This is a genomic window from Halobacillus sp. A1 (assembly GCF_024189295.1).
Lineage (GTDB): Bacteria > Bacillota > Bacilli > Bacillales > Halobacillaceae > Halobacillus_A.
In genome coordinates this window covers 1-57,671 of sequence record NZ_JAIZEN010000002.1, presented here as the reverse complement: position 1 = coordinate 57,671, position 57,671 = coordinate 1, and the positions used below count along the sequence as shown (strand labels likewise).

The window sequence follows — 57,671 nt, the reverse complement described above, 5'->3', positions numbered from 1 at the left end:
GGGTCAAGGTACAGAAGGATTGGAGAAATAAGCAAATCCAGCTAAGTGATTTTGGTTATAAGGAAGATGAATACTAAGATTGGTAAATTTTAAGCCTTATCGTTTGGCGTAGATGAAGCAACCTAAGGATGTCATTCCATTTGATATTAAGAAAGGCGGTGTTTCTTGTGCTAGACCTATCCTGGAATTTGTTTAGACGGACAGGAAACATAGAAACCTATTTATTAATGAAGGAATTAGAAGACAGCCCGCAGCCTGTTGAAGAAACGTCATCTGCGTCGGAACAACAGCGAGATTCCTAAGAAGTAAAAACCATGAGCAGGTGAATGCTTTGTTAGAAAAAATCGAAGGTATCGTCATACGAACGAGAGATTATGGAGAAACACACAAAATTGTTACTATACTCACAAGGGAAAAAGGAAAGATCGGGGTCATGGCAAGAGGTGCCAAGAAACCAAAAAGCCGAATGGCCTCGATTACTCAACCATTTATCCATGCCCAGTTCCTAATCCAAATAGGCTCGGGCTTAGGTTCGATGAGTCAAGGAGAAATGCTGACTTCCCTGCGTTCGATCAGAGAAGATATTGTCAAGACAGCCTATGCCTCCTATCTAGCAGAATTGACGGACAAACTGATCGATGAAAAACAGCCTGATCCTTTTATTTATGAGCAGCTGCTGCAAACTTATACGTGGATGGCTGAAGGGAAAGACTGTGAAATCTTAGCTATGATGTATGAGTTGAAATTATATCGGAAAGCGGGATTCGCCCCTAAAGTTGACAGCTGTGTCAATTGTGGAAATGAAGAGGGGCCCTTCTCATTTTCAGTAGTTGAAGGAGGATATTTATGCTTCCGTTGTAAACACAAGGATCCTTACGCTTATGGTTTGTCTGATACATTAGCAAGGCTGCTGCGCTTATTTTTACATATGGATGTTAAAAGGCTAGGGCAAATCTCAATGAAAAATGAAAACAAACAGAAGCTCCGTTTAATAATGGACGAATATTACGATCGTTTTGGCGGATACTTCCTTAAATCAAAAAAATTTCTTAAGCAACTTGATCTATTTAACGATAATGATTGACAAAAGAATGATGATTCAGTATGATTCTATTTACTAATAAAAGATTGTGTAGATGGAAAGTAGTAATCGATCTTTTTTGTTTATAGAGAACTCGTGATGGTGGAAATCGAGTAACAAAAATTCGATGAAGGCATTCCGGAGCAAAGAACGTTCAAAGTGGCTTCTTTTAGAGGAAGCAAATAGGGTGGAACCGCGGTAAACCCCGTCCCTATGTCAATGATGGCATAGAGACGGGGTTTCTTTATGCTTACTAATTAGGAGGTAGAACATGAACATTCAAGAAATGATTTTAACCTTGCAGAAGCATTGGTCCGATGAAGGCTGTTTGCTAATGCAGGCCTATGACGTAGAAAAAGGGGCCGGCACTATGTCGCCGATGACCTTATTAAGAAGCCTGGGTCCTGAACCGTGGAACGTCGCTTACGTAGAACCTTCCAGAAGACCTGCTGATGGACGTTATGGTCAGAATCCTAATCGTCTTTACCAGCACCACCAATTCCAGGTGATTATGAAACCATCTCCAGACAATATTCAAGATCTGTATTTGAAATCACTCGAAAAACTGGGAATTGACGCTGAAAAACACGATATTCGTTTTGTTGAAGATAATTGGGAAAATCCTACGCTTGGTGCGGCGGGATTAGGCTGGGAAGTATGGTTGGATGGTATGGAAATCACTCAATTTACTTATTTCCAGCAAATCGGAGGACTTGAAGCTCGTCCGGTAGCAGCAGAAATCACTTATGGTTTGGAGCGTTTGGCTTCCTATATCCAAGATAAGGAAAATGTGTTTGAGCTTGAATGGACGGACGGCGTAACAGTAGGAGATATCTTTACTCAGCCTGAATATGAACATTCCGTTTATACATTTGAAGAATCAGATGATCAAATGTTATTTGATTTATTTTCTACCTATGAACAAGAAGCGAAGCGCATCATGGAAAAAGGATTAGTATTTCCTGCATACGATTATGTACTTAAGTGTTCCCACACATTTAATTTATTGGACGCTAAAGGAGTCATCTCGGTTACTGAAAGAACCGGTTATATCGGGAGAGTCAGGAACCTGGCCCGTTCTATTTCCAAAGCGTATGTGGATGAAAGGGAAAGATTAGGGTTCCCAATGTTGAAGGAAGGAGAGTCGTCCTATGAGTAATACGGTTTTATTTGAACTAGGATTAGAAGAATTGCCTGCAAGGTTCATTGATGATGCTATCGAACAGTTAACGAAAAGTACAGAGGCCTGGCTGAACGATCGAAGGATTCCTTACGAATCGGTTAAAAGCTACTCTACTCCTCGGCGTCTGGCCGTTCAAATCTTCGGCGTTGCAGATAAACAGCCTGACCTTGAGGAAGAAGCTAAAGGACCTGCTAAGAAAATCGCTTTAGACGAGAATGGAGAATGGTCGAAAGCTGCGATAGGTTTTTCTAAAGGTCAAGGGCAATCTGTAGATGAAATTTATTTTAAAGAGATCAAAGGAGTAGAATATGTCCACGTGAAAAAATTCACTCCCGGTCAGTCCACTGTTGATCTGCTAGCTGATTTCAAAGCAGTTCTGCTAAGTTTAAACTTTCCAAAAAACATGAGGTGGGGAAGCTTTAATTTAAAGTATGCTCGTCCTATCCGCTGGATTGCTGCGCTATTCAATGATCAGGTCATTCCCTTTGCAATTGAGAATGTATCTACGGACGCGTACACCTACGGACATCGTTTCCTTGGCTCTAAAGCTGATATTAAACATGCGGATCAATACGAACAAGTGTTGAAGAATGAACAAGTTATAGCTGATAAAAACAAACGAAAAACAATGATAGAACAACAGCTGAGTCACTTAGAGCAAACAAGAAATTGGGAGATTGTAAAAGATGACCAATTGTTGAATGAAATTACTCATCTAGTAGAGTATCCGACTGTTTTCAGCGGCGAATTCAGCAGTGAATTTCTTGAAGTTCCTGAAGAAGCACTAATTACTTCAATGAAAGAACATCAGAGGTACTTTCCCGTACGATCTACTGAAGGCGTACTGCAACCTTTCTTTGTTGCCGTCAGAAATGGAAATGACAAACACCTCGAAACTGTCGCCCGAGGAAATGAGAAGGTTTTAAAGGCCCGTTTGGCAGATGCTCAATTTTTCTACTTTGAAGATCAAAAAGGATCTATAGATGAAAAGCTTAAAAAGCTGGAGCGCATGGTCTATCAAGTGGAACTCGGAACTTTGGCAGATAAAGTGTCAAGGGTGAAGCAGTTTACTGAGTCAATCAGCCGGAAATTGGGTCTCGGGGAACGAGTAGAAAAGCAAGCAGTACGTGCTGCGGAAATAAGTAAGTTTGACCTGGTTACTCATATGGTGGATGAATTCTCTGAACTCCAGGGCATCATGGGTGAGAAATACGCTCGTATTTATGGAGAGGATGAGGAAGTGGCGGCAGCAATAAATGAGCATTATATGCCGCGTCAAGCAAACGGTCAACTTCCTGAATCAACAGTTGGTGCCGTGGTCAGCATTGCCGATAAGCTTGATACTATCGTCGGCTCTATCGCTATCGGACATACTCCGACTGGTTCACAGGATCCTTATGGATTAAGACGTCAGGCATTAGGCATTATACAAATTCTTAAAGATAGAAACTGGTCGCTGTGCGTAGAAGATTTACTGGATGAAGTGATCGATTTCTACTTCACAAAGAACTTGCCTACTAGAAAAAAAGAGGATGTTGTTCAGGAGGTCCATGACTTCTTCCGTACTAGAGCTAGTTACTTATTGAAAGACGAGGGGATGGCTCCCGATGTCATTCAATCAGTACTCGCTCAAGGGATCCAAGTATATTCCCAAACATCTGCCAAAGCACTCATTTTGATGGAAAAGCGTAATGATAATCAATTCAAATCTGTACATGAAGCGCTTGGCCGAGTGCTCAACCTGGCTAAAAAAACAGAAGCTGCAGCCATAGACCCGGCTTTGTTTGAAAATAAAAGTGAAGCTGCACTTTACGAACTTCATCGGGATATTCACGAGAATTACCAGCAGGCTTTAAAGGAACAAAGCCCGGAAAGTGCCTTGAATCTTCTCGCGCAGCTATCTGATCCTATCCACTCGTTCTTCGATCAGACAATGGTAATGGCAGAGGATGAGCAGCTGCGTTCCAACAGGTTAGCTCTATTGAAACAAATTGCGTCTGACATTTTAGACTTTGCTGATTTAAACGCTGTGCAGTGGAAACAACAATATTAAGTGAACTCTTTTACCCATCAGAATAAATGAGCTATAATAATTAAATAGTATGTCACAGTTGGTGATTAGGGCGGTGAAAGAATGGAACTTTCCAGCAGACAAGAGCAAATCATACAAATCGTCAAAGACAATGGACCGATTACAGGAGAAAATATTGCTGAAAACTTAAGTTTGACCAGAGCGACTTTGCGGCCGGATTTAGCGATTTTAACTATGGCTGGTTATTTAGATGCAAGACCTCGTGTTGGGTATTTTTTTACAGGGAAAACAGGTTCTGAACTTTTGACGGAGAAACTAAAAAAGTTCAAAGTCCATGAATACCAGGCTCTTCCCGTCGTTGTAGAAGAGGATGTTTCCGCATATGATGCAATTTGCACGATGTTTTTAGAAGATGTCGGAACTCTTTTCGTCATAAATGATCAAGCACTGCTTGTTGGAGTTCTTTCTAGAAAAGATTTATTGCGTGCAAGTATTGGAAATCATGACTTAACTTCAGTTCCGGTTCATATTATCATGACAAGGATGCCCAATATTTCTATTTGTGAAAAAGACGATCTCTTATTAGATGCGGCACAAAAGCTGATCGAGAAACAAATAGACGGCCTTCCGGTAGTGAAGCCTGTAGATCGCGGACTGGAAGTCATAGGCAGACTGACGAAGACGAGCGTAACGAAAGCATTAGTTGAGCTTGCAAGAGATCAGCATTTATAAATCGTACGTCTTTGCAGAAGGAGAGGGAAAAGCTGTGAGTAAACCATTAATTTTCATTCTTTCAGATTCAGTAGGAGAAACAGCAGAACTAGTAGTAAAAGCAGCATTAAGCCAATTTGATGATGGACCATTCGATGTGCAAAGAATCCCTTACGTAGAGGATAAAGGCACAATTAATGAGACAGTCGCTCAGGCGAAAGAATATAATGCTATGATCGGCTTTACGCTGGTAGTTCCTGAGTTCAGAACCCACCTATTGAACAAAGCGAAGGAATATGATTTGGAATGTATAGATATCATGGGCCCAATGATGGATGCGATGCAAAGATTTTTTAAGACTGAACCTCGCTTAGAGCCAGGTTTGGTTCATAAACTGGATGAGGATTATTTCAAAAGAGTCGAAGCAATCGAATTTGCTGTGAAATATGATGATGGACGAGACGCCCGTGGGATCGGAAAAGCGGATATCGTGCTCATTGGTGTTTCGAGGACTTCCAAAACTCCACTTTCACAATATTTAGCTCATAAGAGATTAAAAGTAGCGAACGTACCTATCGTTCCGGAAGTTGAGCCTCCTGAAGAATTATTCAAAGTAGATCCGAAGAAGTGTATCGGATTAAAAATCAGTCCACAAAAGCTGAACGATATACGTAAAGAACGTTTGAAATCTTTAGGACTCGGTGCTGAAGCGAGTTACGCTAACATGGATCGCATTCAGCAGGAAATCGAACATTTTGATCGTATCGTTGATCAAATCGGCTGTCATGTGATAGATGTTTCCCATAAAGCAGTCGAAGAAACTGCTAACGTCATCATGAGTAAATTACGGGAGTACTCATCGTGAATTAAGAAAAAATCGTGCTTTTTTACATAAAAGCGCGATTTTTCATGAAAAAAAACAAAAAAACTATAGATTTTATAAATCATAGGTATTATAATAAATATTTGTGTAAAAATAATCTTATTGCTAATTATGTGAGGACACTTTTCAGAAAAGTAAAACATTATAAAATGGGAAGGATTCTAACGATTATTGTAGAATTATTGAGTTATGCAGAATTTAAAACGTGATGTGTGGGTAGATGCCGATAGTTGTCCTGTTCAAAGTGAACTTACTGCCGTATGTTCAGATTTTAAAATTCAGCCCAAGTTTATTGCAACAGTGAACCATTTTAAGAATGAATTAAATGGCGAAAACTGGACTTTTCTTGACCATGGCTCCCAATCAGTTGATCTTTACATTTTAAATCATGTGAAGACGGCTGATATAGTAGTGACACAAGATTATTCTTTGGCGGTTTTACTTACTTTACAAGGGGTTTACGTACTTACTCCACGAGGTAAACTGATTAAAGAGGAAGAGGCTTCGGATATCATGAATCAAAAGCATCTTCGTCAGCAAACTATGAAACGCAAGAAAAAATGGAAAGGTCCAAAAGCTTTCACTAATAATGATCGCGACACATTTTCGAAAACATTACAGGACCTACTCCAAAAGAATGAAGAACCTGAAGGAATGTAGTAAATTTTACAACTGGTATGGTGATGTATATGGCTGGACACATTCCTGAAGAAACAGTCGATGAGATTAGAAAATCAGTAGATATAGCAGAGGTTATTGGGGAATACGTTCAATTGAAACGGCAGGGGAGAAACTACTTCGGTTTGTGTCCGTTTCATGGAGAGAATACGCCTTCCTTTTCTGTATCCAGCGACAAACAAATATTTCACTGCTTCGGATGTGGAAAAGGCGGCAACGTATATTCTTTTTTAATGGAGATAGAAGGGTATAACTTCATTCAGGCTGTCCAAAAAACAGCTGAGAGAACGGGCCACAGCTTACCTGAACAAATGAAAGAAGAACCTGCTGGAAAACAAGACCCTGAAGCTCAAAGTATGTTGGAGGCTCATGAATGGCTGACCAAACTATACTCACATATGCTCCGCAACTCTAAAGAAGGTAAACAAGCCCTTCAGTATTTGCTGGATCGAGGGTTTACGGAGGAAATCATCCGGGAGTATCAAATCGGATTTTCACCCACATCCCCGTCTTTTGTTGTAACCTTTCTTGAGAAAAAAGGGTACCATCCGCAAACTATGGTAAAAGCCGGTTTATTGAACGTAAATGATAAAGGAGATTATTCGGATCGGTTTCGAGGCAGAATCATGTTTCCACTTCGTAATCATTTAGGGAAGACCGTCGCTTTTGCTGGGAGATCTTTAGGAGACCAGCAGCCTAAATATTTGAACAGTCCGGAAACAGACCTTTTCCAAAAGGGCAGACTGCTGTTCAATTTTGATTTAGCACGTTCGGCCATCAGGAAAACGAAAACAATTATTTTGTTCGAAGGATATGCTGATGTTATTGCTGCCCGTCAAGCGGGTGTAGAGAATGGTGTAGCGACAATGGGAACCTCTATTTCTGAAGTACAGGCTCAGTTGATTGACCGTTATGCTGAGACGGCAATCATCTGCTACGACGGAGACGAAGCAGGAATGAATGCCGCGGCTAAAGCGGCGAAACTTCTCAAGCTTACAGGTTGTCAGACAAATGTAGCCCGTTTACCCGAAGGCATGGATCCAGACGATTACATTAAAAAACATGGCGGAGATCGTTTCAAAAAAGAAGTTATAGATGCGAGCGATCCCTATACGTCATTTATAATAAATTACCTTCGTAGAAATTATAATCTACAACTAGAAGGAGATCGCATTGCTTATATCGAAAAGGTACTACAGGAGGTAGCTCAATTAGATCGTGCCATAGAAAGAGAGCATTATCTAAAAGAAGTAGCCGCGGATTTTGATATATCAATGGAAACCTTAAAAGATGAAGTAGATCAATTAAAGAAACGAGTTCCGTCAGCCCCTTCACAAGGGAAGCAGAAGAAAAATTGGCAGAACCGTTCGATAGATTCTCAATCCATGCATCATAAACTGCTCCCGGCCTTTCACAATGCGGAAAGAAAGCTTATTGCAAATATGTTGAAAAACCCGGTTATTGCTGATAAAGTGCAAGAGGAATTAGGTGGGTCGTTTAATATTTCCGAGCACCAGGTAATCGTTACGCACTTATACGCATATTATGAAGATGGCCATGCACCTGACATTAGTCAATTTATCGAGCGTCTGGAAGATGAATCTTTAAAGAATTTAGTTATACAATTGACGATGTCACCTAACGCTGAGGAAGAAATAACCGATCAGGAACTGGGAGACTATATCCATCGTATCCGAATGGAAAATACGGATCGTACGGATATCAAAAGTTTAGAAGCAGAACAAAAGAGAGCGGAGCAGCACGGTGATCCTATAAAAGCTGCGCAAATCGCAATGGAAATTTTGAGACGGAAACAAGAGTTGAAAAATACTCATTAACTTGGTATGGATAGTCGGAAGGAGGGGGACAAATGGCGGACAAGCAACAACAGCCATCACGTTCTAAAGAAAATGACAGCGAACTAACTCTAGAGCAAGCAAAAGAACAGCTCCTTGAAATGGGGAAAAAGAGGGGAGTTCTAGCTTACGAAGAGGTTGCTGAGAAATTATCCAGTTTTGAATTGGATTCTGATCAAATGGACGAATATTACGAACACCTGAATGAACAGGGTGTTGAAGTTATAGGAGATTCTGACCAGGACCCTAGTATGCAGCAGTTGAACAAAGAAGAAGAGTTCAACTTGAACGATCTTAGTGTACCGCCTGGTGTAAAAATCAATGATCCCGTCCGTATGTATCTTAAAGAAATCGGTCGTGTCAATTTACTTGCTGCCAAGGATGAAATAAGCCTGGCTCAGAGGATAGAGGAAGGCGACGAAGAAGCTAAACGTGATCTAGCAGAAGCCAACCTGCGTTTAGTGGTAAGTATTGCAAAGAGATATGTAGGACGGGGAATGCTTTTCTTAGACTTGATTCAGGAAGGAAACATGGGTCTAATTAAAGCAGTTGAAAAATTCGATTACCGTAAAGGGTATAAATTCAGTACGTATGCCACTTGGTGGATAAGGCAGGCGATAACGCGCGCGATCGCTGACCAGGCACGTACTATACGTATTCCGGTCCATATGGTGGAAACGATTAATAAGCTGATCAGGGTTCAAAGACAGCTTCTTCAAGATCTAGGACGAGAACCTACTCCTGAAGAAATTGCACAGGACATGGAACTTACACCTGATAAAGTCCGGGAAATTTTGAAAATCGCACAAGAACCTGTTTCTCTTGAGACACCAATCGGTGAAGAAGATGACTCTCATCTTGGAGATTTCATTGAAGATCAGGAAGCGACATCACCTTCCGATCACGCAGCTTACGAGTTATTAAAAGAACAATTGGAAGATGTGCTGGACACGCTGACCGATCGTGAGGAAAACGTGTTGCGTCTTCGCTTTGGCCTGGATGACGGCCGCACCCGCACATTAGAAGAAGTAGGGAAAGTATTCGGTGTGACAAGAGAACGTATCCGTCAAATCGAAGCGAAAGCATTAAGAAAACTGAGACACCCTAGCCGAAGCAAACGATTGAAAGATTTTATGGAATAAGTTTCTTAATCCGTAATGGAACCCATCCGATATATAGGATATATCTTGTTCATTCTTTAGGGGCCGGAGGGTCCCTAAAGTTTTATCAGGAGAGGTGGGGTGAAAGTCTATTGGACAAACGGAATGAAACGATTGTTAAAGAGATATTATATTGGAAGCAGAATCGATTACTGCCAGAGCAATATTGTGATTTTCTTTTGGCATTGTATTCTGAAGGTATGGAGAAACCTGAAAGATTGCCATCAAAAACTACACTTCCTTACCTACTGTATACTTATGTAAGTGTTATCCTTTTATTGCTTCCACTTTCATTTCTTGTCATTTATTTTACTGAACTGGGAATTATATTGCAAACAGGTCTTTTGTCGACTTTTGTTGGTATCGCTTTCATTTTATATAGATCTACTTCCTATCAATTTCAACACTTTACCCAAACGTCACTTGTCATACTTTTAGTACTGGTTATGGTTTTTGCTGTTTATATAACTGGTTATTGGATGGATAATAATTTGTGGGTTTACTTGATGGCAGGTATTCACTCTATAATTTGGCTTGTGATTGGCAGGTTAAAGCAGTATACTTATCTGAAAATACTCGGTTTATTAGGAATAATTGTTATCGGATTGACCACAGTTTTTTAGTATTTGTCTGATTTTCCTTTCCTATGGAAGGAATTTAAAGTAAAATAAGTATAGTCTATTAGACATCTCTCATACTTTTAGGGAATACATAAGGAGGATGCAACTAATGAGAAGAAACCCTGTGATTCCTTTTGCGATTATTGCTGTGCTCGGAATTCTAGTGATGATTGTTGTGTCATCAGTTGGAGTCAACGAAAGGAATGCAATTGAAAACGCAGAAGATGGTGAAGGAACAGAAGAAACCGCTGCTGGACCAGAAGAAATGTATGAACAACAGTGTTCCAGCTGTCATGGTGGAGACCTCGAAGGCCAAAATGGACCGAGTCTTCAAGAAGTAGGTTCTCAATATGATGCCTCTGAGATCCAAGACATCATTGAAAATGGTAAAGGCGATGGGGCTATGCCTGCAGGTCTTTATACAGGTGACGATGCTGCGACATTAGCAGAGTGGCTTGCTGAAGAACATCAATAAATTGAGAAAAGCTTTCTGTTCATTCAGGAAGCTTTTCTTTTTATGAGAGGGAAGATTGCAACATGAACGGAAATCAATTATCAAAGCGGCTGCAAAAGATAGCTGATTATTTAGTAGAACCGGTATACTTTGCAGATATAGGGTCAGATCATGCTTATCTGCCCTGTTATGTTTGCAGCCGCAATTCAGAAGCTTTTGCCATTGCGGGTGAACTCAATCGCGGCCCTTTTTTGAGCGCTCAAAAAGAAGTAGCAGACAATCAATTGGAGGACAGGATTGAAGTCAAGCAGGGAAATGGGTTAGCGGTCATAGATGAACGTGTGAATCAAATTGTGATTGCCGGTATGGGCGGTCCTTTAATAAGAGATATTCTAGAAGAAGGGAAAAATAAGCTAAGGAAAGTCTCAAGAATAATTGCTCAGCCTAATATAGATGCTCGTTCCATCCGACGGTGGCTTATTGAGCATAATTATAATTTAGTGGAAGAATGTATTATTGTAGAGAATGGTCATATTTATGAAATTTTAGTAGCTGAACAAGGAGAAGGCCTGGAAAATTATAATGAAAATATCCTCGAAAAACAGCTTTGGTTTGGCCCTCATCTATTAGAAGAGAAAAATGAAGCGTTTCAGATGAAATGGCAACAGGAAAAGGAAAAGAAAAGACAAATCATTCATCAAATACAGAAGTCACCTTTTCCTGATGAAAGTAAATTAAATATATTTGAAAGAGAAATTCGATGGATTGAGGAGGCATTAACAAATGGCTAATGACGTAACTGCATCGGACATTATCAAATCATTAGAGGAAATAGCACCTAAAGAGTATGCTTTTGACTGGGACAATGTGGGGCTGCAAGTAGGGTCTCTCAAGCAGCCCGTAAAAAAAGTGATGATTACACTGGACGTGCTGGAGAATGTTGTAGATGAAGCGATTGAGCAAGGGGCAGATATGATTGTCGCTCATCATCCCTTGTTGTTTATCAAGCTCAATGAAATAAACCTTGATACACCCAAAGGACGAGCTATAAAAAAATTGATTCAACATAATATTACGGTGTACGCTTCTCATACGAATTTGGATGTGGCTGAAGGTGGAGTAAATGATGCTATGGCAGAACTTCTTGGAATTGAAAACCTACAGCCTTTAATTGAATCTAATAATGAAGAACTTGTTAAACTAACAGTATTTGTTCCTTCGAGCCACACAGATTATGTAAGGGATGCAATCAGTGAAGCTGGGGCTGGCCATATAGGCGATTATAGCCATTGCACATATCAGGTGAGCGGAGAGGGGACGTTTAAACCTCTAGAAGGCTCAACCCCATTTATAGGCAGTCAAGGCGATCTTGAAAAAGTGAAAGAAGATAGGTTAGAAACCATTTTACCTAAAGAAAAAGTGGAAACGGTCATACATTCTATGAGAAAAGCTCATCCATATGAAGAAGCTGCTTATGATGTATTCCCTTTACTAAATGAAGGTCAAAAAAGGGGAGTGGGCAGAGTCGGTGATTTAAGTAGTGAAATGACACTGCATACCCTTTGTGAATTGGTTAAAGAAAAATATCAAGTATCAAAGCTCCGCTTTATCGGGGAGCCTGATCAAAAAGTCCGGCGCATAGCGCTGCTTGGTGGGAGCGGTGAGAAATATCACGGAGCTGCTTTAGCTAAAGGTGCTGATGTATTTATAACTGGAGATATGACTTTCCATTTAGCGCAAGAGGCTTGGGAAAACGGGTTGATGGTTATTGATCCTGGCCATCATGTAGAAAAAGTGATCAACCCGGTTTTGAAAAAATATTTTGATGATAAATTTTCTGATGAAGTAAAGTTTTTTATCTCTACTTCGAACACTGAGCCTTTTCGTTTTTGTTAATAAGACTTAACTTCGAGACATATTCTTGGCTTTGTGGCTTCAGGAAAAGGTTCGCCTGGGGGACCGAGGAAGACTCGCCGCGTTCCCACGGATAGCGAGCCATTCCCCGTATTCTTGATTCACTTAAGAAATGTCTCGAAATTGAGCATACAACGATCTTGCCATATTGATAACTACTTTATATAAAACCATCTAACAATATTATTTATCTCTTTGTTGAAACAAAAGGTCATCCGTCTAATGAACGGATGACCTTTTGTTTAGTTTATTTCTTCTTAGCTCTGACTTTAGGCAGGATTTTCTTTTGTTCAACTAATGACTCGCGAACCCATGTTTCCTCGTTATCATGGTCGAATGATTCGATGAATTTAATAACTTCTTTAGTAATCGGTGTTGGTGTAGAGGCTCCGGCCGTTACGGCTACTTTAGAAACTCCTTCGAGCCACTCGAGTTCTATCTCTGTAACATCAGCTATTCTGTAAGCTTGTGTTCCTGCAATTTCAATGGATACTTGAGCTAGACGGTTTGAGTTGTTACTCTTTGGATCCCCTACTACCAATGTCAAATCTGCATCTTTGGCTTGCTCTGACACTGCCTCTTGACGGACCTGGGTAGCCATGCAAATCTCCTGGTGTTTTTCTACGTGAGGATATTTCTCTTTGACTTTTTCCATCACGTCATAAACATCCCACTGACTCATCGTGGTCTGGTTGGTGATCAACAGTTTATCGTGATCCAACTCCAGCTCTTCTACATCTTCTTCCGTCTGTACTAAATGGACTTTACCGGGCGCTACACCCATGGCCCCTTCAGGTTCAGGATGTCCTTTTTTTCCGACATATACGATTTCATAGCCTTCCTCCACACGGTCGCGAATGAGATTGTGCGTATTCGTAACGTCAGGACAAGTAGCATCTAACGTCGTCAAACCTTTTCTTTTCGCACGTTCTTTCACTTCAGGTGAAACGCCGTGTGCAGTGAAAATAACCGTACCATCGTTGATTCCTTCTAATAAATCCATACGGTTTTTTCCGTCGACGGTTATAATTCCTTCACTTTCAAATGCTTCTGTAACATGAGAATTGTGAACGATCATTCCTAAAATATATATAGGTCGTGGTAAATTTGGATCTTTCGCCGCATTTTGTGCGATGACCATGGCATCAACCACTCCGTAACAATAACCGCGAGGGGCGATTTTTATGACTTCCATTTCATAAATCCTCCTCTTCGTTCTTAGCAACTTTTACAACAATATTTCTCATTAACTATTATAAAGGCTAAAGCAGAAGATGACAAAGAATGTCTACAGTTCGTGCAATTCTTTCTTCAGTCGATTATAATAGGGTAGGGATATTTTACATTAAAGGAGCACGTATATGAGTAATCATTCATTTAACGAATATGCGATACGTTCAGACGTAAAGCAAATTATAGAAGGGCTGGGTTTTAAAGAACCTACTCCTATTCAAATAGAAGTCATACCGGCAGCTTTACGAGGTGAAAGTGTAATCGGGCAGTCGCACACGGGGTCCGGTAAAACGCACGCTTACCTGCTGCCGTTATTCAATCAAATAGAAGAAGGTGCCAAAGGTGTTCAATTTGTAATAACTGCTCCTACTAGGGAATTGGCTTATCAAATTTATGATGAAGTTAAAAAAGCGATCGAGTATGCAGGTAAAACGGACGTTTGGCGGTCTAGTCTTGTGATCGGCGGGACAGATAAGCAAAAAATGATGGAGAAACTATCTTCTAACCCTCCGCATATCGTCGTAGGAACCCCGGGACGAGTGTTGGATATGGTTAAAGAGGAAGCTCTTGTATTACATGAGACGAAAGCCTTTGTCTTAGATGAGGCGGATTTAATGCTTGATCTAGGTTTTATAGAAGATGTCGATCAAATTTTGCTTCGCATGCATGAAGATCTTCAAATGCTTGTCTTTTCGGCCACTATTCCGGAACGGCTGCAGCCGTTCTTGAAAAAATATTTATCGAATCCTACCCACATTCAAATTAAGGATAATAAGCCTTCTCCAGAAACAATGGAGCATAGACTTGTCGCTTTGCGTCATAAAAACCCTGCAGATATCATCATAGATATATCCAAGACAATCCAACCCTATTTAGCCATTATTTTTACGAATGGAAAAAAGCAGGCTGATGAACTGGCTAACGATTTACTGGAACGGGGATTGGAAACTGGAATCATCCATGGCGGACTAAGCCCCCGCGAACGGAAAAGAATGCTTAAAGATTTGCAAAATCTTCGTTACCAATACATTGTGGCCACTGATCTGGCTTCAAGAGGCATTGATATCCAAGGGGTAAGTCATGTAATTAATGCAAGAATGCCTAAAGAGGAAGAGTTCTACGTCCACCGTGTAGGCCGTACGGCGAGAGCAGGGATGCAAGGAACTGCCATTAATCTTTATGCAGAAGAAGACTTGCCGTTAATCGAGAAGTTAGAGCGAAGAGGTTTATCTTTTACATTCTATGAAGTGAAAAATGGAGAATGGGTAGAGGCTAAATCCTACAAAGAGCGGCAAAAGCGTAACCGAAATGAAAACGATATGGAAAAGCAAGCGAAACAAATGGTCAGAAAACCTAAAAAGGTTAAACCAGGCTATAAGAAAAAAATGAAGCAGGAAGCTGATAAAAATTATAGACAGCTCAAACGTGAAAGTTTCCGGAAAAAGAAATAGAAAGGAGCTGGACATTTATGGTGAAAATCGGATCGCACGTATCTATGAAAGGAAAGAAGATGCTGCTTGGTGCGAGCGAAGAAGCTGCTTCTTACGGTGCTTCTACATTTATGATCTACACAGGTGCACCTCAAAATACAAGAAGACGCCCAATTGAAGAACTGAATATTGAAGCAGGAGCTTCCCATATGAAAGAGAAAGGAATCGATGATATTGTTGTGCACGCCCCATACATCATTAACATCGGTAACACGACAAAACCTGAAACTTTTGAACTTGGCGTGGATTTTCTCAGAAGTGAAATTGAAAGGACGGAAGCCCTGGGCTCTAAACAGATCGTCCTTCACCCGGGTTCTCATGTGGGACAAGGGGTAGATAAAGGAATTCCTAAAATCATTGAAGGTTTGAATGAAGTTCTTCACAAAGACCAAAACGTACAAATCGCCTTAGAAACGATGGCCGGCAAAGGATCTGAGTGTGGAAGAAGCTTTGAGGAACTGGCTGAAATTATTGAAGGGGTTCAATTGAACGATAAACTTTCTGTATGCCTGGATACTTGCCATATCCACGATGCAGGCTATGATATTGTGGAAGATTTTGATGGTGTCCTTGACCAATTTGACCGTATTGTCGGACTGGATCGTATAAAAGTCGTACATGTCAATGACAGCAAGAATGTCAAGGGAGCTGCTAAAGACCGACATGAAAATATTGGATTCGGTCACATCGGTTTTGAAGCCCTTCACTATATTGTTCATCATGAAGTATTCAAGGATATCCCTAAAATTCTTGAAACTCCATACGTAGGTGAGGATAAAAAGAATAAACAGCCTCCTTACCAATTCGAAATCAATATGTTAAAAGAAGGCCAATATGATTCACAGTTAAAAGAAAAAATAATGCAGCAATAAACAGAAGAGTGCTTGGATGCACTCTTCTTGTTGTTTTGTATCAGGTTTTAGTAAATTTTTGTGATGGTTAAGTGGGGAAGACTCAATTTCGAGACGTTCGTGCTCTGGGCGCTTTCTTTCCGTAGGAGGGTTTAATGAAGCCATTCTTCTAAACCGTATTGTTTAGCGATTTTATGAAGTAAAACATCTACGGAATGAGCTGTTTCAGCAGAAGTGATTTCAGAGAGCTTCTTCAGCATTTTTTTTCTGCCTTGTTTTTCAAAAGGATCTTCCTTGTTTCTCCGTAACTCTTTAACGATCTTTTCTGCTTCCCTGCGGCTTATAGAAATATTATACATTTTACTATAATAAAGCAGTTCTTCAACGGTCAGGTTCTTTAATTTATGGGTAATGTACTGTTTTAACATTTATCCATACCCCTTCTTATTTCATTCTTTACACCTTATGATGAGTGTAGGAATTTCGTTCTTGATAAGATAAGTTGAGGGATTTTTTGCAGGGTAGTTTTGTTTGGCGTTGGGCAAATCAAATGAAAAAAATTAAATGAGTAATGGTAAAGAAATGTACAAGTTCTTTTTATGCTAATACAGGTACGTAAGTGATTTTTTGACTAAAAGCGCTAAGATTATCAGGATAATGGTGATGAAAGAAAAAGTACAATCCAAAAAGTAAAGGTAACTTTTTACTACAATGAATATGCTGCTTGCAGATCATTAATTGAACCTGTACTCAGAAGAGTACAGGTTTTTCATGCATCCCATTAAATACCTTACTTAAAAACAGGATACTCCACATACTAACCTTGATTCTCCTACCAGAAAGTGAGGGTTACACATGGATGATTCAAATAAGTCTGTAAGGAATCAAGAGGAAGAACAATCATTTCCTGATCGTGTCGAAAACGAACCATCTTTACCAGAGCATGGTGAGGAATTACAGCATGAAACTGAAGTAGAACGAGTAGCTAATCAGCCTGTTTATGGTGAAAGTTATGACGAAGAATATGCTCAAGAAGCCGTCATGCCAATGAATGAGCCGATTCGTTCGGAAGAATCTGAAACCACTATGGAAAATGACGTGAAAGCTGGAATGGGATGGGTCGCATTATCGGCGGCAATTCTATCCTTCTTCTTTGCTCCATTCCTTTTAGGAATTGTGGGTATTGCGTTAGGTGTCGTATCAAAAAGACGAGGAGCGGATACGTTAGGAAACATGGCGATCATAATAAGTATCGTTTCCATCTTATTCTCTCTATTCTTGACTCCGATTACCCAAGTGTTTTAATTTAAAAAAGGTGGACCCGATTAGGGTCCACCTTTAGTTTGATTTATGCATTCTGCTCTTCTTTTTCTTTACGTTCTTTCTCATAATGCTCTTCTGCCAGTTTGTCGACTTCTTTTTTGAGTTCTTCCACCATGATCTCTTCAGGAACTTTTCGAATGATTTCACCGTGACGGAAAAGTAAACCTTCTCCTCGTGCACCCGCAATCCCGATATCAGCCTCGCGAGCTTCTCCTGGACCATTAACGGCACAGCCGAGTACGGCTACCTTAATCGGTGCTTTGATCGTGGAAATATATTCTTCAACTTCATTGGCGATGGATATTAAATCAATTTCAATTCGTCCGCAAGTCGGACATGAAATTAATGTGGCTGCGTTTGAAGCAAGACCATAAGATTTAAGCAGTTCTTTTGCTACTTTCACTTCTTCTACAGGATCTGCACTTAAACTTACTCTTAATGTGCTCCCGATTCCTTTACTTAAAATAGCTCCAAGCCCGGCGGCACTTTTTACAGTTCCTGCAAATAATGTGCCGGATTCAGTAATCCCTAAATGGAGCGGGTATGAGATGGCTTCAGCAGCTTTTTCATACGCTTCGATAGCCAGCTTAACATCTGAGGCTTTTAACGAAACGATAATATCGTGAAAGTCGAGGTCCTCTAAAATTTTAATATGGTGAAGAGCACTTTCAACCATACCTTCTGCAGTAGGGTAGCCGTATTTTTCTAAAATATGGCGTTCTAGAGAACCGGCATTTACGCCGATACGAATAGGGATTCCTTTTGCTTTTGCGGCTTCCACGACAGCTTCGACTTTCTCTTTTTTACCGATATTCCCAGGATTGATCCTGATCTTATCAGCACCGCCTTCAATAGCTTTCAATGCCTTTTTATAATCAAAGTGGATATCAACGACCAATGGAATGTTAATTCGTTTTTTAATTTCCGGTATAGCATCTGCTGCACGGTCATCCGGGCATGCGACGCGTACAACCTGGCATCCAGCTTCTTCTAAACGAAGAATTTCAGCTACTGTTGCTTCTACGTCATGTGTTTTAGTAGTGGTCATGGACTGAATGACAACCTGGTCCTCTCCACCTATCGTCAGATCTCCGACTTTTACTGGCCGAGTATCTTTTCTGTGAGTTAATGCCATTAATAATCGCTCCTTTATTTCTGAAAAAAGCTTTAAATGAATACCACTTTATATTATAAGGGGTATGTTAAGAAATGAGAAGTATTGTCACTTAAAACAGAGATATTTAATGTTAAGTTTGTGTAAACTTAAAAAGTGTACGTATGCTAAGAAAAATTATATCATGAGGGTAACGAATATAAAAATGTAGAGCCTAAGTGAAACATTATGGATTTTCATACGTATGTAAACTAAAGGATATGAGAGGGTGAATGGATGATGAATCTGTTATCATATGATTGGATTGTACTGCTCATAACATTATTTGGAACGATGTTTTTAATAGGCGAGCTGCTCGTCAATATGCGGGGGCTTTTTGGAGTATTAGGGTTTGGCTTTATTACTGTGTACTTCTATTCTTTTCTTACTCCGGATATGTTTGCGATTATGATGCTCGTTTACATTTTAGGGCTTGCTTTAATTATTATAGATGGGAAAGTAGTGAACGATGGGACGCTGGCAACAATTGGAGCAACAGCGATGGTAATTGCTGTTGGCTTCAGCGCTCCAGATTGGGTTTCTGGTTTGTACAGTGTCATCGGGGTGCTGGTAGGCGGTGCCGCATCGTTAATGTTCCTGAAGGTATTTAAGCGAAGGGAAATGTGGACGAAAATCGCTTTGTCTGACCAGCTATCTTCAGAGATGGGCTACAATTCAATGAAGGAAACATATTCGGCTCTTATCGGTCAGACTGGAAAGGCGATGACTGATATGAGACCTGTAGGAACGATACAAATTGACGAAGAAGAATACAGTGCCATCTCTAATGGTCAGTGGATCTATAAAGGAGATGAAGTCAAAGTGGCTTCTGTCGACGGCACGAGAATATTAGTCAAGAAATTAAAAGGAACTGAATAATAAAACGGTCGATTTTCATTAAAAGAAAATCGACCGTTTTTATTTTTTTTGAGGCAAATATTTAAGGGCTGATCCTATATAAATGGTGGAAGCTATGATGAATACATATAAAAACCATGTACTTGAAAAAATAAATGACTCCACCAACACAACGACAAAAGCGGGGGCAGTGATTGCAAGAGCAGCCACATTCCATAACTGTTTATAATCCGCCCGCCGATTACTTAAACGTGTATAAAGAAGAGCTAAAGCTGCGAATCCACTTACAACTATAAATAAAACAAAGACGATCAAAAAATAAATAAAGGGCAAGAAGATCACAATAAAAATGCCGCTGGACACCCCCGAGACGATGGAAGGTGGTTCACTGCCAAATAGAAAAGTGAATAACGAACTGGCCAGCACTGGAAGCAGGAGAATCAAGCTTAAATAAAATAGATAGCTGATGGCTTTGCCCATGGGCTTTACTCGAAAGGCGGCAAGTAGTTTTATGTGATAGAAACTTTTAATAAACTGCTGAGTTTTGGTCATATGTAAATTTCCCCTTTACAATCATCGGTTTTATGATAATTGACATTGCTATTTATTAGCAAGAAAAACTTGTAATATATCGTCAAATTAACGCGAATGTAAATTTAATGTTAAGATTCATGATTATTCTTTACAAAGCATTTTCCATTCGTCAATAATGGGGAAGGCGTTACAAAAGAAATAGAGAAAAAACTTGGATGAAGAAAGGGTGGAGAAACTTTGGAAATCGATGTTCAACAAATGATTTTTGAATTCATTGGTGGATTAGGTATTTTCCTTTTTGGTTTGAAATATTTAGCGGATGGTTTACAGCGTACTGCTGGAGACCGTTTGAGAGAAATACTGGACCGGTTCACTAGTAACCCGTTCATGGGTGTGCTGGCAGGTTTATTTGTAACCGTACTGGTCCAGAGCAGTACAACGACCACAGTATTAACAGTCGGGCTTGTTAATGCCGGTTTCATGACTTTCAGGCAGGCCATTGGTGTTATCATGGGTGCCAACATTGGAACGACAGTAACGGCGTTTATTATCGGTATTGACATCAGTTCTTATGGATTACCGATTATCGCAGTCGGGTCCTTCTTATTATTCTTCTTTAAAAACAAAAAAGTCACGAATATTGGACAGACTGTATTCGGTTTAGGTGCCTTGTTTTTCGGTTTAGATGTCATGAGCGGCGGAATGAAACCGCTAAGGTCACTAGAAGCATTTCAAGAGTTGACTTTAAGCATGAGTGACAACCCTATATTAGGTGTGACAATCGGTACGCTGTTCACGGTAATCGTACAAAGTTCCAGTGCCACAATTGGGGTGCTTCAACAGTTATTCGGGGAAGGTCTAATGGACCTCCAGGCTGCACTTCCTGTATTGTTCGGGGATAATATCGGAACTACGATTACTGCTGTTTTAGCATCCATTGGCGCAAGTGTAGGCGCTAAACGTGCGGCTGCTGCCCACGTCATATTTAACGTAATAGGCGCTGCCGTATTTTTAATATTTCTCGCTCCATTTTACAATTTTGTCGATTGGCTACGTACGTCATTAGATTTGAATCCGGAAATGACGATTGCTTTTGCCCACGGGTCTTTCAACGTTGCAAACACTATCGTACAGTTTCCGTTTATAGCAGCCCTTGCATGGATTGTAATGAAAATTATTCCTGGTAACGATTCAGAAATTGAATACAAACCGCAGCACCTGGATCCGATTTTCATTGAACAATCTCCATCTCTAGCATTAGACCAGGCAAAAGAAGAAGTTATACGCATGGGTGAATATGCATATAAAGGTTTAGAAGAAACCAGTCTGTATTTAAATAATAAACAACCGAAACACTCTGAATTAGCTATGCAAATAGAAGAAGCTTTAAATAATCTAGATAGAAAAATAACAGATTATTTAGTAGACCTATCGCAAGCTCAGCTTTCAGATGAAGACAGTCATAAGCATACGGCTCTGATGGATTCTGTAAGAGACATTGAGCGCATAGGAGACCATTTTGAAAATATTATCGAATTAATCGATTATAAAAATTCAAATAAAGTTCTATTAACTGAGCAAGCTGTTGAAGATTTAAACGAAATGTTCGATTTGACTCTTATGACAGTGAAACAAGCCACGAAATCATTAGAATCGATGGATCGTGAAGAAGCACTTTCTGTTGTTCAAAAAGAGAATGAACTCGATCGCATGGAAAGGAGCTTCCGTAAGAAGCACATTATTAGGATGAACGAAGGACTTTGCACTGGCCAAGCTGGCATTGTGTTTGTCGATATGATTAGTAACCTTGAGCGTATAGGAGACCACGCAGTGAATATTGCTGAAGAAGTTCTAGGTGAAAAAGAAAGTCTATAAATTTTAAGCCGCTGTCTTTAAGGCAGCGGCTTATATTTTTATATAAATATATAAAAAACTATTGAAACCGAGCACCTCACATGCTATATTATTTCTGGCGCCAAAAACATTTGATGATTTTGTTGACAGGCCTTCGAAACCATGATATATTTATTTGCGTCGCTTCATTTGAGAACGAAGCGAAATTAACAAAATGGCGGTGTAGCTCAGCTGGCTAGAGCGTACGGTTCATACCCGTGAGGTCGGGGGTTCGATCCCCTCCGCCGCTACTTTTTTAAAAGATATGGTTACATAATAAAAATTTTATACTTTCCAATTATGGCGGTTGTGGCGAAGTGGTTAACGCACCGGATTGTGGTTCCGGCATTCGTGGGTTCGATTCCCATCAGCCGCCCCATGTTGGACCCTTAGCTCAGCTGGTTAGAGCTATCGGCTCATAACCGATCGGTCGCAGGTTCGAGTCCTGCAGGGTCCACCATTTTTTTTCGGAGGAGTACCCAAGTTCGGCTGAAGGGATCGGTCTTGAAAACCGACAGGGGCTTCACGGCCCGCGGGGGTTCGAATCCCTCCTCCTCCGCCATTACATACTTCGTCTTACTTTAAATCAAATCGTATTATGGCTCAGTAGATAATCCTCACAGCAGAATTAACGAGGAACATAAAAAATTTGCGAATCAGCCTGCTGCGAGACGAGCACGGAACACTTTCGACAAGTTATCTGATGCAAAATTGGATCGAAGCACTTTAAAAAATATACTAGGGCTCGGTAGCTCAGTCGGTAGAGCAACGGACTGAAAATCCGTGTGTCGGCGGTTCGATTCCGTCCCGAGCCACCATTTCTAACAAGCATACTGGCTTGTTTTTTTATGTTTTGAATTTGTGAAATGTTTCTGCCGATAAGAGAGTACTCAATTATATTTAGAAATTCACGCTAAAATAACTTAAAACATGCGAGGCCGGGTAGAAGTGATCTTGATAGAGTGCACTTCACACTAAAACATTAACGAAACTGTTGATGAGGTAATATGGAAGATCAACACAAGGTTTTAATGTAGAGGAATATTTAATCCGTTTAGAGCCTTTAAATGTATAAATAATTTAGAGCCTTTAAATGTATAAATAATCCGTTAGTATATTTTTACGGAGCTCTATGTTTCATTTGTTGTGCATGGGGAATGCATTCTATGTGTCCCCAGCAATCATCAAATTGACGGGCAAATAATTTGCAACTCAAAAATTCGTTTGGTAATGTACATTGTAGGGATATCAAATAATCCCGAACATGTACATATTATTAAAGGAGGAGTTAACCATGGCTAAATTTGAACTACCAGAACTACCTTACGCATACGATGCACTAGAACCAACTATTGATAAGGAAACCATGAACATCCACCATACGAAGCACCATAACACTTATGTAACGAAATTGAACAGTGCTCTTGAAGGGCATGCAGACCTTCAAGATAAATCCATTGAAGAGCTGCTTGCTAATAACTTAGCTGCAGTACCCGAAGATATCAAGACGGCTGTCCGTAATAACGGCGGAGGTCACGCAAACCACAGCTTATTCTGGACTATCCTTTCTCCAAATGGAGGCGGTGAGCCATCAGGTGAGCTTTCAACTCAAATCAACGATACTTTCGGAGGATTTGATCAATTTAAAGAAAAATTCGAAGCAACAGCAGCAGGCCGTTTCGGCTCTGGCTGGGCTTGGTTAGTTGTTAATAATGGAAAACTTGATGTTATTGACACATTAAACCAGGATTCTCCAATCATGGAAGGTAAAACGCCGATCCTTGGCTTAGATGTTTGGGAACATGCGTATTACCTGAACTACCAGAACCGTCGTCCAGACTATGCTAAAGCATTCTGGAACGTTGTAAATTGGGAAGAAGTTTCTAAGCGTTACGAAGCTGCAAAATAATAATGGTGAGTGAAGGGGACAGATGCTAATCTGTTCCCTTCTTTTTGTATATCTAAATTTGTTCTGATTACACTAAGAACAGATGGGTAAAAGGAGATATACAATTATGCTCACAATGTTGAAAGTGTGGTTAAATAAAGAAAATGTTTCCAAAGATTTAATTTTTCTGCTATTAATAGGGGGACTATACTCTCTAGGCATCTTTTTATCCAGTACTTTTGTAAATATATATTTATGGAAGCAGTCGAACAGTTACACTGATATCGCTCTCTATAATCTCAGCATATATGTATTACAGCCCTTGACATTCGTTTTGGCAGGGAAGTGTGCCAAGAGAATTGATCGGGTTATTGTTCTACGGGCTGGGGTCATCGTACTATCGCTGTTTTTCCTATCCGTTTTGATAATAGGGGAAAAGGCAGCCGATTATAACATTTTGCTTGGATCACTGTTAGGTATTGGCTATGGATTTTATTGGCTGGCTTACAATGTTCTGACGTTCGAAATTACAGAACCAGATACAAGAGATTTCTTTAATGGATTTTTAGGTGTATTGCAATCCTTTGGAGGTATGACAGGTCCATTATTCGCTGGATATGTCATATCGCGTCTTGATCAATTGACAGGCTATACTGTCATCTTCGCCATTTCGTTCAGTTTTTTTATTTTAGCTGTGTTTATCAGCTTTGGACTGTCGCGAAGAAAAGCCAGGGGGAATTTTTCTTTCAGAAGAATATTACTAGAAAGAAAGTATAATTCGAATTGGAACCAAATTTTAAAAGCTCATGTGTCTCAAGGTTTTAGGGAAGGAACATTTCTTTTCGCTGTTTCTATTTGGATTTTTTTATTGACGCGAAGTGAGTTCACATTAGGTGTATTTAATTTAGTTTACTCGGGATTTGCATTTCTGTTTTTCTTTTTGTGTACACGATGGGTGAAACCGAGGCGTCGTAAAAAGGCAATTTTTTATGCAGGATTATCGCTGTATCTTTCTGTCCTTCTGCTGCTTTTAGGAGACAGTTTATCGTTATTACTATTTTATGGAGCGGTAGCCGGTGTGTTCTTTCCGATGCTTTACGTTCCCTATCAATCATTAACGTACGACGTAATCGGGAAATCTTGGAATGCGGGGGAAATGCGAATTGAGTATATCGTGGTCAGGGAAATTTTTCTGAATGCAGGAAGGGTCCTGTCGATTCTCGTTTTTTTATTGGCGATTGTATTTATCCCGCCAGAAACGGGAATCCCATATATTCTGTTAATTGTAGGGGGAGGACACTTTTTCATATACTTTTTTATTAAAGACATTCAGTTTAAAACGAAAGAATCACCGCAGAATTGATTAAATTTGATATGCTTTTCTCCTGTCTTTCAGTCATTGAAAGATGGTATACTATATCATGGAAACTCACGTAACAAGGGAGAGGAACCCATGGGGAAGAAGAAAAGCTATAGAAAAAAATCACACCTGCCTTTAAGGTTGAACATAATCTTTTTTATCGTTTTTTTATTATTTGCCGGCCTGATTCTGCAGTTGGGTGTCGTGCAAATATTAACAGGGGAGTCTGCCCAGGAAAAGATTGACCGGACGGAAAACACAACAACGACCATCCCCGTACCTAGGGGGGAAATGTATGACAGGTACGGTCGGGTGCTCGTTAATAACATACCGTTACATTCTATTACATATACACCTCCAAAAGGCGTTCAGCCCGAAGACCGTATGGAACTTGCTGAAACGATGGCCGAATATATTGATATGGAATTCGAGGATCAATTGACAGAACGTGATTTAAAGGAATACTTTTTCCTGAAAAACGAAGAAGAAATTACAGGACGGTTATCTGAAGAAGAAATCGCGGATTTAGACAATGGGGAAGTCTATCAGGCTCAATTGGACAGCATAAACGAAGAAGAAATTGAAGGAATGGACGACGAAACGAAGGAAATCATCGCAATTAAAAAAGAATTAGATCAAGCGTATACATTATCTCCGCATGTAGTAAAAAACGCTGAAATTTCTCAAGAAGAATATTCTACTGTCGCCGAACACTTATCCGAACTGCCTGGAATTAATGTAACGTCAGATTGGAACCGAGACTTTCCTTATGATGATACCTTCAGAAGCTTTGTCGGGGCGATTACCACCAGTGATCAAGGGATACCTAGTGATGAAGAAGAATATTACATGTCATTGGATTACAGCCGTAATGATCGGGTAGGAACGAGCGGGCTAGAAGAGCAGTATGAAGATGTTCTTCGGGGCACGAAAGAAAAAGTGCAGTATACTACAGACAGTGATAACAATGTCATCGATACGGAAGTTGTAAGAGAAGGCTCTCGTGGAAAAGATCTTATGCTTTCGTTAGATATCGAGCTGCAGGAAAAAGTGGATGATATTGTCGAAGAAGAACTGATTAAAGCGATAGAATCTGAACCTCAGGAAAACAGATTTATGGAAAACGCCATTGTGGTCATGTCGGATCCGAATAACGGAGAAGTGCTGGCGGTCTCTGGGAAACAGTATAACCGAGATCGAGAAAGTGGAGAGGAAAAGGTTTCCGATGCAGGCTATCAGGCTGTCTATAATGCTTACGAACCCGGTTCAACAGTTAAAGGGGCAACCGTGCTGACCGGCCTTGAAGAAGGTGTGATCACTCCTTCCACTGTTGTGAATGACAGCCCAATAAAAATTGCTTCAACTCCGGAATTCAGTTCGTACTCTTCTAATATTGGTACAGTGAATTACCGTCAGGCGTTGCAAAAATCATCCAACATTTATATGGCTTATATAGCGATATGGATGGGTGAAGGAAACTATCAAAGAGGACAATCTTTGCAACTAAGAGATGATACACTGGACAGATTAGTATACCACTTCAATCAATTCGGACTTGGAGTAGAGACAGGGATCGATTTTCCTTATGAGGCGATTGGGTTTAGAGGAGCGGATAACCCTCCAACAGGAAATATTTTGTATTACACGATTGGTCAGTATGGAAACTATACGGCTATGCAGTTGAATCAGTATGTTTCCACAATCGCTAACGGAGGAAAAAGAGTACGTCCTAAATTTGTTAAAGAGGTTCACAATCCTAACCATGATGAACAGGGATTAGGTCCGCTGTATAATAAAAATGATACTGAAGTAATGAACCAATTAACGATGGATGAAGAAGATATCACCAGGGTGCAAGAAGCGTTCCGCGATGTGTTTCTTCCAGGCGGAACAGCCAGCGGCTATTTCAGCGGTGCTGATTATGAGGCAGCTGGAAAAACGGGGACGGCCCAAACCTCAGTTAATGAAAGAGATGAAGATGGAGAAATACTGAGAGACTCTGAAGGGGATCCAATAAAACATGATACATTGAACCTTACGCTTGTAGGCTACGCACCTTACGATGATCCCGAAGTAGCTTTCTCTGTGATGGCTCCTAACACAGGAGAAAATGCCAACACTAGCATCAATGGAGATATAGGCAGGCGTATCATGGATGCTTATTTCGAGTTAAAAAAAGAACGAGATGAAAATGGAATAAATCAAGAGTTGACTGAACAAGACGAAATTGCTGAAGAACAGTCAGAAGAAGTAGAGTGATGCATAGCGCATCGCTCTTTTTATATTTTTCAAGAGAAGGGTTTGTTCCTTTTAAGTTGGCAGTTTGAGTAAGTGCTATATAAAAACAACTACATTTTACATAGCTATTTGAATAGATAGTTAGGAGTTTCTTTCCTCTCAAAAGCCTTTGATAATGCCTGAAGAAGTTGTGAAATCATTTGATTAAGTCGATGCAGGCTCTTTATATACACAGAAATCACCAGGTTTACAAAACCTTTACGTTGCTTTCATATGTCCTTAAAACTCTCCCTTTAATATATGAATTGTGAGTTGGCCAAGCCATCATCCATAACACTAGATAAAGTAGGGGGATTTAAGAATGAAGAGTTTCAAAAGATTAGCACTACTATTCGCTTTAATGCTGGTAGTCGGAGTACTTGCAGCATGTGGTGGTTCTTCCGATGAAGAAGACACAGGTTCAGAAGATGAAGGAACAGAAGAAGAAGGAGCTTCAGGTGAGATTGTGGTCGGTGGTTCTAGTGCTATGCAGCCGCTTGTGGCAGCAGCAGCAGAGACTTTCATGGAAGAAAACCCTGATGCACAAATCGACGTTCAAGGCGGAGGAAGCGGAACCGGGTTAAGTGAAGTTGCGGCAGGTAACTTTGATATCGGTAACGCTGACTATTTTGCGGAATCTAAAGAAGATATCGATGCTGAAGAACTAGTAGACCATAAAGTAGCAGTTGTAGGAATGACTGCAGCAGCTCATCCAGAAGTTGGAGTTGAAGATTTGTCAATGGAAGACTTAAAAGCGATTTTCATGGGTGAAATCACTAACTGGTCAGAAGTTGGTGGAGCAGATCAAGAGATTACACTTGTAAACCGTCCGGATGGATCAGGTACACGTGCTACATTTAACGAATTTGCTTTAGATGGCGAAACTCCAGCTGAAGGAATAACAGAAGATTCTTCAAACCGAGTACAACAAATTATCAATGAAACTCCTGGCGCAGTAGGCTATCTATCATTCGCTTACTTTGAAGGTAATGACGACACTATCCCACTAGGTATTGATGGTGTAGAACCAACAAGTGAAAATGTAGAGACAGGTGAATTCCCGGTATGGGCTTATCAGCACAGCTATACAAACGGCGAGCCTGAAGGACTTACAAAAGAATTCCTTGATTATATGATGAGTGATGAAGTTCAAAGCTCTATTGTACCTGATCAGGGTTACATCGCTTCTACGAACATGGAAGTAGAGCGTGATGCTGAAGGTAACGAATCTGAGGTTGAGTAAATAAAAAATTAAGATTTTAATAGGGAAATCTCCAGGGTTGACCAAATAGTGAAACCATTCCGAATAGGGAAGGAAGTATCCTTCTGTATTCAGTAGGTAAACTGTTACGGTTCAGCCCATTTCCCATGCTTTAGGAGGAGTATTTATGGCAAATGCTCAGAAGTCTGAGACAAACAATCATAGGTTACTGAAGAGTAATAATTCTTCAAGTAAAAAAAACGAGGGTCGCGGAAAATTTTTAGTCTTTACAAGTGCAGTTATTGTGATTATAGCGACTATTGCTATAACGGTTTTTCTTGGTTACAAAGGAATAAGAACATTTTTTGTATATGACGTCAGTCTATGGAATTTCCTTACTACTACAGGCTGGGATGGTACTGAAAACAGTGGAGCCTTTGCGTTTATTTTTGGCTCATTTGCGGTTACCTTTCTGGCAGCTTTGTTTGCAGCGCCACTAGGAATTGGCAGTGCCATATTTATGACGGAAATAGCAAAAAAATGGGGGCAAAAATTCCTACAGCCAGTAATTGAGATTCTTGTAGGGATCCCTTCAGTAGTTTACGGTTTAATAGGTGTGACGGTTATTGTTCCTCTTATTAGAAACCATGTAGGAGGTTTAGGGTTTAGCTTATTAGCAGGTATGATCGTGGTAGGTGTAATGATACTGCCTACAATTACTAGTATTTCTGCTGATGCGATAAAAGCTATTCCTAGTGATATAAAAGATGCTTCATATGGTTTAGGTGCTACTAGATGGCAGACTATTTATAAAGTCATTATTCCAGCAGCTTTGCCTTCTTTAATGACAGCTATTGTACTTGGGATGGCGAGAGCATTTGGAGAAGCGTTAGCAGTGCAAATGGTTATCGGGAATGTCAAAGGATTACCGGAATCTCTACTAGATTCTGCTGCTACCCTTACATCTATAATTACACTCGACATGCCCCACACTACGTATGGAAGTGTTCATAACAGTTTATTATGGTCACTAGGCCTTATTTTATTGATAATGTCTTATGTATTCATAATAATTATACGTTTTGTGTCCTCAAGGAGGAAAATCTAATGAATAGAAGATTAACGAATAAGATAGCAACAACAGTATTTGTATCATGTGCCGTCATTATGACTGCCACATTGGTGTATTTGTTGGGATATATATTGACTAACGGTTTGTCTGAAGTAGATATGGATTTCTTAACGTCTGATTCTAGTTCGGCTATGGCAGGCGGAGGAATAAAAAACCAGCTTTGGAATTCGTTTTATATTCTAATAGTCACCCTCTTGCTTTCAGCACCTTTAGGGGTACTGGGAGGTATTTATTTAGCGGAGTACGCCAGACCTGGAAAATTAACAAATGTTATCCGTACAAGTGTTGAAGTATTATCATCATTACCTTCTATAGTTGTAGGGATGTTCGGCTTGCTTATATTTGTACAGTATATGGGGCTGGGATATTCAATTATTGCCGGTGCCCTCGCGTTAACCGTGTTTAATCTGCCTATCATCGTAAGGGTCACGGAGGATTCTATTCGTTCAGTTCCTGTCAAACAAAAAAATGCCAGCTTAGCTTTGGGAATCACTCATTGGCATACGGTTAAAACGGTTTTAGTACCTGCCGCGTTCCCTGGTATACTAACAGGTATTTTGCTGTCTGCAGGTCGTATTTTTGGCGAAGCGGCTGCGTTATTGTTTACTGCCGGCCTTTCTACAAACAGGTTACAATTCGATACTTGGAATCCGTTCGATAATAATTCACCTTTAAATCCCTTCCGTTCGGCAGAAACATTATCTGTGCACATTTGGAAGGTTAATTCGCAAGGGATTATGCCCGATGTAGATGAAATTGCCGCAGGTTCAGCAGCTGTACTGATTATCTTTGTCCTTATTTTTAATGTCACTGCCCGTGTTGTTGGCAATATTATCTTCAATAAAATCACAGGTTCTAAATAGGAAGGGGATAAACAATGCCTAAGCTGGATAAGAGAACCATTAATGAACAGGAATATGATAAACCAAATATGAAGAAAAGAGAGAGTAAAGAAATAAGAACAGAATCTTCAGAATTCAATACTACAGAAACTTTAATGAATCTAAAGAATTTAAGTGTGTACTACGCAGATAATCAAGCAGTGAAAAATATAGATATGCCAATCGAAAAAAATAAAGTCACTGCATTCATTGGTCCATCAGGTTGTGGAAAATCTACGCTTTTACGTACAATTAATCGTATGAACGATCAAATAAGTGTAGCCAGGTATGAAGGTGAAATTAACTATGATGGTCTCAATATTTTAAGAAAAGAAGTTGATGTTGTTACGTTGCGTAAAGAAATCGGAATGGTGTTCCAAGAGCCAAATCCATTTCCTAAGCCTATTAAACAAAATATTACCCACGCATTGAAATTTATGAAAAAGCCTAAAAATGAAATAGAAGAGATCGTAGAAAGTTCTCTAAAGCAAGCAGCACTATGGGAAGAAACGAAAGATAGACTTAACAATTCGGCCCTATCCCTATCGGGGGGACAACAGCAAAGATTATGTATAGCCAGAGCGTTAGCTTTGAAGCCGAAAGTATTATTGTTAGATGAACCTACTTCAGCTTTAGATCCTATTTCCAGTGCTAAAGTAGAAGATTTAATAATGGAATTGAAAAAACACTACACGATTGCTGTAGTTACCCATAATATGGAACAAGCAGCTAGAATCTCTGACAATACAGCCTTTATGTACAATGGGGATTTGATTGAATTTGGAGAGACTTCCAGATTGTTTACGAATCCTAGAGAAAAAAGAACGGAAGATTATATTTCAGGGAAATTTAGTTAATGATGTTATCTTCTTATTTTCAAAGTCAAACAGTGTATTTATTAATGGATATTTTTGTAAAGGGTGAATTGAATGGACAATCACACTTATAATGTTGAAAATTTAAATTTATGGTATGGAAATAATCAAGCCTTGTATGAAATAAAAATGGATATTCCAGAAAATGAAGTGACGGCGATAATCGGACCTTCAGGCTGTGGAAAATCTACTTTTCTAAAAACTTTAAATCGTATGGTTGAAATGGTCCCCGGTGTGAAATTATCCGGAGATATAAACTATTATGGAAACAATATTTTCAGGTCCGGTTATCATCCTGAAGAATTACGAACTAAAGTTGGAATGGTTTTCCAACATCCCAATCCGTTTCCTAAGTCTATCTATGAAAATGTAGCGTTTGGTGCAAAAATACAAGGTATTAGAAAGAAGTCTGTACTTGATGAAATGGTTGAAAAAAGTTTAAAGCAGGCTGCAATCTGGGACGAAGTGAAAGACCGTCTTAACAGTAACGCAATGGGATTGTCTGGCGGACAACAACAAAGGGTTTGTATTGCTCGTGCGATTGCAACACAACCAGATGTCATATTAATGGATGAACCAACTTCAGCTTTAGACCCAATTTCAACACTTAGAGTCGAAGAGCTCATTCAAGAATTGAAAGAACATTATACAATTATCATTGTAACTCATAATATGCAGCAAGCCTCAAGAGTCTCAGACAGGACAGCGTTTTTCTTAAATGGTGAGCTAGTAGAGTATGACAATACAGATCGAATTTTTTCTAACCCTCAAGATAGACGAACCGAAGATTATATAAGTGGAAAATTCGGGTGATTTGAAAGGGGAAACTGGAGATGCAGACAAGACGTTTTTTTAATGAGGAATTACAAAAATTGAAATTAGATGTTGAGGAATTAGCTGAAGATACCAAAGTAGTATTAGGAACTGCTGTAGATGCACTGTATAACAGCGACCTTACAACTGCAGAAAATATTATAGCTAATGATTATGTTTATAATGAGAAGGAGCAGCGAATTAATGATGCGGCTATGATCATGATTGCAAAACAACAGCCTGTTGCCTCCGATTTAAGAAGACTAATAATTGCTATAAAAATTTCGACTGATTTAGAACGCATGGCTGATCATGGAAAGAATATTGCCAAAGCTACTCTGTTTTTAGGAGACGACCATCCTATATCAATCCATCCTTCTATTAAAGAGATGATGAAGATCGCCATAGAAATGGTCGATATCGCAATTAAAGGGTACCATTTAGAAGATATATCCTTCGCTCGACTGCTAGCTCAAAAAGATGATCAGGTAGATAATTTATATGGACAGGTGACCAAGGATTTATTGGAATTGACAGCTACTAATCCTGATCAAATTCAATACATTATGCAGACAGCATATACTTCTAGATACATTGAGCGTTTTGCAGATCACATTACAAACATTGGAGAGAGTATTCTTTACTTGGTAAAAGGAGTTTCGTACGACTTGAACGAATAAAAAAGTAGGAATGCCGTGATGGCTTCCTACTTTTTATCATTTTTGTGCTTTCTCATATCCAGTTATAATATAATACTTTGACGGATTCTACGTTATTTTCTTCTATTTGATTTACATACTTGAAAGCAGCGCAGAGTTTTGATAAGATTATAAAGTCTGATTATGTGGATAAAGACAGTGAAATGAATCATGATTTGGAGGGATAAACCATGCGTGTAAACGTTACACTTGCTTGCACTGAAACTGGTGATCGTAATTATATTACTACAAAAAATAAGCGTACTAACCCAGAGCGTATTGAGCTTAAGAAATATAGCCCACGCTTAGCAAAGCATACGCTTCATCGTGAGACTAAATAAACAGCGGGATTTTACTCCTGCTGTTTTTTTTATACAAATATGGAGGCTGTGTTCATGGAGAAAAAGCTGTTAAGAGAAAAAGGAAAGCTGTTATTGAAAGCTATGGATCAACATGAGAAACAGTTTATTGAAAGCCGTTTATATGAAGAACTTTTTCAAAGTAAACAATGGGAGGAAGCTGAAACTGTCGCCCTCACCGTTTCGTTTTCACACGAATGGGATACCTATACAATTATTGAAGAAGCCTGGAGCTGTGGGAAACAGACGGTTGTTCCGAAGTGTGATCCCATTACGAAAAAGATGACTTTTTATAAACTTAAGGATTTTATTCAGTTGGAAACGGTATACTATGGTCTGAAGGAACCCTCGCCAGAGTTGACCGTGCCTGTCAGTAAAGACGATATCCAGTTAGTAATTGTTCCGGGCTTAATATATGATAGGAAAGGATTCAGAATCGGATACGGCGGCGGGTTCTATGATCGTTATTTGAAGGACTTTAACGGAGTGTCTTTGTCGATATTAGCAAAAAAACAGTTAGTAGATGAAGTACCGACAGAATCCTATGATGTGCCTGTCCATTATTTGATTACAGAAAATGGTCTAATCGATATACATAGTTCTTTAAATGAAGGATGATGTACTATTGAATAGATGCAGTGAAAATTGCGAAGCCTATTCATGAACATGATTCGCATTTGGAGGGTCTTTAATGAAAAAAAGTATTATAGTGTTCATGTCTCTGCTTCCTGTTGTAGGTTTAGTCTATAGTTATCGATACCGCCTCTTTAGCATGCTATCCTCTATTCCTTTAACAAGAAAGATAGCTGTGCGCTCTGTTATGCGTGTTCCTTTTATAAGAAAAAAATTTCTCGGCCAAATGTTCCATTCATGAAAACTACCATACTCTATGGTAGTTTTTTTAGAGTGGCGAGAAGGTAGAAGTTGGTTCTGCTGGGATGAAAGGAAAAGTGGTGAAGAAACAATTTTTTTAGCAGTATCGTTGAGCTTCCTCTATTGCTCTCTGACCTGGAAAATCTCACGGGACACCAGATCCTGCAGGGGAGTACTCGATTTTCACTGCCTTGAGGATAATCCTACGGTAAAGTGATGCGAATTAAGTGAGCTGCTTTCCAGTCCCCAATATTCTAAGTGCAGAACACAACTGTTCCCCCTCTTTTTCTACAGTTATTTAATTCTCTATTTTGGATAAAGGTCATTTTATCATGGTATGATCATTGTAAGAACAGGGGGACACGCTATGTATATTAAACAAGAATACTTTCTGTGGAAGCTCTCCTATCATTTGGTTGCAAACCATCAATTTCATATTTTATATATGAATAAAGAAAAAAGTGAAATCTGGCTTGAGAGAGAAGATAAAGGAAAATGGCATGTCGTCAGACTCATCCACGAAGTTTTCAATTGGAAAAATCAATTAAAGAGGGATATTGAGTACGTGCAGGCACAGATCAAGCAGAATTCCCAACTGTTTCGGGGAGGGAAAATGGATCTGCATTATGTGTATGTGTCGGAGTTTTCCCCAGTTGATGAGTGGGAAAGTCTAGACATAGCGGCAAATCGAAATATCCAGAAAATTAATATATTTTACTTAGATGATAAAGAAAAAGAAGGTGACAGCGGCAGATTGTATGAGACGCTGCAAGTGGAGCGGCCGGTGTTCCCTGAACACTTAGATGAAGCAGAATATGAAAGCCAGTCACTATATTTAAAGCAGCAGCTTCAAACCTTGAGAAAGAAAAAGCAAAAAGAAAATGAGCAGATCTTTTCGCAGGGGAAACTATTCTTCACCATAATTCTATTAGTAGTGAACTTTATTATATTCGGTTTAATGGAGTGGCAGGGAGATAGTACGTCTGTATTGACGTTAATTGAGTTTGGAGCTAAATTCAACCCCGCAATTATCGAAGGTGAATGGTGGAGGATAGTCAGTTCTATGTTCCTTCACATCGGTGCTGTCCACTTGCTGATGAACATGCTTGCCCTCTTTTATTTAGGAACGGCTGTGGAAAGGATATATGGTTCCATAAGGTTTATTTTTATCTACTTTTTAGCAGGTGTTTTTGGCGGACTGGCCAGCTTCATGATGAATCCTCAAGTGGCTGCAGGAGCATCTGGTGCCATTTTCGGTTTATTCGGCGCTTTGCTTTATTTTGGATTGAAGAATAGACGGTTATTTTTTCAAACTATGGGTTATAATTTATTAATTATCATTGGGATCAATATTGCATTTGGAATCGTTGTACCTCAAGTTGATAACAGTGCACACCTTGGTGGGTTAGTTGGTGGGTTCATCGCCTCCATGATTACAGCATTACCGAAAAATCCCGGTAAAAGCAGCCGCTTGGCAGGAGTTTTAATATATATTACGCTTATTAGTCTAATGGTTCTGATTGGGGTAAGAAATGATGAAGGCGGAGGCTATGCAGCAGCACAGCTGCAGATCTCCCAGGAGCTCATTCAACAGGAAGAGTACGATAGAGCTATTGATGTTACAACGGCAGCAGTCACCAACCCAGATGAATACGAAGCAGAACTTCTGTTTAACCGGTCTTACGCTTATTCAAAGATTGAGGAAATCGCTCTTGCTAAAGCAGATTTAGAACGAGTTGTGGAGCTCCAGCCTGGTATGGCGGAAGCTCACTATAATTTAGCTTTGATCTACCAGACCGAGGAAGAAATAGACGATGCTCGAACTCATGCAGACGAAGCTGCAAATCTTCAGCCTGACAATGATAATTTTCAGGGTTTATCAGATGAACTCAATAATATTGAATAAGCTGGTGCTTCTCTCCCGCATCATCTTCATACAGGACCATAAGGTGCTTGCCATTTTTATCAAATAATAATAAAGGGATGTAGCTTTGAATCGGGTGCTTCGAGTGTGTGTCTTTTATACCTAAAATGTAATTTTTGTACAATCCCTCCCACAGTTGGCCTGAAATTCTTTTGTAATTTTCTTTGGAAGTATAGGGAAAAGGGTTCTCTTCATCAAAAGCTGGAAGCTCGGTGAGAGGGATCTTTTCATATGCTCCTTCAGGGATTTGATAATGAGTCAAAAGCTCGTCCCATTGGGCTTCAAGCTGCTGGTTGATAGAATGGTCAAGTTTATTTTTCCACGTTTTCTCTTCAGCTGATTGAGGATCATGAAAAGCAATCCGATTGGAGTGGGGGGAGTCTATGATATATAGTCTATCTTTTGAGGTTTCTTGAATACTGTTAATCGTATCGCTGTTTTTATGAATTTCTCCGTGGTGGAAGGAAATTGCTTCATATTTCTGTGTATCTTCTCCGTGAAGCGTAGAACGTTTGTTGATTTCCTGAGCATTTTCCTTCCACTTATTAACGACTCCCTTAAGCCTACCGTTTACATACAATAGAGAAACGTCCTGTCGCAAGTAAACAGACTGAGGAGTACGAGAGGATAGTTCCCAGCCGATTTCATATTCATCATTACCCTCTCCTGATTGGAATGAAAGGGTAGTGTTCGCAGATTCAAATGACTGTTTTTCATCAGCAGGAAAGTATTTGATGACAGATTCATTCCGGGATTCTATAAAAAAATAAGTAAATAAAATAGCGGTTAGACTTGTACATATGACAATCCAGGCAAGTTTCAATGTGAGCATCCCCTTTTTGTGCTATGTAATACAAATATGTTGATTAAGGGGAAGACATGCTTTTATTTTATAGAATTCTTTAGGGATGTATGTTTTCAGCCAATTAGTAAACCCTAACTTTTATAAGCTTTAGGGGGGTTCTGGATGAAAAAAAAGCAGCCGATGTTTGAAAGTTATGAGAAGAATGTAGACTACTTGAAAGATTACTTAGGCGTCGATGAAAGTTTTGATATGATTCATTTGGATTTGTTTTATGCGAATCGAAAAATGTCCTTATTTATGGTTGATGGTTTTGTTAAAGATGAAATCCTCCACTATTTAATGAGGCTGCTTTCAAGATTAAACCCTGAAGAGTTAGAGACAGATCCCCTGGAAAAATTGCTGAAAACACATATTTCTTACGTAGAGCTCGATAAGGTTGATGATTTAAATAAAGCAGGAGATACAGTCTTAGCTGGCCCAACGGCCCTCGTTGTAGAAGGTGTCGATGAAATCATTTTAATCGATGCACGTACTTATCCGGTCAGAGGACCTGAAGAGCCGGATTTGGAACGTGTCGTAAGGGGATCAAGAGACGGTTATGTTGAGACGATTGTATTTAATACCGCATTAACGAGAAGACGTATAAGAGATCGCTCTTTACGGATGGAATATATTCAAATAGGAAGAAGATCACAAACAGATGTGTGCTTATGCTACATCAAAGATATAGCAGAGGACGATCGAATCAGTCACTTGCGGCGGGTACTCAATGAGATCGATACGGATGCCCTTCCTATGGCTGAGAAAACGGTGGAGGAATACATCAGCGGGCAGCACTGGAATCCGTATCCGGTTATCCGTTATACCGAGCGCCCAGATACAGCAGCCGCTCACTTATATGAAGGGCATATTTTAATTATCATTGATGGCTCTCCAAGCGTGATGATTACTCCGGCAACGTTCTGGCACCATATGCAGCATGCTGAAGAGTACCGGCAGAAACCATTGGTTGGCGCCTATTTACGATGGGTAAGGTTCATAGGTTTATTTGCCTCATTATTTTTATTGCCTCTATATTACTTGTTTTCGATAGAGCCGGATTTACTGCCGGTAAGTTTATCTTTTATCGGACCAGAAGAGACTGGGATGATTCCTTTACTATTACAATTTTTAATTGCTGAAATTGGAATTGATCTGCTGCGTATGGCGGCCATCCATACACCATCTTCATTAGCTACAGCCTTAGGGCTGGTAGCAGCCATCTTAATTGGACAGGTAGCTGTAGATGTCGGACTGTTTTCCATCGAAGTTGTCCTATACCTTTCGATTGCGGCTATCGGTACGTTCGCTACTCCCAGTTATGAAATCGGTCTGGCTGATCGTATCTCAAGAATAGCTTTGCTGCTGGCAACTGGGATATTCGGTTTAAAAGGTTATATTATAGGAATTACCATTTGGATTCTTTACCTTGCTCATATGCAGACGTTTAAAACACCTTATTTATGGCCGTTCATGCCTTTTTCACTCCGTGCGTTTCGAGATATTTTCATAAGGTCTCCTATTCCTTTAAAGAACCGTAGACCGGCTTTTCTTCACCCAAAGGACCCTGACCGTTAATTGGCAGGGTCTTAAACGTTTTCAATTATTATTTTGATTGGTATAATAGAGGAGGTGATGAAAATGAGAACAGTTTATGATGTGCAGCAGCTATTAAAAAAATTCGGTACTTTCATCTATATTGGAGATCGATTAGCTGAACTTGAACTTATGGAACAGGAAATACAGGAGCTTTATCAATCCCAATGTATGACACAAGAGGATTATCAAATGGCTATTCTAATTTTAAGAAGCGAAATTACTGTATTAACAGATAAACAAAAGGGGAGTTTACGTAAATGATTGAGAAGTACTGCATCGGAGCTGACGTTGGAGGGACGACGATCAAATTGGCCGTTATTTCTACTGATGGGGAAATCTTGAAGAAATGGGAAATACCTACGGATACGAGTGAACGAGGAAAGCATATTACGAGAGACATAAACATAACTATTGATAATACATTAGAAGAATTAAACTTACATAAGTCGTCCATACTTGGAATCGGAGCTGGGGCACCGGGTTTTGTTGATTCAAGCACGGGCTACATCAACGAAGCAATAAATATCGGATGGAAGCATTTCGATTTCGGAGTTGAATTAAAGCAGCTGACTGGTTTGAATGTTTGGGTTGATAATGATGCAAACTTGGCTGCGCTAGGAGAGAATTGGTTAGGAGCTGGCCGTGGTGTTGAGAACTTGATAGCCGTGACACTAGGGACTGGAGTAGGTGGAGGAATTATAGCAAATGGTGAAATCCTGAACGGAGCCAACGGAACAGCCGGGGAGATCGGGCATGTAACCGTTAAAACATCAGGGGGAGCACCTTGTAATTGTGGAAGGTCCGGCTGTCTTGAAACTGAGACTTCAGCAACAGCTATTGTACGAAAAGCTAAAGAAGCAGTTTTAGAAAAACCTCTTTCGGCGTTGGCTTCCATGAAGGACATCACTGCAAAAGATGTGTTTGTTGCAGCTAAGGAAGGAGACGCGGCAGCCCAGCAAGTACTTTCCGATGTTACAGAGACGCTGGGACTTGCTCTTGCCAACTTAACCGTCGCTGTCAATCCAAATAAAATAGTTTTAGGCGGAGGAGTCTCTCAAGCCGGAGACCAGCTGCTTCAACCATTAAAAGAAGCATATTCTAAACATTGTCTGCCTAGAGCAGCAGAGGCGTGTGTTTTTGAACTTGCAGAATTAGGAAATGACGCAGGCGTTATCGGGGGAGCATCTCTAGTAAAACAATATTCTAATGCACAATGAGTCTATAATTAAAAAGCCATTCACTTGGCTTTTTTTTATTGAATTAGTGAGGAGGGTACATGTAATGAAAGAGCCCTTTCAATGAATTTAACTTCTGTTAATGAAACTTTTGTGGTAATATATTCGTCATATTAGAGGAACTTGTTTAGTCTATTGGTTGTTTGTCAATTATTATAGAGGCAGTACCCTATTATTCATTTAAGGGTTGAGGAGGAAAACATCATGCAATTCAACAAATTGAGTTCCCCTTTATTTGTTGTTGCATCGTTTCTCTTTGGTCTAAAAACATATTTCGTTTATCGTTTTATGTTTGATATGACCATAGAAAACTTGATGCAGGAGTTTATATTGTTCGTTAATCCATTAGCCAGCGCATATTTAGTATTTGCGATCAGTGTATGGCTGAAGCCTAAGAATCAAATGAAATACCTTCGATGGACGGCAGTTATAGGGACAATAATTATATATTTGAATTTAGTCTTTTACAGGAATTTCACTGATTTCATAACTATTCCTGTTCTATTCCAGGGGAATAATGCAGTCGATTTAGGATCCAGCCTGTTAACATTGATTCATTGGGAAGATGTTTTTCTTATATTAGATGTCATTATTGTTTGGATTTTAAGTAAAAAAACTGACGAAATGGCCGTACGATTTACTAAACATGCAAAAATCGCGGCTACAGCTGTAACCTTTCTATTGCTTGCCGGCAACGTCGTACTAGCAGAAATCGAGCGCCCTATGCTGTTTGTTCGAGCTTTCGACCGAGAATATTTAGTGAAGAATATCGGAATTTACAACTATCATATCTATGACGCGACGATGCATACGAAGACTAAAGCTCAGCGTGTCTTTGCTGATGACAGCCAGATCGGTGACATTGAATCGTATATGAAAAACGAAACAGGTTCAAAGGATCCTTCCGACATGTTTGGAGCAGCAGAGGGGAAAAATGTTATTTTTGTCAGTATCGAATCCTTTCAGAACTATCTTATTGATTCTGAAATCAACGGTACGGAAACAACTCCTTTTCTCAATGATTTAAAAGAGGGAAAAGAAACCATTTGGTTCGAGAATTTTTATCATCAGACGGCACAAGGTAAAACTTCAGACTCAGAGTTTATCGTAGAGAATTCTCTCTACCCCCTTGATCGAGGAGCAGTTTATTTCACCCATGCACAAAACGATTATCATGCATTGCCGGAGATTCTTAACAGAAATGAATATGAAACGAGCGTATTCCATGCTAACAACAAAAGCTTTTGGAATAGAGATGTGATGTATGACAACATAGGGTACGATGAATTTTACGGCGACGAATCCTATGAGGAAACACCGGAGAATTCATTTGGCTGGGGTCTTGAAGATAAAGCGTTTTTTGAACAATCGATACCTTATCTAAAGGAGCAGGACCAGCCATTTTACAGTAAATTTATTACGTTAACTCACCACTTCCCGTTTGAGTTACCCGAAGATAAAGCGAATATAGATAAATACGACTCAGGTTCAACGACCTTGAACGACTCCTTCCAGACCGCACGATATACTGATGAGGCGGTAGAAGAATTTTTTGAGGAGCTGAAAGAAGCCGGTTTATACGAGGAGTCTATTATAGTACTCATGGGCGACCATTACGGGATTAGTGAATTTCACAACAAAGCTATGGGCGAATTTATCGGTAAAGAGATTGATGGATATGAGCATATTCAACAGCAGAGAGTTCCTTTTATGATCCATATTCCAGGATACGAAGATGGTGGAGTACGGGATGAGGTTGTAGGCCAGATAGATGTCAAACCGACTTTACTCAATTTATTAGGGATCGAGGATAAGAATGATTTAACCTTTGGAACAGATATGTTTGCAGACGAGAGAAAAGGATTTATCGCGATGCGTGATGGCAGTTTTGTCAGCGATGAGCACATTTCTACGGATGGTGTTTGTTATGAAAGAGAGTCCGGGGAGGAAGTTGAGCCAGAGGAAGAGGCTTGTGCTCCGGTTAGGGAAAAGGTAGATAAAGAATTACAGTATTCGAATGATATTATTTATGGTGATCTGTTCCGCTTTTATGATTTTGATTAATAATGAGCCGTGATGATTTAAACTCATTGCGGCTTTTTTTGCGTTATATCCTTTGTAGAAGGGGTATGTATAAGAATGTTCTGTTCCGTGCAGGATGCTGATAATAGTAAAGGTGGGATAATTATGTTCAGATTTGAACAAGTATCAAGATATCCTTTAAAAAAGATGGATTTTCAAATTGAAAAAAAGGAGAAAGTTATATTATTTGGCCCGTCTGGCTCAGGGAAAAGCACAATATTATTTTTATTCAATCGCCTACATAATCCAACGGAGGGGACGATTTATTTTGAGGGTCAAAATGTAAAAGAGTATCCTTTCACAGAATTGAGAAAACGGGTAGGTCTCGTTTTGCAAGAACCAAACCTCTTTCCAGGTACAGTATTGGATAATATTAAATACGGCCCTTCATTATTTGGAGAATGGAAAGAAGAGGATGGTGAGCTGTTAATGGGTTACGTCCAGCTCCCTTCCACTTACTTAAACCGTGATGTGGAACAACTCTCAGGAGGAGAAAAACAGCGGGTGTCTTTGGCGAGAACGCTGGCTAACCAACCTGAAGTACTTCTGCTGGATGAACCGACGAGCGCCCTCGACTATCGCACAGCAGAGGATATAGAAGAAGTTCTTGAACAATTAATCAACCAGCATGAATTGACGATGATTATGGTAACGCATGATATGAGGCAGGCGAGGAGATTAGGTAGCCGGGGTTTGTTCATTACTGAAGGGGAAGTGATGGAAGATGGGAAGCTGCCCGATATGTTGGATTCTCCAGCTTCCCAGGCATTAAAAGAATTTTTAGAAGAATAAGGACATGAATCGTAATGGAACCGGAAATATCCAATCAATCCCTTTTGTTTTTAGTGGTGTTTGTACTGATCCCACTTTCTTTATCCTATTTTTATCAACTTGGACTAAATAAAAATATTATATGGTCTTCTCTAAGAGGAACGGTTCAATTGTTTGCAATCGGCTATTTATTAACGTATTTATTTGAACTTCCTGCGATCATAGGCATCCCTTTCATGATCAGCATTATGTTAACTGTTGCTGCATTTCATGCAAGGAAAAAAGGGAAGGGGCTGCCTAACGTCTTATTATATATCTTTATCGGGCTGCTTGTAATTGAGGTCAGCGTTCTCGGTCTTTGGCTGATATTTGATATGGTTGCATTCACACCTTCAGAAGTGATCCCGATGAGCGGGATGGTAATTGGTAATAGTATGGTCGCTATGGGGTTGGCTTTGGAGCGTATGAAAAATGAATTCAAGGAAAATAACGGCCGCCTTTTAGCAGCGTTATCGTTGGGAGCAAAGCCTAGCGTTGCTTCCAAACTGATTGTACAAAAGACTTTGAATGCCGCTCTCATTCCAAATGTAGACCAGTTAAAAACGATAGGCCTCGTCCAGCTTCCGGGAATGATGACGGGGTTAATTCTTGGCGGTGTGGCTCCTGTTACAGCCATAAAGTATCAGCTAGTCATTTCAATAAGCATTTTTTCTTCTGTATCATTGAGCGCGATGTTCATTACTTTAGCGATGTACCGTTATTTCTTTAATGAACAGGGCCAGCTTGTGGATTCTGAAGAAGAGATACGTTCTGAAGCATAAAAAAACCTCTGCGATTAAAGCAGAGGGGTGCAGCGAGCTATATTTTAACCAAATAGATTTGCGTATATGGTCATAATCGAAAACCAGCCGAACATTAACGCAGATACTCCGGCGAAAAGCACAGCAAAAAAGTTCTTTGTTTTGATTTCTCGAAAAACTGCAAATACACATAAGATCGTTACCAATAAAAGAAGAACAGCTGTTACCATAGTAAGCCCTCCAATATCAATTTACTTTTATTATCACCTGGTCTTGCTGGATGTTATACTATATGTAGATTCATTCATTCCACATTTATTTTATAGTATAAAGGTTTATTTGTCGAGTTATTCCAGATTTTTTAATTTATGATATTGAGGTGTTTTTTATGTTGAAAATAACTAGACTTCCTCTGGGACCTATGGGGACGAATTCATATGTAATCACTGAAAATAAACAAGCGTTGGTGATTGACCCAGGTGGTGATTTTCAAAAACTTAATGATCTTATAAAGGAGAAGGGTGTAAAAGTCATTGCGATACTGCTGACTCATGCACATTTTGATCACATTGGAGCAGTAGAACAGGCAAGAAATGAATATGAAGTGCCAGTATATTTACATGAAGAAGAAAAAGACTGGCTTACTGACAGCCGATTAAATGGATCTGCACTATTTCAGCTCGGTGAAATAACTGCAAAGCCAGCTGATTATTTTCTAGAGGCAGGACAAATGGAAATTGGTCCTTTCCAATTTGAAGTGCGCCATACTCCGGGACATTCTCCTGGGAGTGTATCCTTCGTTTTCCGTAACCAGCGATTTACGGTAGCAGGGGATACGTTATTCGAAAGAGGGATCGGACGTACGGACCTTCCAGGTGGGGATGGTGACTTGCTTTTGGACAGCATCACTACTCAACTATTCAGTTTAAGGAATGATATGAGAATCTACCCAGGCCATGGCTTACCTACGACGGTAGAAGAAGAACGAAAAAATAATCCATTTTTCATTTAAATGATGTAGCAAAAAAACCTGTTATCCCAAATTTAGGATAACAGGTTTTTTTAGTGACTTCCGAAAGAAGGCACCAGAATAAAAGAAGAATAATAAGTAAATCCAATCATAAACACTGTCAAGTATGAGAAAAATATGTATACGTACATACGTTCTGACAGCTTGAGGTAGCCAATTGCAAGGAAAAAGGCTGTTTGAGCAAGAGATAAAAATGCTGCTTCCATCATATCGCCAGCGTAGAACATAACAGCGAAAATCCCCGTCCAGAACGCCAATACACGAAACATGCGATCCATGCTGCTTCCCCTCCTTTTCTCATCATCGTAACGCTATCAATAATATTATAAACGACCCATTACTGAAAGTAAATAAAGTACCTGCACTTCTTACATATACTCTTTCCTTTTTGGTTTATGATTAAACAACAGAAAAATTGTTAAATAAAGGAATGTAAATACCAATAAATAGAATTATTTGTCGAATTTTCATTATAATTTAAAAAAATAATTGAAAAATAGGTTTAATTAATTGTACAAAGGCTATACATACATTATACAATATTGTAAAATTAATAAAAAAGGGGAGCGATGAAGATGGACGCTTTAAAATTTTACAGCTATCCAAGCTGCACATCATGTCGCCGTACGAAAGCCTGGTTAACGAGTCAAGGGGTTGAATTCAGTGAGCAGCATTTATTCAGGGAAACACCGGACGTTAATGAGTTGAGACGAATTTTGTCCTTGACTACAAATGGAATCGATGAGATTCTTGCTAAAAGAAGTAAGGAATTTAAAGCTTTGAACATAGATGTAGAGGAATTGACAGTCAATGAATTTCTAAATTTAGTAATTGAAAAACCTAAATTACTTAGACGCCCGATTTTGACGAATGGCGATAAACTAGTAGTTGGGTACAACGTCGAAGGTCTACGTGGTATCACTGATAACAAGTCGGAATATCAACAACAAATTTCATAAGCTGTTAACCGATGCATCAGTGAGCATCGGTTTTTTTATGGGAAATATAAGTTTTAGATATTTCCTTTTGTTCTCCTGATTCCAGGTTAAGGTCCCATGTACAATCAAAAGAGGTTTCATCTACTGATTTACATTGTACTTCCGAATAACCGATAGGAAGGTGAAATTTGTTATTTTCAGTAAAGCTTTGTTCAGAGTCTTTCAGCAAATGGTATTCACTATAATGGAATAAGCTCTGAAGCTGATTATAACTTTTGGACGAATCGGTGGAAATCATCTGGTTTTCATATTGAAGGACTGTAGTCATTACGATGAAAAATAGAATAGCTGAAATTGATAATGCCCACGGGAAAATAAAACCTTTGTCATTGGAAGCCTGTTTGAACCGGGACTCTCTTATTATAACCCTCTCCATTCTTATCAGTAATTGAGACGTTCAATATATTGTTTTCGATTTCCACAGAAAAGTCATCGATGTCATTGATTAATAGTTCATGTCCTTGGTGGTCCACTCTTCTTCTTACATCTCTTCCATATTTAGAAATTGAAATTTCCCTGTGATTGCTGTCTACAATATGGAGATTCTCATTTATAACTCTTACAGATATCGCAGAGTTGATTTCCTCTTCAATAAATGTGAAAAATTGCAATACAGATAGTTCTTGTGAATAGGAAGGACTCTCAAGCAATTTCAATAAAGGCATAGTGAAAATTAACAATATAGTGATGAGTGTAGCACTAATAATAGTTTCAGCTAGTGTGAAGCCGCTGTCACTAACGTGGTGAGTACAGACATACCTCTTTTTTGTCATCTCTAAAGTCCCTCCAAGACGTGCAGCCTTCAATGTAATCGATGTAATATTCAAAGTTCATAGTAAAGTTACCTTCCGTTATAAATAGACCTTCGGAAGCGGGATGGGTATCCTGTTGAAATATCAGTTCGTTGTGCAACATTAAAACAGCCTTTCTTTCTAGAGATAAATTATACTGCTCCACCCTCAATTGACTAAGCTGAGGGAGGAGAGCTGCAGCTATGATCATGAGGACAGCAAAAGCAGAGATCACTTCCATTAAAGTAAATCCTTTATTGTTCAACGATTTTCACCCTGCTTTTTCCAAAGGGAAATGTTATTTTCAGTTCTTTACGAGGTGTAGTTATTTTCATTGTACCTGGGTTATACAAAGTTCCAGTAGAATTAAAGCGAATAGGCGTAGTCAGGCTTTGCAGCTGTATAGACCAATTGTCAGGAAAGTACCGTTCAAAGATAGTTTCTCTATTCCGGGAATCATAAAGGTAGTAATGATTAGAGGAAGAATTGATCATGAGCCAGTAATTTGGGTGATTTTGGATCGTGAGTTGTTGGGCAAGAAGAAGATCATTTTCAAATTGTTCTATAAAATATCTCTTTTTGACTTCTTCTGCGAGGGAGCTTTGAAGGGGGAAAAATAATAGGAGCAGACATGAAATAGCGGTTAACACCACAATCATCTCACTCAGTGTATATCCTTTTTGATTATCCATCATTTACTCTGCTGTTACCTGACCATTAGAATAAGTTAATACTTCTCCGTTCGGACATGTACTCTGTTTAAGATATTCGCCATCTACCAGGGTTGAGATACTCTCAGGATATTCATCATTTTCAATATAATAAGCTTCCACCTGGGCTTCTGCAGTCATAATAAGAGCCTCACAGCCTTTTGAGCGCACAGAGTCGGTGTTCTTTGTCAGGTTGGGAATGGTTATAATTAGTAATACGGAAATAATCAGAAGTACGATAAGCATTTCAATAAGTGTAAATCCTTTTTGGTTCATAATAATTCCTCCTTAAATTTGGTCCATCCATTGATAGAGAGGGAGCATGATGGAAGCGTAGATTAAGATGACAACGCAGGCGACTCCTATAAAGAAGATAGGCTGAATGAGCTGAACGATTTTTGTCAGTTTTTCTTTGAGCTGATCGATTAGCAGTTCAGAAAGGACGTTCAATTCTTCACCGAGTGCTCTCAAATCATTTGTATGGTGAAAAATCGAGGTAAGTTCGGATCTTAATAAAGTGCATTCATGTAAGGAAGAAGCCAGCGACTGGCCATCACTGAGGTGGGATAACATTCTTTTTCCATAATAGGAGAGAAAAGGGTAACGTGATTGTGCACTGATGAGGGTCAAAGCGTTTTTTAAGGGAAGGCCGGCAGCAAGTAATGAACTTAAATGAGTAGAGAATAAAAAAGTGAGAGAAAACATTTTATAATGTTTGAGCAGCGGGATTTTTTCATATAAAGTTAACATCTGCTGAAGCGTGATTTTATGCTTTACTGAGTAGAAAATGAGGAATGTTAAAGCTAGAATGAGGAGAAATACACCTGATATTGTAATCAAAATATCTACCCCGTTTAATATCATCAAACTGAAAGGTTTTGTATCTCCATCAGCGAACAAAGTCTGGAAGCTTGGTATGATTGTTTGTTTAATAACACTGAAAGCAACGATTACGAAGATCAGGAGAAGAAGTGGATATCTCATGGCTTCTTTAAACTTTCTAGTATATTCATATTGTAATTCTAATAAGTCTGCACATTGCTTGAACATAGTAGGAAGATCATGATGAATTCTGGCGAAGTATAAAAAGGAGACGATCTGTTTAGAAAAATGAGCCTTGTCAAAGGCTATATCAAGAGGGTTTCCAGTCTTCAATTGTTGTGTGATGATTCCAGTAACTTCTTCGAATTCCGGATCCCAGCTTATCATCTTAAGAGTATCGAGCAGAGGGAAACCTTTGCCTAATAATTTTCTGACTCGATGAAGAAAGAGGATTTGTTTTTTAATAGGGATCATGCTACGTTTTGTAGATATCCACTCTTTAATTTTCAGTGAACCCGAGAGCATAGGCTTTCCTCCTTAAAGAAGTGAAGGTGGAGAAGGAGGGATCCTGCTCGGGAGAAATATCTTTGATGGCTCGCTGCAATGATTCTTTGTATAGCAGTTCAAGAATGGCGGCTCTGCTGGAAAAGTTCCGGTGTTCAGCTAGAGGTATCAATTGCTGAGCAGCAATGGCTATTAATGTTTGTTCTAATTCTACTGTCTTTATGTCCATCTCTTTTAGTCGATGGATCGTTCCAAAAGCATCTTTTGCGTGGATAGTACTGATTACGAGATGTCCGCTCAATGCTGCTCTAAACGCAAACTGGGCCGTTTGTTTATCACGTATTTCCCCAACCATTAGCAAGTCAGGATCGTGACGAAGCGCTGCCTTGAGACCAGTATCGTAAGTGATTCCGGCTCGTTCGTTCATTTGGACTTGGATAATATTGTTTAAATTCTTTTCAATAGGGTCTTCAAGAGTGATGGCTTGATAGGAGTGTTCATTTGTCAGTGTCTGAAGCAGAGCATAAAGCGTAGTGGTTTTTCCGCTGCCAGTAGCTCCCGTGAAAAGGATCATACCTGTTTTATGGGAAAGCCATTGTTTTAAAGTGTTCAGCTGATGGGGAAATAGAAAAAGTCTATTCAGTTTTAAATGCTCGTCGGAAGATAAAATACGGATGGCAAGGCTTTCGTTTCCTAAAGTCGGGAGGGTTGATAGTCTAAGATTGTAAAGGGATTGCTGACTCCGATGCTCCAGAGATCCATTTTGGGGTTTTGAAACTTCGCCAATGTCCATACCGGAAGTGAATTTCAGATAAGCTAGTAATTTTCGGTAAAGAGGGTTAGGAAGGGAAGAATGGAAAACTCTTTGTCCATGGATTCGGAAGTGGATGTTCGTAGATTCTAAAAATGGAGAGAAGTGGATGTCTGAAGCGGATTGTTGAGTGGCTGAAATAAGTAGTTCTCTTGCATATCCTGCGATTTGAGTCACTTTCATTATCACCTCATTTTAATTTTCTAATATATCTTATTCGACATAAACTTTTATAATCCTGCTTTTAAATAAATTACTCCAAGGAGGAGATAATATGATATTTCTCATCGGTTATATGGGTAGTGGAAAATCAACGGTTGCTAAACAGCTGAGTGAATCAATAGGTTTTGGGTACATAGAAATGGATGGTGAAATTGAAAAAAGAGAGGGCCGGTCGATTCCGCAGATTTTTGAAGAAGATGGTGAGGAGAAATTCCGTCAACTAGAAACGACTTTATTACATTCTTTATCCGGTCAAATTATTGTCTCTACTGGGGGAGGGGTTGTATTGTCGGAAGAAAATCAAAAGCTTCTCACCAGGTCCACTGTTATATTTTTGGATGCTTCATTTGAAACGATTAACAAACGTTTAGCAGACGATGAAGATCGTCCTCTATGGGGGGCCGACATTGAAGAAAATAAGAGGCGATATGAAACTCGTCTGCCGATTTATAAAGAACTTGCTACACTTGTCGTTTCGGTAGATGATAAGAATCCTTCGACCATCGCAGATGAAATTGTTTCCCGTCTAAAACTTTGACCTTGCGGGCATAATAATAATAGTCTAAGCGAGGGCAGGGATGACGTATGAAAAAGAGTGAGTACGCTCAATATCTCACGGAAGAAATGATGAAACACATGCATATGACGAAGGAAGAAAAGCTGGAAAAGAAACACTCCAAACCTTCTAAGAAAAGTTCCTCTTATTGGTTCGGAGTGATCCCTTTTGCTTTAAGGATGCTAAGGAAGAAGCGGAAGAAATAAATTCTCTAAGTTAACAGGTTCTGACTCGTATGGACGGATAGATAGAAAAGTCCTCCGTTAGCAATTGTTATCGTAACTCGAGGTTTATAACGGATAGCCAGCTGATCAAGTTCCTTTTGATATTGCTCTTCACCGATATCATCGGAATGGAAAAATTTCTGAAGCAGTTGTTTTTCATAATTGAACTGCTGAATGGACTGTTCCGCCCAATCTGTATCCAGCGTAGTCAAGTATGCTTCTACGTGCTGGATGATGCGGTTATAGGCGCTTTCTAATTTGATCATAGGAGTCATTGGAAAGGTATAATCCGAAATTTTCTGAATGAGTTTAATATGTTCCAGCAGCTCCATCATGTTATGAGTAATAGCTCCATTTATTAAGTTCAGCCCTATTGATAAAATCTGGTCTTTTGATTGTTTGCCGCGGAATGTAATTTTCATATTAAGAATCAGCCAGGGGTGCAGGGCAAGGTTGTGGGTCGGATGATTGATCGACTCGTATAACCTCGTAATGTACCCCTTTTCCAATGCTGTTTGGTAAATTTGCTGGAGCTTTGGTGTACCCGCGTGAAGGTAAATTCCTTCTTCTTCCTCTCCGATGCTGATATCTTTAAAGGATAAGCTCATCGGGTCCCCTTCACGGTTCATTTTCTTCATATAATGCCAATAGAAAGGACGGTTCATCAAAGACTCATCCATTTGTCTCGTTAGTTGAACTTTCATGTGTTTAGCATTTCTTTCTTCTATTAAACATCCATTAATCGTAAAGAATTCTTTTGTGAAATCATAATATACATTTTGTTTCAACTCGACTCTCTCCTTTCTTTGACGTTATATTCAACATAGCTTACCAAGTTTTTCATTTTTATATCGATTTCACCTTGAGACTCGGATTCTTGCAGGATTTTTTGGACGTGCGTTTCAAAGTTACCCCCAGGAATTTTTTCCAGAATGGCGTCCAGGTCTCCAACTGCATTTTGGAAAAGTTGTATTTTTTCGTATAGCAGTTTCATAATCTGATCTTCCATAGTATTTTCAATGGCAAAATTGAACACATTTACGTCTTTCGTTTGACCGAATCGATGGATTCTTCCAATTCGCTGTTCGAGTCTCATAGGATTCCATGGTAAGTCATAATTGATGATGTTATTGCAGAATTGCAGATTGATGCCCTCTGCACCTGCTTCCGTAGCGATCATCACTTGAGCCTTTGTTTTAAAAAGCTGCTTCATCCAATCTCTTTTGCTCTTATTGAACTTTCCATTGAATGGAACAGAGGAAATGCCGTTTTGCTGCAAATACCATTGCAAATAAAATTGACTGGCTCGATATTCAGTAAAAACAATGAATTTTTCATCTGATTGTTGAATTAATTCTGCCATTTTCATCGCTTTCGTATGATGAGGAAGCTCGCCTAAGCGATCGATAAGGTGCTTCAGAAGATCGGATGGCTGCTTTTTATGCATGTTCTGGAGAGACATATAACATGCTTCTCTTGAAGAGCAAAGCTCTTTAGTCAAAGTGAGCCAAGTGAAAGATGGATAATCTTTCTTTATGGCATCCAGCTCGTCATAGACTTCCTGTTCCTCCTTGTTGAATTTAAGCGTAATATTTTTTACATGCCGTTTAGAGGAGTCAAGTCCTGTATCTTTTCTCAAATTTCGAATCATCAATTTACTTAATAGAGAGTGGATATGCTCCTGGGTATCTGCCGCTCCTAAATGAGTGTTTTTGTATTTTTTCTTGAATGTTGACAAGTCACCTAAATAGCCTGGTTTTAAAATGGAGACTAAATTGAATAAGTCGCTTAAATGGTTTTGGATGGGAGTGGCCGTAAGCAGCAGACAATATGTTTTTTTCAATTGCTGAACGAATTGATAATTTTTTGTCTGATGATTTTTCAACTTGTGAGCTTCATCAATAATGATGAGATCGTAATCGATGGATAAAATTTCTTCTTTGTGATTTTCTCGTTTAGCCATGTCTATAGAAGTGACAGTAATATCCCAGTTCTTCCAATCTGCGTGTTTCTTTCGCGGAGAAGCAGCCTGTATATAAAATTTCTCACTAAGTTCCTGCGTCCACTGGTTGACTAAAGAAGCTGGGGTAAGGATAAGTATTTTTTTGGCCATGCCGCGAATCATATATTCTTTAAGAATCAGACCGGCTTCAAGCGTTTTCCCTAAGCCGACCTCGTCGGCCAGTATAGCCCGGCCACTCATTTCATGAACGACTTTTTCACAAGCATCTACTTGATGTTCTAAAAAATTGATGTGAGGAAGCTGGGTGAGTGACAAAAGCCCATCAAATTCTGGGATTGTCTGTAAATTCAATCCCTTCCAGGCTAATTTGAATTCATCCCATGAACATAATGAATCAGACTCTTCTAATTGCTTAGTGAGCTGAGTGAAAAATGCAGGATCAATCCGAGTGTCGATCAATAGGATGCCCTCCTTGGAATATCGTAAGAATTTTTATAATTTTAGAAAACTAACTGGACGATAAAGAACGCTATGGTATAATGAAGCTGAAATTTAAGAGAGTTTGTCGGAAGCTATACAGGTTAGTATGTCCAGTTCGATCTAACTAAATACTAATGCGAATGACTGCAGGGGGAGAGACTACTTTTGTAGCGCCGAAGGAGCAAGCAGATTCCTGTGAATCTCTCAGGCAAAGAAGACCTCTGTAGGACGCAACTCTGGAGAGCGTTTACTCGAGTAGTAAACCACCCAAGAAGCAAGCGTTCGACGACGTGAAACTTTCTGGTGCACGGACAGAGACTCCTAACTTTACGGTGGAGTCTCTTTTTTTATGTAACTACAACGAATAAAGGAGAGAACATATGGCGGATTTAAAACGAACACCACTTTATGAAGAGTATAAAAAGCTCGGAGCTAAAACTATTGATTTCGGGGGATGGGATTTACCCGTTCAATTTTCAAGTATAAAAGAAGAGCATCATGCCACTCGGAATAGTGCAGGGCTATTCGATGTCTCTCATATGGGGGAGGCGCTGGTAGAAGGACCTCAGAGCCAGGAATATTTACAAAAAATGCTGACCAATGATGTGTCCAAACTAGAACCGGGTAGAGCACAGTACACAATCATGTGCTATGACGACGGGGGAACTGTGGATGATCTCATAGTTTATATGTTAGCCGAAAATAAGTACCTGCTCGTCATTAATGCAGCTAATCGCCAGAAAGATGTGGAATGGTTACAGCAGCATATTAAAGAAGAGGTTACCGTTTCCGACGTCTCTGACGAATATGTTCAATTAGCCTTGCAGGGCCCAAAAGCAGAAGAACAGCTCCAAAAGTTGACGGAAACCGATTTATCCAGCCTGAAATTTTTCCGATTTGCCCAGGGTGTCAAATTTGATGGAGTAAACGGAGAAGCGATTGTCTCAAGAACAGGCTACACAGGCGAGGATGGTTTCGAAATTTATCTTCCGAGTGAATCTGGTCCTTCTCTATGGCAGGCAATTCTTGAACTGCAAGAGAACGATGGTGTTCAGCCTATAGGTCTTGGAGCACGGGATACGCTGCGTTTTGAAGCGAATTTAGCCCTTTATGGCCAGGAATTAAGCAAAGACATTTCACCGCTTGAGGCCGGTTTAGGCTTTGCGGTGAAGTTGAAAAAAGATGAGGATTTTATAGGGAAAGAGGCGCTGATGCGCCAGAAAGAAGAAGGACTGACACGTAAACTTGTCGGTATTGAAATGATTGATAAAGGAATACCGCGTACAGGTTACCGTGTACTCCGAGACAAAGAAGATATCGGCTTCGTAACTACAGGCACGCAGTCCCCGACGTTAGGAAAAAATATAGGGCTGGCTTTGATTCAAACTGACTATACAGAGCAAGGCACAGAAGTAGATGTTCAAGTACGTAAAAAAACGTTAAAAGCGAAAGTTGTACCGACACCATTCTATAAACGTTAATTGATCGGAGGAACGACAATAATGGAATTTCGATACTTACCTATGACCGAGCAGGATAAGAAGGATATGCTGTCAACTATCGGTGTACAAACTACTGATGAGCTTTTTGCAGATATCCCTGAAAGCATAAGGTTTAAAGGAGACTTGAATATAAAGCCTCCCGCCAACGAGTACACGCTTACGAAAGAGCTGACAGACCTGTCGCAGCAAAACATAAACACTAAGTCTCATACTAGCTTCTTAGGCGCGGGTGTTTACGATCACTACATCCCATCGATAGTAGACCACGTCATCTCCCGGTCTGAATTTTATACAGCTTACACCCCGTACCAGCCTGAGATTTCACAAGGTGAATTACAAGCTATCTTTGAATTTCAAACGATGATTTGCGAGTTGACAGGAATGGACGTTTCCAATTCTTCCATGTACGACGGAGGAACTGCTCTTGCGGAGGCGGTTAATGTTTCAGCCGGCCATACGAAGAAGAAAAAAGTGCTCGTATCTAAAGCAATCCATCCAGAATCCATGGCGGTTATCCATTCCTATGTAAAAGGGCCAGGCTTAGAAATTGTAGAGATCGATCATGTCAATGGGGTGACTGATCTTGAACAATTGGAGAATGAGCTGGATGAAAATACTGCGAGTGTGGTCATTCAATACCCGAACTTTTTTGGCCAGGTTGAACGTCTCGATCGTGTGCGCGAAATTGTGGATCAAGAAAAGAAAGCGATGTTGATTGCATCGAGTAATCCGTTAGCGCTGGGATACATCACTCCTCCTGGCGAATTCGGAGCTGATATCGTCGTAGGAGATGCGCAAGTTTTCGGAATTCCTGCTCAATTCGGAGGACCTCACTGCGGCTATTTTGCGACAACGAAAAAACTGATGCGTAAAGTACCAGGACGTTTAGTCGGTCAAACTAATGACGAACAAGGAAGAAGAGGGTTTGTTTTGACGCTGCAAGCCAGAGAACAGCACATACGCAGGGATAAGGCAACATCCAATATTTGTTCTAACCAGGCTTTGAACGCGTTAGCTTCTTCAGTAGCTATGTCTTCACTAGGTAAGCAAGGCCTTAAAAAAATGGCATGGATGAACCTGCAAAAGACTCATTATATGAAAAAACAGTTGGAAAATGCCGGATTTGAAGTAGCTTTTCGCGGAGCTTTTTTTAATGAAATTGTTCTAAAATTGGATGAGGATATCGGTGTGGTAAATCAAGAGCTGCTTCGACAGGGCTTTATCGGAGGATATGATCTTCACAGGGATTTTGCAGACTTAAAAGGTCATATGCTTGTAGCCGTTACAGAAATTCGAACAAAAAAAGAAATCGATCAGTTCGTAAAAGAAGTGGGGGATATTTGTGGCTAACCAGGACTTTCCATTAATTTTTGAACTTAGTCAAGAGAGCCGGACGGGTTACAGCCTGCCTGAATTCGATGTGCCGGAAACGGATATCGACAAGCACTTAGGAGACGCATTCGTAAGAAAAAGTGAACCTGATCTTCCTGAAGTTAGTGAATTACAGATCATGCGTCACTATACGGCTTTATCGACGAGGAACCATGGCGTAGACTCTGGTTTTTATCCTTTAGGTTCTTGTACGATGAAGTACAATCCTAAAATGAACGAGGATGTCGCTCGTCTTACGGGATTCAGCCATATTCATCCACTTCAACCTGAGGGAACGGTGCAAGGGGCACTTAGTCTTATGTTTGATTTACAGGAAACATTAGCAGAAATTACAGGGATGGATACTGTAACACTTCAGCCCGCGGCAGGTGCCCATGGGGAGTGGACTGGATTAATGATGATTCGGGCGTTCCACGAAGGCAACGGCGATTTTAACCGTACGAAAGTGATTGTTCCGGATTCTGCTCATGGAACGAATCCAGCTTCTGCTACAGTCGCAGGGTTTGAAGCAGTTACTGTGAAATCTGACGATCGAGGACTTGTTGATTTAGAGGACTTGAAGCGTGTAGTAGATGAGCAGACAGCCGCCCTTATGCTTACGAATCCGAATACGCTCGGCTTGTTTGAAGAAAGCATTGAAGAGATGGCTTCAATCATACACGAAGCTGGCGGTAAACTGTATTATGATGGAGCTAACCTGAATGCTATTTTAGGTTACGCAAGACCGGGAGATATGGGATTTGATGTCGTTCACTTGAACCTTCATAAAACTTTCACAGGACCTCACGGAGGCGGAGGGCCTGGTTCTGGCCCAGTTGGTGTCACTGCTGAGTTTGAACCATTTTTGCCTAAACCTATCTTAGTCAAACGTAATGAAGAGCTTGTCTTCGACTATGATAGACCCAAATCTATCGGGCGTGTGAAACCTTACTATGGTAACTTCGGTATCAATGTACGTGCTTACACGTATATCCGGACAATGGGCGCCGAAGGATTGAAAAAAGTGAGTGAGTATGCCGTACTTAATGCTAACTATATGATGCGGAGGTTACAGCAAGAATACGATCTTCCTTTCGAGCAGCATTGTAAGCATGAATTTGTTTTGTCTGGAAAGCGTCAAAAAAAATTAGGCGTTCGTACTCTGGATATAGCTAAGCGCCTTCTTGACTTTGGCTATCACCCGCCGACGATTTATTTTCCGATTAATGTGGAGGAAGCAATAATGGCAGAACCTACTGAAACGGAATCCAAAGAAACGCTGGATGCATTTGTTGATGCTATGCTGCAGATTTCCCAGGAAGCGAAGGATGATCCGGAGAAAGTCCAAGAAGCGCCTCATACGACGATTGTAAGTAGGATGGATGAAACGAAAGCAGCAAGAAAACCGGTGCTAAGGTACCTTAAAGAAGAATAGTAAGTACTGATATGGACAAACCAAAAGGTAGAAGACCACTAAAGAAAAAAGTGGACTTCTACCTTTTATTTTTGATTTTAGTTGTTCCACTATCTGGTAAGATAGTGGAAGACTTGAATTCGAGACATTAGATGCGTTGATCAGGGCGGCGGGGAATGGCTCGCTTTCCGTGGGAGCGCGGTGAGCTTCCTCGGACGTGCCGTCCTGTGGGATCTCACCAAGCACTCTCTTCCCACAGGAGTCTCCCCATTCCCCGCCGCCCCTCACTATATATGCGCTTCTAAACCTCCCATGTGAAGTAAGAGAGAAAAAGAAGCACTTCACTCAGGGGAAGCGTCTTTCATCTCTGTCCTTTGAGAATATAGAGCTCTACAGAAAGGTTTTTCAACATGAGCGCTCGCTATGAGAATCAGTTTGCTTTTTCATGAGGCGGTTTCGAGATACTTATATGGCAGAGGGGCGGAGGGGAACGGTGAGACTCCTGGGGGAGGAGCGGGACAGGTGAGACCCCGGAGAGCGAAGCTCGAGGAGGCTCAGCGCCCGTCCCCCGGAAAGCGATCCGTTTCCCGGAGCCGCTAAATTCTCATGATGCCTCGAAACTGAGTCTGGATAGGCTACACTTATTTGGACAGTTTCGTTAAGGTGAGTTACACTTTACTAAATATTTCAATTAAGGAGACTACACATGACCCCAAGGAATCGCCGTAACTTTACAGATGAATTTAAGAAGCAA

At 39.9% G+C, this 57,671-nt stretch carries 59 protein-coding genes, 5 tRNA genes, 2 riboswitches and 1 other annotated feature (1 of these 67 running past the window's edge); of the genes, 49 read left to right on the top strand and 15 right to left on the bottom strand.

Annotation, left to right across the window (positions count from 1 at the left end; translation table 11 throughout):
• The 14 genes from era to LF817_RS03175 all read left to right on the top strand — a co-directional run.
• A protein-coding gene (gene era, locus LF817_RS03240; RefSeq protein ID WP_253934335.1) for a GTPase Era crosses the window boundary here: on the top strand, positions 1–77 show its final stretch. It extends 829 nt beyond the left edge of the window; only the last 77 of its 906 coding nucleotides appear in the window; its start codon lies off the left edge, out of view; the stop codon is at positions 75–77.
• A 63-nt stretch (positions 78–140) separates the two neighbouring features.
• Positions 141–302, top strand: a complete 162-nt coding sequence (locus LF817_RS03235) for a YqzL family protein (protein WP_256558173.1) — start codon at positions 141–143, stop codon at positions 300–302.
• Between the two features lie 29 nt (positions 303–331).
• On the top strand, positions 332–1,084 hold the full coding sequence (gene recO / locus LF817_RS03230; protein WP_253934334.1) for a DNA repair protein RecO: 753 nt from the start codon (positions 332–334) through the stop codon (positions 1,082–1,084).
• A 40-nt stretch (positions 1,085–1,124) separates the two neighbouring features.
• Positions 1,125–1,297, top strand: a binding site (T-box leader).
• A gap of 55 nt (positions 1,298–1,352) precedes the next feature.
• Positions 1,353–2,240: a glycine--tRNA ligase subunit alpha gene (gene glyQ / locus LF817_RS03225; protein ID WP_253934333.1), complete on the top strand. Its 888-nt coding sequence runs from the start codon at positions 1,353–1,355 to the stop codon at positions 2,238–2,240.
• The gene (gene glyS, locus LF817_RS03220; RefSeq protein ID WP_253934332.1) at positions 2,233–4,317 is read left to right on the top strand and encodes a glycine--tRNA ligase subunit beta; all 2,085 of its coding nucleotides are present in this window, start codon (positions 2,233–2,235) and stop codon (positions 4,315–4,317) included. The genes glyQ and glyS overlap by 8 nt, the downstream gene beginning before the upstream one ends.
• An 81-nt stretch (positions 4,318–4,398) precedes the next feature.
• A complete protein-coding gene (gene ccpN, locus LF817_RS03215) occupies positions 4,399–5,028 on the top strand; it encodes a transcriptional regulator CcpN (RefSeq protein WP_253934331.1) in 630 nt (209 codons plus the stop codon).
• Between the two features lie 34 nt (positions 5,029–5,062).
• On the top strand, positions 5,063–5,872 hold the full coding sequence (locus LF817_RS03210; RefSeq protein WP_253934330.1) for a pyruvate, water dikinase regulatory protein: 810 nt from the start codon (positions 5,063–5,065) through the stop codon (positions 5,870–5,872).
• A 207-nt stretch (positions 5,873–6,079) separates the two neighbouring features.
• Positions 6,080–6,550 (top strand): DUF188 domain-containing protein, encoded by a 471-nt coding sequence (locus LF817_RS03205; RefSeq protein WP_253934329.1) that lies wholly within the window; start codon positions 6,080–6,082, stop codon positions 6,548–6,550.
• 29 nt (positions 6,551–6,579) lie between these two features.
• Positions 6,580–8,406 carry a DNA primase gene (gene dnaG / locus LF817_RS03200; RefSeq protein WP_253934328.1) on the top strand — a complete coding sequence of 609 codons (1,827 nt, stop codon included), beginning with the start codon at positions 6,580–6,582 and terminating at the stop codon, positions 8,404–8,406.
• A gap of 32 nt (positions 8,407–8,438) precedes the next feature.
• On the top strand, positions 8,439–9,566 hold the full coding sequence (rpoD, locus tag LF817_RS03195) for an RNA polymerase sigma factor RpoD (RefSeq protein WP_253934327.1): 1,128 nt from the start codon (positions 8,439–8,441) through the stop codon (positions 9,564–9,566).
• Between the two features lie 110 nt (positions 9,567–9,676).
• On the top strand, positions 9,677–10,207 hold the full coding sequence (locus LF817_RS03190; RefSeq protein WP_253934326.1) for a hypothetical protein: 531 nt from the start codon (positions 9,677–9,679) through the stop codon (positions 10,205–10,207).
• A 106-nt stretch (positions 10,208–10,313) separates the two neighbouring features.
• Positions 10,314–10,679, top strand: coding sequence for a cytochrome c550 (cccA, locus tag LF817_RS03185; protein ID WP_253934325.1), 366 nt, complete (start codon positions 10,314–10,316; stop codon positions 10,677–10,679).
• 62 nt (positions 10,680–10,741) lie between these two features.
• The gene (locus LF817_RS03180) at positions 10,742–11,449 is read left to right on the top strand and encodes a tRNA (adenine(22)-N(1))-methyltransferase (RefSeq protein ID WP_253934324.1); all 708 of its coding nucleotides are present in this window, start codon (positions 10,742–10,744) and stop codon (positions 11,447–11,449) included.
• Positions 11,442–12,554 (top strand): Nif3-like dinuclear metal center hexameric protein, encoded by a 1,113-nt coding sequence (locus tag LF817_RS03175; RefSeq protein WP_253934323.1) that lies wholly within the window; start codon positions 11,442–11,444, stop codon positions 12,552–12,554. The genes LF817_RS03180 and LF817_RS03175 overlap by 8 nt, the downstream gene beginning before the upstream one ends.
• A 265-nt stretch (positions 12,555–12,819) precedes the next feature.
• On the opposite strand, the gene LF817_RS03170 is transcribed toward LF817_RS03175, so the two are convergent.
• Positions 12,820–13,767: a 4-hydroxy-3-methylbut-2-enyl diphosphate reductase gene (locus tag LF817_RS03170; protein WP_253934322.1), complete on the bottom strand. Its 948-nt coding sequence runs from the start codon at positions 13,765–13,767 to the stop codon at positions 12,820–12,822.
• 166 nt (positions 13,768–13,933) lie between these two features.
• On the opposite strand from LF817_RS03170, the gene LF817_RS03165 reads away from it, so the two are divergent.
• Both LF817_RS03165 and LF817_RS03160 read left to right on the top strand, forming a co-directional pair.
• Positions 13,934–15,256 carry a DEAD/DEAH box helicase gene (locus LF817_RS03165; RefSeq protein ID WP_253934321.1) on the top strand — a complete coding sequence of 441 codons (1,323 nt, stop codon included), beginning with the start codon at positions 13,934–13,936 and terminating at the stop codon, positions 15,254–15,256.
• A gap of 17 nt (positions 15,257–15,273) precedes the next feature.
• The gene (locus tag LF817_RS03160; protein WP_253934320.1) at positions 15,274–16,167 is read left to right on the top strand and encodes a deoxyribonuclease IV; all 894 of its coding nucleotides are present in this window, start codon (positions 15,274–15,276) and stop codon (positions 16,165–16,167) included.
• A 131-nt stretch (positions 16,168–16,298) separates the two neighbouring features.
• On the opposite strand, the gene LF817_RS03155 is transcribed toward LF817_RS03160, so the two are convergent.
• Positions 16,299–16,574, bottom strand: coding sequence for a DUF2624 domain-containing protein (locus LF817_RS03155; RefSeq protein WP_253934319.1), 276 nt, complete (start codon positions 16,572–16,574; stop codon positions 16,299–16,301).
• Positions 16,575–17,001: 427 nt separating this feature from the next.
• Between LF817_RS03155 and LF817_RS03150 the strand changes: the two genes are divergently transcribed.
• Positions 17,002–17,451 (top strand): hypothetical protein, encoded by a 450-nt coding sequence (locus LF817_RS03150; RefSeq protein ID WP_253934318.1) that lies wholly within the window; start codon positions 17,002–17,004, stop codon positions 17,449–17,451.
• A 43-nt stretch (positions 17,452–17,494) separates the two neighbouring features.
• Here LF817_RS03150 and ispG read toward each other — a convergent pair whose 3' ends face one another.
• Positions 17,495–18,604 (bottom strand): flavodoxin-dependent (E)-4-hydroxy-3-methylbut-2-enyl-diphosphate synthase, encoded by a 1,110-nt coding sequence (gene ispG, locus LF817_RS03145; RefSeq protein WP_253934317.1) that lies wholly within the window; start codon positions 18,602–18,604, stop codon positions 17,495–17,497.
• 255 nt (positions 18,605–18,859) lie between these two features.
• On the opposite strand from ispG, the gene LF817_RS03140 reads away from it, so the two are divergent.
• A complete protein-coding gene (locus tag LF817_RS03140) occupies positions 18,860–19,501 on the top strand; it encodes an NfeD family protein (protein WP_352232195.1) in 642 nt (213 codons plus the stop codon).
• 39 nt (positions 19,502–19,540) lie between these two features.
• Here LF817_RS03140 and LF817_RS03135 read toward each other — a convergent pair whose 3' ends face one another.
• Complete coding sequence (locus tag LF817_RS03135) at positions 19,541–20,032, bottom strand: DUF1189 family protein (protein ID WP_253934316.1); 492 nt, start codon at positions 20,030–20,032, stop codon at positions 19,541–19,543.
• A gap of 219 nt (positions 20,033–20,251) precedes the next feature.
• On the opposite strand from LF817_RS03135, the gene LF817_RS03130 reads away from it, so the two are divergent.
• The 18 genes from LF817_RS03130 to LF817_RS03045 all read left to right on the top strand — a co-directional run bounded on the left by LF817_RS03130 (position 20,252) and on the right by LF817_RS03045 (position 36,170).
• Complete coding sequence (locus tag LF817_RS03130) at positions 20,252–21,889, top strand: Na/Pi cotransporter family protein (RefSeq protein ID WP_253934315.1); 1,638 nt, start codon at positions 20,252–20,254, stop codon at positions 21,887–21,889.
• A gap of 195 nt (positions 21,890–22,084) precedes the next feature.
• Positions 22,085–22,158, top strand: a tRNA-Met gene (locus LF817_RS03125).
• A 52-nt stretch (positions 22,159–22,210) separates the two neighbouring features.
• Positions 22,211–22,286: transfer RNA gene (locus LF817_RS03120), tRNA-His, on the top strand.
• Positions 22,287–22,290: 4 nt separating this feature from the next.
• A tRNA-Ile gene (locus LF817_RS03115) sits at positions 22,291–22,367 on the top strand.
• Between the two features lie 9 nt (positions 22,368–22,376).
• A tRNA-Ser gene (locus LF817_RS03110) sits at positions 22,377–22,469 on the top strand.
• Positions 22,470–22,649: 180 nt separating this feature from the next.
• Positions 22,650–22,725: transfer RNA gene (locus LF817_RS03105), tRNA-Phe, on the top strand.
• A gap of 476 nt (positions 22,726–23,201) precedes the next feature.
• Positions 23,202–23,816: a superoxide dismutase gene (locus LF817_RS03100; RefSeq protein ID WP_253934314.1), complete on the top strand. Its 615-nt coding sequence runs from the start codon at positions 23,202–23,204 to the stop codon at positions 23,814–23,816.
• Positions 23,817–23,922: 106 nt separating this feature from the next.
• Positions 23,923–25,158, top strand: coding sequence for an MFS transporter (locus LF817_RS03095; RefSeq protein WP_253934313.1), 1,236 nt, complete (start codon positions 23,923–23,925; stop codon positions 25,156–25,158).
• A gap of 90 nt (positions 25,159–25,248) precedes the next feature.
• Positions 25,249–27,414, top strand: coding sequence for a peptidoglycan D,D-transpeptidase FtsI family protein (locus LF817_RS03090; protein ID WP_253934312.1), 2,166 nt, complete (start codon positions 25,249–25,251; stop codon positions 27,412–27,414).
• Positions 27,415–27,754: 340 nt separating this feature from the next.
• The gene (locus LF817_RS03085) at positions 27,755–28,675 is read left to right on the top strand and encodes a phosphate ABC transporter substrate-binding protein (protein ID WP_253934311.1); all 921 of its coding nucleotides are present in this window, start codon (positions 27,755–27,757) and stop codon (positions 28,673–28,675) included.
• 145 nt (positions 28,676–28,820) lie between these two features.
• The gene (gene pstC / locus LF817_RS03080; protein WP_253934310.1) at positions 28,821–29,741 is read left to right on the top strand and encodes a phosphate ABC transporter permease subunit PstC; all 921 of its coding nucleotides are present in this window, start codon (positions 28,821–28,823) and stop codon (positions 29,739–29,741) included.
• On the top strand, positions 29,741–30,628 hold the full coding sequence (gene pstA, locus LF817_RS03075) for a phosphate ABC transporter permease PstA (RefSeq protein WP_253934309.1): 888 nt from the start codon (positions 29,741–29,743) through the stop codon (positions 30,626–30,628). Before pstC ends, pstA begins: the two co-directional genes overlap by 1 nt.
• 68 nt (positions 30,629–30,696) lie before the next feature.
• Complete coding sequence (gene pstB, locus LF817_RS03070; protein WP_371924993.1) at positions 30,697–31,503, top strand: phosphate ABC transporter ATP-binding protein PstB; 807 nt, start codon at positions 30,697–30,699, stop codon at positions 31,501–31,503.
• A 72-nt stretch (positions 31,504–31,575) separates the two neighbouring features.
• A complete protein-coding gene (gene pstB / locus LF817_RS03065) occupies positions 31,576–32,334 on the top strand; it encodes a phosphate ABC transporter ATP-binding protein PstB (protein WP_253934308.1) in 759 nt (252 codons plus the stop codon).
• Between the two features lie 20 nt (positions 32,335–32,354).
• Positions 32,355–33,014, top strand: coding sequence for a phosphate signaling complex protein PhoU (phoU, locus tag LF817_RS03060; RefSeq protein ID WP_253934307.1), 660 nt, complete (start codon positions 32,355–32,357; stop codon positions 33,012–33,014).
• A gap of 209 nt (positions 33,015–33,223) precedes the next feature.
• Positions 33,224–33,373 carry a 50S ribosomal protein L33 gene (gene rpmG / locus LF817_RS03055; protein WP_253934306.1) on the top strand — a complete coding sequence of 50 codons (150 nt, stop codon included), beginning with the start codon at positions 33,224–33,226 and terminating at the stop codon, positions 33,371–33,373.
• Positions 33,374–33,427: 54 nt separating this feature from the next.
• Positions 33,428–34,009: a 5-formyltetrahydrofolate cyclo-ligase gene (locus LF817_RS03050; protein ID WP_253934305.1), complete on the top strand. Its 582-nt coding sequence runs from the start codon at positions 33,428–33,430 to the stop codon at positions 34,007–34,009.
• Between the two features lie 622 nt (positions 34,010–34,631).
• Positions 34,632–36,170, top strand: coding sequence for a rhomboid family intramembrane serine protease (locus LF817_RS03045; protein WP_253934304.1), 1,539 nt, complete (start codon positions 34,632–34,634; stop codon positions 36,168–36,170).
• Here the strand turns inward: LF817_RS03045 and LF817_RS03040 are convergent.
• On the bottom strand, positions 36,154–37,020 hold the full coding sequence (locus LF817_RS03040; protein WP_371924990.1) for a hypothetical protein: 867 nt from the start codon (positions 37,018–37,020) through the stop codon (positions 36,154–36,156). The two genes, LF817_RS03045 and LF817_RS03040, sit on opposite strands and share 17 nt — an antisense overlap.
• Positions 37,021–37,155: 135 nt before the next feature.
• Between LF817_RS03040 and LF817_RS03035 the strand changes: the two genes are divergently transcribed.
• The 6 genes from LF817_RS03035 to LF817_RS03010 all read left to right on the top strand — a co-directional run bounded on the left by LF817_RS03035 (position 37,156) and on the right by LF817_RS03010 (position 43,540).
• Positions 37,156–38,610, top strand: coding sequence for a spore germination protein (locus LF817_RS03035; RefSeq protein ID WP_253934302.1), 1,455 nt, complete (start codon positions 37,156–37,158; stop codon positions 38,608–38,610).
• Positions 38,611–38,673: 63 nt separating this feature from the next.
• Positions 38,674–38,892 carry a YqgQ family protein gene (locus LF817_RS03030; RefSeq protein ID WP_253934301.1) on the top strand — a complete coding sequence of 73 codons (219 nt, stop codon included), beginning with the start codon at positions 38,674–38,676 and terminating at the stop codon, positions 38,890–38,892.
• Complete coding sequence (locus LF817_RS03025) at positions 38,889–39,848, top strand: ROK family glucokinase (protein ID WP_253934300.1); 960 nt, start codon at positions 38,889–38,891, stop codon at positions 39,846–39,848. Before LF817_RS03030 ends, LF817_RS03025 begins: the two co-directional genes overlap by 4 nt.
• Before the next feature lie 222 nt (positions 39,849–40,070).
• Positions 40,071–41,930, top strand: a complete 1,860-nt coding sequence (locus LF817_RS03020; protein WP_253934299.1) for an LTA synthase family protein — start codon at positions 40,071–40,073, stop codon at positions 41,928–41,930.
• Positions 41,931–42,053: 123 nt separating this feature from the next.
• Entirely contained in the window at positions 42,054–42,740 is a 687-nt protein-coding gene (locus LF817_RS03015; protein ID WP_253934298.1) for an ABC transporter ATP-binding protein, read from the top strand.
• A gap of 14 nt (positions 42,741–42,754) precedes the next feature.
• On the top strand, positions 42,755–43,540 hold the full coding sequence (locus tag LF817_RS03010; protein ID WP_253934297.1) for an ABC transporter permease: 786 nt from the start codon (positions 42,755–42,757) through the stop codon (positions 43,538–43,540).
• Positions 43,541–43,584: 44 nt separating this feature from the next.
• Here the strand turns inward: LF817_RS03010 and LF817_RS03005 are convergent, their stop codons facing one another.
• The gene (locus LF817_RS03005; RefSeq protein WP_253934296.1) at positions 43,585–43,749 is read right to left on the bottom strand and encodes a DUF2759 family protein; all 165 of its coding nucleotides are present in this window, start codon (positions 43,747–43,749) and stop codon (positions 43,585–43,587) included.
• A gap of 158 nt (positions 43,750–43,907) precedes the next feature.
• Between LF817_RS03005 and LF817_RS03000 the strand changes: the two genes are divergently transcribed.
• A complete protein-coding gene (locus LF817_RS03000; RefSeq protein WP_253934295.1) occupies positions 43,908–44,531 on the top strand; it encodes an MBL fold metallo-hydrolase in 624 nt (207 codons plus the stop codon).
• 50 nt (positions 44,532–44,581) lie between these two features.
• On the opposite strand, the gene LF817_RS02995 is transcribed toward LF817_RS03000, so the two are convergent.
• Positions 44,582–44,827, bottom strand: a complete 246-nt coding sequence (locus LF817_RS02995) for a DUF2626 domain-containing protein (protein ID WP_253934294.1) — start codon at positions 44,825–44,827, stop codon at positions 44,582–44,584.
• A 297-nt stretch (positions 44,828–45,124) separates the two neighbouring features.
• On the opposite strand from LF817_RS02995, the gene LF817_RS02990 reads away from it, so the two are divergent.
• The gene (locus LF817_RS02990) at positions 45,125–45,508 is read left to right on the top strand and encodes a Spx/MgsR family RNA polymerase-binding regulatory protein (protein ID WP_253934293.1); all 384 of its coding nucleotides are present in this window, start codon (positions 45,125–45,127) and stop codon (positions 45,506–45,508) included.
• A 365-nt stretch (positions 45,509–45,873) separates the two neighbouring features.
• Here LF817_RS02990 and LF817_RS02985 read toward each other — a convergent pair whose 3' ends face one another.
• The 6 genes from LF817_RS02985 to comGA are packed head-to-tail and all read right to left on the bottom strand — an operon-like array spanning position 45,874 to position 49,368.
• Positions 45,874–46,320, bottom strand: a complete 447-nt coding sequence (locus LF817_RS02985; RefSeq protein ID WP_253934292.1) for a ComGF family competence protein — start codon at positions 46,318–46,320, stop codon at positions 45,874–45,876.
• A complete protein-coding gene (locus LF817_RS02980) occupies positions 46,283–46,603 on the bottom strand; it encodes a prepilin-type N-terminal cleavage/methylation domain-containing protein (protein WP_253934291.1) in 321 nt (106 codons plus the stop codon). The genes LF817_RS02985 and LF817_RS02980 overlap by 38 nt, the downstream gene beginning before the upstream one ends.
• Positions 46,593–47,030, bottom strand: coding sequence for a competence type IV pilus minor pilin ComGD (gene comGD / locus LF817_RS02975; RefSeq protein ID WP_253934290.1), 438 nt, complete (start codon positions 47,028–47,030; stop codon positions 46,593–46,595). Before comGD ends, LF817_RS02980 begins: the two co-directional genes overlap by 11 nt.
• A 3-nt stretch (positions 47,031–47,033) precedes the next feature.
• Positions 47,034–47,324, bottom strand: coding sequence for a competence type IV pilus major pilin ComGC (gene comGC, locus LF817_RS02970; protein WP_253934289.1), 291 nt, complete (start codon positions 47,322–47,324; stop codon positions 47,034–47,036).
• 12 nt (positions 47,325–47,336) lie between these two features.
• Positions 47,337–48,395, bottom strand: a complete 1,059-nt coding sequence (comGB, locus tag LF817_RS02965) for a competence type IV pilus assembly protein ComGB (RefSeq protein ID WP_253934288.1) — start codon at positions 48,393–48,395, stop codon at positions 47,337–47,339.
• Positions 48,370–49,368 carry a competence type IV pilus ATPase ComGA gene (gene comGA, locus LF817_RS02960; protein WP_253934287.1) on the bottom strand — a complete coding sequence of 333 codons (999 nt, stop codon included), beginning with the start codon at positions 49,366–49,368 and terminating at the stop codon, positions 48,370–48,372. The genes comGB and comGA overlap by 26 nt, the downstream gene beginning before the upstream one ends.
• Positions 49,369–49,459: 91 nt before the next feature.
• Here comGA and LF817_RS02955 point away from each other — a divergent pair, with 91 nt between their 5' ends.
• Positions 49,460–49,945, top strand: coding sequence for a shikimate kinase (locus LF817_RS02955; RefSeq protein ID WP_253934286.1), 486 nt, complete (start codon positions 49,460–49,462; stop codon positions 49,943–49,945).
• Between the two features lie 47 nt (positions 49,946–49,992).
• Positions 49,993–50,169: a YqzE family protein gene (locus LF817_RS02950; RefSeq protein ID WP_253934285.1), complete on the top strand. Its 177-nt coding sequence runs from the start codon at positions 49,993–49,995 to the stop codon at positions 50,167–50,169.
• Positions 50,170–50,174: 5 nt separating this feature from the next.
• Here LF817_RS02950 and LF817_RS02945 read toward each other — a convergent pair whose 3' ends face one another.
• Both LF817_RS02945 and LF817_RS02940 read right to left on the bottom strand, forming a co-directional pair.
• Positions 50,175–50,975 (bottom strand): YqhG family protein, encoded by an 801-nt coding sequence (locus LF817_RS02945; protein WP_253934284.1) that lies wholly within the window; start codon positions 50,973–50,975, stop codon positions 50,175–50,177.
• A complete protein-coding gene (locus LF817_RS02940) occupies positions 50,972–52,609 on the bottom strand; it encodes a DEAD/DEAH box helicase (RefSeq protein ID WP_256558171.1) in 1,638 nt (545 codons plus the stop codon). Before LF817_RS02940 ends, LF817_RS02945 begins: the two co-directional genes overlap by 4 nt.
• 161 nt (positions 52,610–52,770) lie before the next feature.
• Positions 52,771–52,861, top strand: a riboswitch (glycine riboswitch).
• Between the two features lie 3 nt (positions 52,862–52,864).
• Positions 52,865–52,947: riboswitch (glycine riboswitch) on the top strand.
• Positions 52,948–53,010: 63 nt separating this feature from the next.
• Here LF817_RS02940 and gcvT point away from each other — a divergent pair.
• The 3 genes from gcvT to gcvPB are packed head-to-tail and all read left to right on the top strand — an operon-like array spanning position 53,011 to position 56,938.
• On the top strand, positions 53,011–54,111 hold the full coding sequence (gene gcvT / locus LF817_RS02935; RefSeq protein ID WP_253934283.1) for a glycine cleavage system aminomethyltransferase GcvT: 1,101 nt from the start codon (positions 53,011–53,013) through the stop codon (positions 54,109–54,111).
• Positions 54,112–54,132: 21 nt separating this feature from the next.
• Complete coding sequence (gene gcvPA / locus LF817_RS02930) at positions 54,133–55,482, top strand: aminomethyl-transferring glycine dehydrogenase subunit GcvPA (protein ID WP_253934282.1); 1,350 nt, start codon at positions 54,133–54,135, stop codon at positions 55,480–55,482.
• Complete coding sequence (gcvPB, locus tag LF817_RS02925; RefSeq protein WP_253934281.1) at positions 55,475–56,938, top strand: aminomethyl-transferring glycine dehydrogenase subunit GcvPB; 1,464 nt, start codon at positions 55,475–55,477, stop codon at positions 56,936–56,938. Before gcvPA ends, gcvPB begins: the two co-directional genes overlap by 8 nt.
• Positions 56,939–57,671 lie beyond the last annotated feature (733 nt).

Bases quoted from the DNA above. Each gene is read 5' to 3' on its own strand.
- glyQ (WP_253934333.1), top strand. From the start codon at position 1,353: ATGAACATTCAAGAAATGATTTTAACCTTGCAGAAGCATTGGTCCGAT.
- glyS (WP_253934332.1), top strand. From the start codon at position 2,233: ATGAGTAATACGGTTTTATTTGAACTAGGATTAGAAGAATTGCCTGCA.
- ccpN (WP_253934331.1), top strand. From the start codon at position 4,399: ATGGAACTTTCCAGCAGACAAGAGCAAATCATACAAATCGTCAAAGAC.
- LF817_RS03205 (WP_253934329.1), top strand. From the start codon at position 6,080: ATGCAGAATTTAAAACGTGATGTGTGGGTAGATGCCGATAGTTGTCCT.
- dnaG (WP_253934328.1), top strand. From the start codon at position 6,580: ATGGCTGGACACATTCCTGAAGAAACAGTCGATGAGATTAGAAAATCA.
- rpoD (WP_253934327.1), top strand. From the start codon at position 8,439: ATGGCGGACAAGCAACAACAGCCATCACGTTCTAAAGAAAATGACAGC.
- cccA (WP_253934325.1), top strand. From the start codon at position 10,314: ATGAGAAGAAACCCTGTGATTCCTTTTGCGATTATTGCTGTGCTCGGA.
- LF817_RS03180 (WP_253934324.1), top strand. From the start codon at position 10,742: ATGAACGGAAATCAATTATCAAAGCGGCTGCAAAAGATAGCTGATTAT.
- LF817_RS03175 (WP_253934323.1), top strand. From the start codon at position 11,442: ATGGCTAATGACGTAACTGCATCGGACATTATCAAATCATTAGAGGAA.
- LF817_RS03170 (WP_253934322.1), bottom strand. From the start codon at position 13,767: ATGGAAGTCATAAAAATCGCCCCTCGCGGTTATTGTTACGGAGTGGTT.
- LF817_RS03165 (WP_253934321.1), top strand. From the start codon at position 13,934: ATGAGTAATCATTCATTTAACGAATATGCGATACGTTCAGACGTAAAG.
- LF817_RS03160 (WP_253934320.1), top strand. From the start codon at position 15,274: ATGGTGAAAATCGGATCGCACGTATCTATGAAAGGAAAGAAGATGCTG.
- LF817_RS03155 (WP_253934319.1), bottom strand. From the start codon at position 16,574: ATGTTAAAACAGTACATTACCCATAAATTAAAGAACCTGACCGTTGAA.
- LF817_RS03150 (WP_253934318.1), top strand. From the start codon at position 17,002: ATGGATGATTCAAATAAGTCTGTAAGGAATCAAGAGGAAGAACAATCA.
- ispG (WP_253934317.1), bottom strand. From the start codon at position 18,604: ATGGCATTAACTCACAGAAAAGATACTCGGCCAGTAAAAGTCGGAGAT.
- LF817_RS03140 (WP_352232195.1), top strand. From the start codon at position 18,860: ATGATGAATCTGTTATCATATGATTGGATTGTACTGCTCATAACATTA.
- LF817_RS03135 (WP_253934316.1), bottom strand. From the start codon at position 20,032: ATGACCAAAACTCAGCAGTTTATTAAAAGTTTCTATCACATAAAACTA.
- LF817_RS03100 (WP_253934314.1), top strand. From the start codon at position 23,202: ATGGCTAAATTTGAACTACCAGAACTACCTTACGCATACGATGCACTA.
- LF817_RS03095 (WP_253934313.1), top strand. From the start codon at position 23,923: ATGCTCACAATGTTGAAAGTGTGGTTAAATAAAGAAAATGTTTCCAAA.
- LF817_RS03090 (WP_253934312.1), top strand. From the start codon at position 25,249: ATGGGGAAGAAGAAAAGCTATAGAAAAAAATCACACCTGCCTTTAAGG.
- LF817_RS03085 (WP_253934311.1), top strand. From the start codon at position 27,755: ATGAAGAGTTTCAAAAGATTAGCACTACTATTCGCTTTAATGCTGGTA.
- pstC (WP_253934310.1), top strand. From the start codon at position 28,821: ATGGCAAATGCTCAGAAGTCTGAGACAAACAATCATAGGTTACTGAAG.
- pstA (WP_253934309.1), top strand. From the start codon at position 29,741: ATGAATAGAAGATTAACGAATAAGATAGCAACAACAGTATTTGTATCA.
- pstB (WP_371924993.1), top strand. From the start codon at position 30,697: ATGAAGAAAAGAGAGAGTAAAGAAATAAGAACAGAATCTTCAGAATTC.
- pstB (WP_253934308.1), top strand. From the start codon at position 31,576: ATGGACAATCACACTTATAATGTTGAAAATTTAAATTTATGGTATGGA.
- phoU (WP_253934307.1), top strand. From the start codon at position 32,355: ATGCAGACAAGACGTTTTTTTAATGAGGAATTACAAAAATTGAAATTA.
- rpmG (WP_253934306.1), top strand. From the start codon at position 33,224: ATGCGTGTAAACGTTACACTTGCTTGCACTGAAACTGGTGATCGTAAT.
- LF817_RS03050 (WP_253934305.1), top strand. From the start codon at position 33,428: ATGGAGAAAAAGCTGTTAAGAGAAAAAGGAAAGCTGTTATTGAAAGCT.
- LF817_RS03045 (WP_253934304.1), top strand. From the start codon at position 34,632: ATGTATATTAAACAAGAATACTTTCTGTGGAAGCTCTCCTATCATTTG.
- LF817_RS03040 (WP_371924990.1), bottom strand. From the start codon at position 37,020: ATGCTCACATTGAAACTTGCCTGGATTGTCATATGTACAAGTCTAACC.
- LF817_RS03035 (WP_253934302.1), top strand. From the start codon at position 37,156: ATGAAAAAAAAGCAGCCGATGTTTGAAAGTTATGAGAAGAATGTAGAC.
- LF817_RS03030 (WP_253934301.1), top strand. From the start codon at position 38,674: ATGAGAACAGTTTATGATGTGCAGCAGCTATTAAAAAAATTCGGTACT.
- LF817_RS03025 (WP_253934300.1), top strand. From the start codon at position 38,889: ATGATTGAGAAGTACTGCATCGGAGCTGACGTTGGAGGGACGACGATC.
- LF817_RS03020 (WP_253934299.1), top strand. From the start codon at position 40,071: ATGCAATTCAACAAATTGAGTTCCCCTTTATTTGTTGTTGCATCGTTT.
- LF817_RS03015 (WP_253934298.1), top strand. From the start codon at position 42,054: ATGTTCAGATTTGAACAAGTATCAAGATATCCTTTAAAAAAGATGGAT.
- LF817_RS03010 (WP_253934297.1), top strand. From the start codon at position 42,755: ATGGAACCGGAAATATCCAATCAATCCCTTTTGTTTTTAGTGGTGTTT.
- LF817_RS03005 (WP_253934296.1), bottom strand. From the start codon at position 43,749: ATGGTAACAGCTGTTCTTCTTTTATTGGTAACGATCTTATGTGTATTT.
- LF817_RS03000 (WP_253934295.1), top strand. From the start codon at position 43,908: ATGTTGAAAATAACTAGACTTCCTCTGGGACCTATGGGGACGAATTCA.
- LF817_RS02995 (WP_253934294.1), bottom strand. From the start codon at position 44,827: ATGGATCGCATGTTTCGTGTATTGGCGTTCTGGACGGGGATTTTCGCT.
- LF817_RS02990 (WP_253934293.1), top strand. From the start codon at position 45,125: ATGGACGCTTTAAAATTTTACAGCTATCCAAGCTGCACATCATGTCGC.
- LF817_RS02985 (WP_253934292.1), bottom strand. From the start codon at position 46,320: ATGACAAAAAAGAGGTATGTCTGTACTCACCACGTTAGTGACAGCGGC.
- comGD (WP_253934290.1), bottom strand. From the start codon at position 47,030: ATGGATAATCAAAAAGGATATACACTGAGTGAGATGATTGTGGTGTTA.
- comGC (WP_253934289.1), bottom strand. From the start codon at position 47,324: ATGAACCAAAAAGGATTTACACTTATTGAAATGCTTATCGTACTTCTG.
- comGB (WP_253934288.1), bottom strand. From the start codon at position 48,395: ATGCTCTCGGGTTCACTGAAAATTAAAGAGTGGATATCTACAAAACGT.
- comGA (WP_253934287.1), bottom strand. From the start codon at position 49,368: ATGAAAGTGACTCAAATCGCAGGATATGCAAGAGAACTACTTATTTCA.
- LF817_RS02955 (WP_253934286.1), top strand. From the start codon at position 49,460: ATGATATTTCTCATCGGTTATATGGGTAGTGGAAAATCAACGGTTGCT.
- LF817_RS02950 (WP_253934285.1), top strand. From the start codon at position 49,993: ATGAAAAAGAGTGAGTACGCTCAATATCTCACGGAAGAAATGATGAAA.
- gcvT (WP_253934283.1), top strand. From the start codon at position 53,011: ATGGCGGATTTAAAACGAACACCACTTTATGAAGAGTATAAAAAGCTC.
- gcvPA (WP_253934282.1), top strand. From the start codon at position 54,133: ATGGAATTTCGATACTTACCTATGACCGAGCAGGATAAGAAGGATATG.